43 protein-coding genes and 1 other annotated feature (2 of these 44 running past the window's edge) are annotated in these 57671 nt (G+C 49.6%); of the genes, 8 read left to right on the top strand and 35 right to left on the bottom strand.

Annotated elements, in window-relative coordinates; genetic code table 11:
• Nucleotides 1-590, bottom strand: partial view of an ABC transporter ATP-binding protein gene (locus A3849_RS29630; RefSeq protein ID WP_074114660.1) — the 5' portion only. 187 nt of this gene lie to the left of the window's left edge; only the first 590 of its 777 coding nucleotides appear in the window; the start codon lies at nucleotides 588-590; its stop codon lies beyond the left edge, outside the window.
• Between the two features lie 51 nt (nucleotides 591-641).
• Complete coding sequence (locus A3849_RS29625; RefSeq protein ID WP_074114659.1) at nucleotides 642-2993, bottom strand: ABC transporter permease; 2352 nt, start codon at nucleotides 2991-2993, stop codon at nucleotides 642-644.
• 188 nt (nucleotides 2994-3181) lie between these two features.
• Here A3849_RS29625 and A3849_RS29620 point away from each other — a divergent pair, with 188 nt between their 5' ends.
• Both A3849_RS29620 and A3849_RS29615 read left to right on the top strand, forming a co-directional pair.
• A complete protein-coding gene (locus tag A3849_RS29620; protein ID WP_074114658.1) occupies nucleotides 3182-4288 on the top strand; it encodes a hypothetical protein in 1107 nt (368 codons plus the stop codon).
• A 35-nt stretch (nucleotides 4289-4323) separates the two neighbouring features.
• Nucleotides 4324-4752, top strand: coding sequence for a GNAT family N-acetyltransferase (locus A3849_RS29615; RefSeq protein WP_074114657.1), 429 nt, complete (start codon nucleotides 4324-4326; stop codon nucleotides 4750-4752).
• Here A3849_RS29615 and A3849_RS29610 read toward each other — a convergent pair.
• The 8 genes from A3849_RS29610 to A3849_RS29575 form a co-directional block, all read right to left on the bottom strand.
• On the bottom strand, nucleotides 4742-5917 hold the full coding sequence (locus A3849_RS29610; protein WP_074114656.1) for an alanyl-tRNA editing protein: 1176 nt from the start codon (nucleotides 5915-5917) through the stop codon (nucleotides 4742-4744). The two genes, A3849_RS29615 and A3849_RS29610, sit on opposite strands and share 11 nt — an antisense overlap.
• A 33-nt stretch (nucleotides 5918-5950) precedes the next feature.
• On the bottom strand, nucleotides 5951-6715 hold the full coding sequence (locus A3849_RS29605) for a TSUP family transporter (protein ID WP_074114655.1): 765 nt from the start codon (nucleotides 6713-6715) through the stop codon (nucleotides 5951-5953).
• Nucleotides 6716-6894: 179 nt separating this feature from the next.
• Nucleotides 6895-7074, bottom strand: coding sequence for a hypothetical protein (locus tag A3849_RS29600; RefSeq protein ID WP_074114654.1), 180 nt, complete (start codon nucleotides 7072-7074; stop codon nucleotides 6895-6897).
• Nucleotides 7075-7236: 162 nt separating this feature from the next.
• The gene (locus A3849_RS29595) at nucleotides 7237-7956 is read right to left on the bottom strand and encodes a YebC/PmpR family DNA-binding transcriptional regulator (protein WP_074114653.1); all 720 of its coding nucleotides are present in this window, start codon (nucleotides 7954-7956) and stop codon (nucleotides 7237-7239) included.
• Nucleotides 7957-8050: 94 nt separating this feature from the next.
• Nucleotides 8051-9604: a lysine--tRNA ligase gene (lysS, locus tag A3849_RS29590; RefSeq protein ID WP_074114652.1), complete on the bottom strand. Its 1554-nt coding sequence runs from the start codon at nucleotides 9602-9604 to the stop codon at nucleotides 8051-8053.
• 66 nt (nucleotides 9605-9670) lie between these two features.
• Nucleotides 9671-9934 (bottom strand) — a binding site (T-box leader).
• Between the two features lie 62 nt (nucleotides 9935-9996).
• Complete coding sequence (locus tag A3849_RS29585) at nucleotides 9997-11112, bottom strand: 5-methyltetrahydropteroyltriglutamate--homocysteine S-methyltransferase (protein ID WP_074114651.1); 1116 nt, start codon at nucleotides 11110-11112, stop codon at nucleotides 9997-9999.
• A gap of 15 nt (nucleotides 11113-11127) precedes the next feature.
• On the bottom strand, nucleotides 11128-12060 hold the full coding sequence (locus tag A3849_RS29580) for a LysR family transcriptional regulator (protein WP_074114650.1): 933 nt from the start codon (nucleotides 12058-12060) through the stop codon (nucleotides 11128-11130).
• 157 nt (nucleotides 12061-12217) lie between these two features.
• Nucleotides 12218-13336: a phosphodiester glycosidase family protein gene (locus tag A3849_RS29575; RefSeq protein ID WP_074114649.1), complete on the bottom strand. Its 1119-nt coding sequence runs from the start codon at nucleotides 13334-13336 to the stop codon at nucleotides 12218-12220.
• Nucleotides 13337-13615: 279 nt separating this feature from the next.
• Here A3849_RS29575 and sstT point away from each other — a divergent pair, with 279 nt between their 5' ends.
• Nucleotides 13616-14845, top strand: a complete 1230-nt coding sequence (sstT, locus tag A3849_RS29570) for a serine/threonine transporter SstT (RefSeq protein WP_074114648.1) — start codon at nucleotides 13616-13618, stop codon at nucleotides 14843-14845.
• A gap of 150 nt (nucleotides 14846-14995) precedes the next feature.
• Here the strand turns inward: sstT and A3849_RS29565 are convergent, their stop codons facing one another.
• The 7 genes from A3849_RS29565 to A3849_RS29535 form a co-directional block, all read right to left on the bottom strand.
• The gene (locus tag A3849_RS29565; RefSeq protein WP_074114647.1) at nucleotides 14996-19492 is read right to left on the bottom strand and encodes a coiled-coil domain-containing protein; all 4497 of its coding nucleotides are present in this window, start codon (nucleotides 19490-19492) and stop codon (nucleotides 14996-14998) included.
• The gene (locus A3849_RS29560; RefSeq protein WP_074114646.1) at nucleotides 19479-20237 is read right to left on the bottom strand and encodes a DUF6063 family protein; all 759 of its coding nucleotides are present in this window, start codon (nucleotides 20235-20237) and stop codon (nucleotides 19479-19481) included. Before A3849_RS29560 ends, A3849_RS29565 begins: the two co-directional genes overlap by 14 nt.
• 11 nt (nucleotides 20238-20248) lie before the next feature.
• Nucleotides 20249-21760: a hypothetical protein gene (locus tag A3849_RS29555; RefSeq protein ID WP_143191938.1), complete on the bottom strand. Its 1512-nt coding sequence runs from the start codon at nucleotides 21758-21760 to the stop codon at nucleotides 20249-20251.
• Between the two features lie 464 nt (nucleotides 21761-22224).
• Nucleotides 22225-22659, bottom strand: a complete 435-nt coding sequence (locus A3849_RS29550) for an SRPBCC family protein (protein ID WP_074114644.1) — start codon at nucleotides 22657-22659, stop codon at nucleotides 22225-22227.
• 128 nt (nucleotides 22660-22787) lie between these two features.
• Entirely contained in the window at nucleotides 22788-23390 is a 603-nt protein-coding gene (locus A3849_RS29545; RefSeq protein WP_256701082.1) for a GNAT family N-acetyltransferase, read from the bottom strand.
• Between the two features lie 178 nt (nucleotides 23391-23568).
• Nucleotides 23569-25482, bottom strand: a complete 1914-nt coding sequence (gene thrS / locus A3849_RS29540; RefSeq protein ID WP_074114686.1) for a threonine--tRNA ligase — start codon at nucleotides 25480-25482, stop codon at nucleotides 23569-23571.
• 458 nt (nucleotides 25483-25940) lie between these two features.
• Complete coding sequence (locus A3849_RS29535; protein ID WP_074114642.1) at nucleotides 25941-26618, bottom strand: HAD family hydrolase; 678 nt, start codon at nucleotides 26616-26618, stop codon at nucleotides 25941-25943.
• Nucleotides 26619-26764: 146 nt separating this feature from the next.
• On the opposite strand from A3849_RS29535, the gene A3849_RS29530 reads away from it, so the two are divergent.
• Nucleotides 26765-27250 (top strand): DUF6803 family protein, encoded by a 486-nt coding sequence (locus A3849_RS29530; RefSeq protein ID WP_074114641.1) that lies wholly within the window; start codon nucleotides 26765-26767, stop codon nucleotides 27248-27250.
• Between the two features lie 701 nt (nucleotides 27251-27951).
• Here A3849_RS29530 and A3849_RS29525 read toward each other — a convergent pair.
• From A3849_RS29525 to A3849_RS29480, 10 genes are all read right to left on the bottom strand, one after another.
• Nucleotides 27952-29298, bottom strand: a complete 1347-nt coding sequence (locus tag A3849_RS29525; protein WP_256701081.1) for a sensor histidine kinase — start codon at nucleotides 29296-29298, stop codon at nucleotides 27952-27954.
• Nucleotides 29299-29336: 38 nt separating this feature from the next.
• Complete coding sequence (locus tag A3849_RS29520) at nucleotides 29337-30041, bottom strand: response regulator transcription factor (protein WP_074114639.1); 705 nt, start codon at nucleotides 30039-30041, stop codon at nucleotides 29337-29339.
• Nucleotides 30042-30044: 3 nt separating this feature from the next.
• Nucleotides 30045-32975, bottom strand: coding sequence for an insulinase family protein (locus tag A3849_RS29515; RefSeq protein ID WP_074114638.1), 2931 nt, complete (start codon nucleotides 32973-32975; stop codon nucleotides 30045-30047).
• Nucleotides 32976-33052: 77 nt separating this feature from the next.
• Nucleotides 33053-34243 (bottom strand): cell wall-binding repeat-containing protein, encoded by a 1191-nt coding sequence (locus A3849_RS29510; protein WP_074114637.1) that lies wholly within the window; start codon nucleotides 34241-34243, stop codon nucleotides 33053-33055.
• 219 nt (nucleotides 34244-34462) lie between these two features.
• The gene (locus tag A3849_RS29505; protein ID WP_074114636.1) at nucleotides 34463-35827 is read right to left on the bottom strand and encodes a glycoside hydrolase family 64 protein; all 1365 of its coding nucleotides are present in this window, start codon (nucleotides 35825-35827) and stop codon (nucleotides 34463-34465) included.
• A 243-nt stretch (nucleotides 35828-36070) separates the two neighbouring features.
• Nucleotides 36071-36583 carry a peptide-methionine (S)-S-oxide reductase MsrA gene (gene msrA, locus A3849_RS29500; RefSeq protein WP_074103781.1) on the bottom strand — a complete coding sequence of 171 codons (513 nt, stop codon included), beginning with the start codon at nucleotides 36581-36583 and terminating at the stop codon, nucleotides 36071-36073.
• Between the two features lie 74 nt (nucleotides 36584-36657).
• Nucleotides 36658-37692 (bottom strand): Gfo/Idh/MocA family protein, encoded by a 1035-nt coding sequence (locus tag A3849_RS29495; protein WP_074114635.1) that lies wholly within the window; start codon nucleotides 37690-37692, stop codon nucleotides 36658-36660.
• Nucleotides 37693-37729: 37 nt separating this feature from the next.
• Nucleotides 37730-38818, bottom strand: a complete 1089-nt coding sequence (locus A3849_RS29490; protein ID WP_074114634.1) for a Gfo/Idh/MocA family protein — start codon at nucleotides 38816-38818, stop codon at nucleotides 37730-37732.
• A 21-nt stretch (nucleotides 38819-38839) separates the two neighbouring features.
• A complete protein-coding gene (locus tag A3849_RS29485) occupies nucleotides 38840-39604 on the bottom strand; it encodes a sugar phosphate isomerase/epimerase family protein (protein ID WP_074114633.1) in 765 nt (254 codons plus the stop codon).
• A 22-nt stretch (nucleotides 39605-39626) separates the two neighbouring features.
• Entirely contained in the window at nucleotides 39627-40790 is a 1164-nt protein-coding gene (locus tag A3849_RS29480; protein ID WP_074114632.1) for a Gfo/Idh/MocA family protein, read from the bottom strand.
• A gap of 158 nt (nucleotides 40791-40948) precedes the next feature.
• Between A3849_RS29480 and A3849_RS29475 the strand changes: the two genes are divergently transcribed.
• The 3 genes from A3849_RS29475 (at nucleotide 40949) to A3849_RS29465 (ending at nucleotide 43230) form a co-directional block, all read left to right on the top strand.
• Nucleotides 40949-41776, top strand: a complete 828-nt coding sequence (locus tag A3849_RS29475; RefSeq protein WP_074114631.1) for a helix-turn-helix domain-containing protein — start codon at nucleotides 40949-40951, stop codon at nucleotides 41774-41776.
• Nucleotides 41777-41851: 75 nt separating this feature from the next.
• Nucleotides 41852-42706, top strand: a complete 855-nt coding sequence (locus A3849_RS29470) for an SDR family oxidoreductase (protein WP_074114630.1) — start codon at nucleotides 41852-41854, stop codon at nucleotides 42704-42706.
• Between the two features lie 113 nt (nucleotides 42707-42819).
• Nucleotides 42820-43230, top strand: a complete 411-nt coding sequence (locus A3849_RS29465) for a VOC family protein (RefSeq protein ID WP_074114629.1) — start codon at nucleotides 42820-42822, stop codon at nucleotides 43228-43230.
• 82 nt (nucleotides 43231-43312) lie between these two features.
• On the opposite strand, the gene A3849_RS29460 is transcribed toward A3849_RS29465, so the two are convergent.
• Complete coding sequence (locus tag A3849_RS29460; RefSeq protein WP_074114628.1) at nucleotides 43313-44389, bottom strand: YeiH family protein; 1077 nt, start codon at nucleotides 44387-44389, stop codon at nucleotides 43313-43315.
• A gap of 197 nt (nucleotides 44390-44586) precedes the next feature.
• Between A3849_RS29460 and A3849_RS29455 the strand changes: the two genes are divergently transcribed.
• Nucleotides 44587-45474: a LysR family transcriptional regulator gene (locus tag A3849_RS29455; RefSeq protein ID WP_074114627.1), complete on the top strand. Its 888-nt coding sequence runs from the start codon at nucleotides 44587-44589 to the stop codon at nucleotides 45472-45474.
• A gap of 252 nt (nucleotides 45475-45726) precedes the next feature.
• Here the strand turns inward: A3849_RS29455 and A3849_RS29450 are convergent, their stop codons facing one another.
• The 7 genes from A3849_RS29450 to A3849_RS29420 form a co-directional block, all read right to left on the bottom strand.
• The gene (locus tag A3849_RS29450; protein ID WP_074114685.1) at nucleotides 45727-47514 is read right to left on the bottom strand and encodes a glycoside hydrolase family 36 protein; all 1788 of its coding nucleotides are present in this window, start codon (nucleotides 47512-47514) and stop codon (nucleotides 45727-45729) included.
• Between the two features lie 50 nt (nucleotides 47515-47564).
• On the bottom strand, nucleotides 47565-49283 hold the full coding sequence (locus tag A3849_RS29445; RefSeq protein WP_074114626.1) for a cache domain-containing sensor histidine kinase: 1719 nt from the start codon (nucleotides 49281-49283) through the stop codon (nucleotides 47565-47567).
• A gap of 1 nt (nucleotide 49284) precedes the next feature.
• A complete protein-coding gene (locus tag A3849_RS29440) occupies nucleotides 49285-50850 on the bottom strand; it encodes a response regulator (RefSeq protein ID WP_074114625.1) in 1566 nt (521 codons plus the stop codon).
• A gap of 135 nt (nucleotides 50851-50985) precedes the next feature.
• On the bottom strand, nucleotides 50986-52644 hold the full coding sequence (locus A3849_RS29435; protein WP_074114624.1) for an extracellular solute-binding protein: 1659 nt from the start codon (nucleotides 52642-52644) through the stop codon (nucleotides 50986-50988).
• A 29-nt stretch (nucleotides 52645-52673) separates the two neighbouring features.
• Nucleotides 52674-53579, bottom strand: a complete 906-nt coding sequence (locus tag A3849_RS29430) for a carbohydrate ABC transporter permease (protein ID WP_074114623.1) — start codon at nucleotides 53577-53579, stop codon at nucleotides 52674-52676.
• Nucleotides 53580-53628: 49 nt separating this feature from the next.
• A complete protein-coding gene (locus A3849_RS29425) occupies nucleotides 53629-54492 on the bottom strand; it encodes an ABC transporter permease (RefSeq protein WP_372237816.1) in 864 nt (287 codons plus the stop codon).
• 199 nt (nucleotides 54493-54691) lie between these two features.
• Nucleotides 54692-57671, bottom strand: partial view of a glycosyl hydrolase gene (locus A3849_RS29420; RefSeq protein ID WP_143191937.1) — the 3' portion only. 8 nt of this gene lie beyond the right edge of the window; the window shows 2980 of its 2988 coding nt (coding positions 9-2988); its start codon lies beyond the right edge, outside the window — the gene reads right to left on this strand; the stop codon is at nucleotides 54692-54694.

Raw genomic sequence — 57671 nt, 5'->3', positions numbered from 1 at the left:
TTAATCCGGCACAGCTCTGTCAACACCTCTTTGGCAGCCTTTGAATTCAAGGCACCTGTAGGCTCATCGGCAAACAGCATGATCGGATGATTAATCAATGCCCGGCAGATACAGGCTCTCTGCAGCTGTCCGCCTGACACCTCCGTGATATCATGGTCTGCCGTCTCAATAATACCAAGCTTGCGCATGAGCTTGTCAGCATGCTGGTTAACGTCACTGCGGCTGCGTGAATCTCCCTTTCTTTTCAAAGCCTCATAACCCGATAGAATGATATTATCATAAACGGACAGATTGCCAAGCATATGCATTTGCTGAAAAATAAACCCCATCTTGTGCATACGCAGCTCGGCCATACCCTTCTCCGACAGCTGCGACAGGCTCTCTTGATCAAAAACCACTTCACCTGCGGTTAACCGGTCCATTCCGCTGACTGTATACAGCAATGTTGATTTTCCTGAACCGGAGGGACCCATGACTGATACGAAATCACCTTCATGCAGAGTCAGGTTTACATTTCTCAGTACATTATTCTGGCTTTTATTTACGATATAGGTTTTGCATAAGTTTGTTACCTCTAGAACTGAAGTCATGTTAATTCCTCCCTGTATGTACGCTTTGGATCGTTATACATTGTTTCTGGCTTATTCCTCATTCATATTCCAGATCTGAATCTTCTTAATTTGACCGCAGCTTGTATATACCGCCAGTACGACCACGATCAGGATTAGCAGCGGGTACAGGAGATAGACCTGCAGTGGCACAATATTGAAGTTCATCCGGGTCAGACCAAACATACGGAAAATGATGCCGATCAGCCGTTCACCCAAAATATTGGCCGTAATCACGCCTAAGATGATCGAGCCAACCAGCAGCATCAAGATACGCAGAACCTGCCACAGTCGGATTATGCTATTCTGGAAACCGAGGCTCTTCATCACCGCAATGCCCTGTACCTCTTTAGTAATCAGCAGCCTTACGAACAAGCTGGTAATGAAGAAAGTAATTACGCAGACAATAACCGTAAGCAGTAGAATAATGCTTTTCAGCTGGCCCATAAACCCGCCAGTGACATCCCCGAGTAAATCTGTTGCGCTTTTGAGATCAAGTTCACTAAAGTCCTGCTTCATATCCGCTAAAATACGAGCCTTCTGCCCATCAGGTGCGTTGATGTTTCCAGCAATTTGATAGGCAGCCGCATTAGAGGGACTATAATCATCTCCAAGCCGGACCAAGTAGCCTTCATTCGTAATGGTCTGGAGAAGACCGGTGATGAGGAAAGTGTCCTGCTTACCGCCGATCTCAAAAATGATTGAATCTCCGATACGTTTATCATATTTGTCAGCCATAATGCTGGTAATCGCGATTTCATTTGCTAGCTTTGGGGCAACGCCGTCCAGATACTGAAAGGCTGCAGCCGGTTCACTTTTCATCGCGGTGATCCGCATATTGTCCTCACCATTGTCTGAAATGTATTTCGAGTTAATAGAATAATCTACCGACAATGTAACAGGAAAGTTGTGGTCGAGGAACTCCCGGGTCATCCTGGCCAGTTCGGCCTGTATTTCTGATACCTTCTTATCTCCAACCTCGCTTTTGGTATAAAAGTCAGCCTGGACGGTTCCAAAGTAGCCAATGAACTTCGGAGTTACAATCGTATTCATCAAGTTAACCGGAATGATAATTATCGCGGTACTTAGAATAAATGTAAGAATCAGTGCGGTGTAGCTCTTCATCCGGTTGAGCACATCGCTGAGCGCCAGAAATAGTGCCGGATGCATAAACTTGCTTTTATGAAGATGGATTTTCCGTGAAGCCTTGAAGCGCTCGCCCGTTTGGCCCTGCCGGATCGCATCTATGGCTGATGCCTGGTTAATTTTGCGCATGCATAGCGTACAGAATAGTAGAGTAACTGCGATAACGGCTATTGTGCTGCAGATAGAGACCATCAAGCCGGTACTGCCTCCGGGTAAAATGATATATTGCGAGATTTTTTGGGACATCAGATTTGAAAGCGGGATACTCACTCCAAGTCCGATTGCTCCGCCAGCCAGCGCGAGTCCTAAATATTTAGTCAGATACAGCTGTTTGATCGCAGCATTCCGAAATCCAATCGCCTTCATCACTCCGATTTCTTTGTATTCATCCTGCAGGGTAGAAACAATCGTAAATCTCAGGGTCAGGAAAGCAATGAAAATCAGAAACAGGCTGATCACAAATAGCATTGCGGAAATAATCTGGTCCGTCATATAAGATTTCTTCACCAGTTCTTTCTCTACTCCAAAATTCAAGGAGATATCCTGTTTGGAAAACGCTTTCGCTATGGCTCTGCCCTCCTCATCGTTAGTTCCCATAAAGCTCCATAGCCTAGTCAATGATTCCTCCGGTAGAGCACTCTGAAGATCTGTAAAGTCCTTAGAGGAGATCAACAGCCGCTTAAGGCCTAGTAAATCCGAGCCCATATAGGCATCCTTGAATACCTTTGTGATGGTAAAAGTTTTTGAGCTTTTCCCTACCTGGATTTTCAGTTCATCCCCAAGCTTCAATCCAGTGGTGTTCATGAGGCTAATCGGTAGCCCCACTTCTCCAACCTCCATACTAAACACTTCGTCCTTCTCTCCGAATACGAGATTCACTTGATCCGGAACCATAGCCAGCACCAGCCCGGTATTACCCGAAACGCTTTTCCGGCCCTTGGGTACAATTATATCCTTGGACAGAAGTCCAATCTGAAGCTGTGAGGAATAGGAATCGACACTTTTCTCCTTCTTGGCCCATGCGGCAAGACTCCGGTTATTCTCTTCAGTATTGGCTATGGAAATGTTGTAGTCAGCTACCTTGCTGTGGCTGATGAAGCTGCCAATCGCCGTCGTTGTGGAGTACATCAGATTTGTACTGCTCGCCACAAGCGTCGAAGCTAGTATCATAAGTACTAACAGCACCATATTCATTACTTTTTTACGCTTCAGGTCCTTCTTTAATATTTTTAGAAACACAGGCGTAAATCCCCTTTCTGGTAGGCTTTAATGTGATTATAAAGGGGCAGTTATTAAATAATCCTTAAGCGTGAAAATTACCAGTTTATCGTACATGCTGGAAGCTTGAATTCGTCATCTGATAGAATGACTAAGTACAAGGCTTAGATCCGGTACATAGATGTCAAAATTCCTGAGGAGGTTGAAGTATGCCGTTTGAGCTTATCCCATTTCCTGAAGTCGTGCCGAGTGCGGGCCAGCTTGTAGCTGTCCAGGCCTTAAAAGGAACCGGGGCAGGAGCAGTCTCATTGCTTGCGCTAGATCGGAATAGTGATCTCTGGCGGTTTGACTTGCACACAGGACACGCAAGAAAGCTGCTGCATGCCGATATACCTGATTTGAAATTAGAGGAGCCTGTACAGATTGTAGTATCGGCAGATGAATGCTTCGCAGCAATATCGGGCAGATTCAGCCAGCACGCAGCGTTGTACGATCTCCAAGATTCCACGCAGATCATGGCATTGTCCAGGGATGATTATCATTATGATGTTTGTACCTTCCCACTTGCTTTTGCTGAACATGAGGGCAGGACACTGTTGATTCACGGCACGAAATGGAACCGGCTGGATTTGCTCGATGTCCGTTCAGGTGAGAATCTGTCTACGCGTCAGTCAACGGTTTCCGTAGCAGAAAATGGGGAACAGCTCACGAAACACGATCTCGATTATTTTCACGGTAAAATCCTTCTCTCCCCTCAAGGGGAATGGATTGTTGATACTGGCTGGCACTGGCAGCCTGTCGCATCCATACGCTCCTGGAATCTTCAAGCATGGCTCACGAACCGCTGGGAGTCGGAGGATGGAGCTACCTTACGGGTGCTCGGGGACTACATGGAAGACTGGGATCAGCCTGTAGTCTGGCTTGATTCGTCTACTATCGCAGTCTGGGGACAACTGGCAAGTGATATGTATGATGAAGAAGACACGAAAGATTACGGCGATAACGGTTACTCTCATTTTCTGGCTATATATGACGTGCAAACCGGAGAACGGACAAATCTGTTCATTCCAGTACCTGAATACCGGACCAAACCCTTGCTCGATGGAGAGCATTATTTTCCACATGGACAAATCGCTGCAGTAAACGGGAAGATTGTAATGTGGGGACCGGAAAAGGGTTTGTCCATTCTAAATCCTGATTCGGGTGAAATGGAGCTCACCGACAAGACATTATATCCCTACTTCTACCATCCATATGCGGAGGTATTTCTTGAAATTAATGAATCCGGCCGTATATCGGGCAAGCGGCTAATCTGAGATGAATTGACAATTGAACACTGGAGGTACTTCACATGCTAATCAGGACAGCGTTAATAAGCGATTCACATGAAATTTCCAGACTTTCGGGCGAGCTGGGATATGCAGCAGAAGCCTCCCAAATGGCTGAGAGGCTTCGTGATCTCACTGAACAGAGAGACAATATCGTATATGTAGCAGATTCAGGGAATCAACTGCTGGGTTGGATTCATGCCCAGGTCCGTGTTCTGGTCGAGGCCCCGCGATTTGTGGAAATAACCGGATTGGTCGTAGACAGTGCTCACCGGGGAGAGGGCATTGGCAGGCAGTTAATCGCACAGACTGAAGTTTGGGCAGCACAATCCGGGTTCACCAAACTAAGAGTACGTACGAATCAAAAAAGGTCAGATGCGGTTCAATTCTATAACCGGCTTGGTTTTGTTCTTGTGAAATCGCAACATGTTCTGGATAAATCTATCGAATAGAGCCTTTTGTGAACTCATAAAATCCGAGTGCATGTGCCCAGTCCGGGAACCCGGCTTGGGCCATTTTATCGCTGCCGCCGCCTTTTCCCTGGAATTCGCCCAGATTGGCTTTAAAAAAAGTACCACAGGACCATTCTGTACTTCCGCTGCAAGCGAGCACGACTTTATTCTCCGCCGCCGTCAGCAGCAGCACGGGAAGTCCGGTATTTGCAGTCAGCTTCATGGCCAGACTCTGTAAATCCTTGAGGGTTTTATCCTCGAAGATGTGTGCGGCTACCCTAGCCTCAGACTCAAGTCCGGATAAGAGCTCTTGGGCCAAATAATGATTATTCTGTTCTTTGAGTGCACCCAGTTCGGCCTGCAGTTGCTTCTGCTCGGCTTCCCATTTCCCGATCCTGTCCAGGATTTCATCTTTGCCTGTATTGAATTTCGCAGAAAGCACGCCAAGGATACGCTGATTCTCGTTAGCCTCGTCCAGCGCACGCCCTCCGCATTTGAACGTGACCCGGATATTGCCCTTCTGTTTCTCCGCTCTCAACAGCTTGATCATCCCAATCGCTCCGGTAGCAGATACGTGAGTCCCGCCGCAGGCATTATGCTCCACTCCCTCAATCTCAACAATGCGGATATTCTCCGTAACCTTGGGCAGCTTCACCAGCGGCAGGTTAGCCATTTCCCCGGCGGTAACAAAATAACTTACGATACGGTGATCAAGCACTACATGGCGGTTGACTTCCTGCTCTGCCGTAGCCAGTTGATCCGCGGTTAGCTCCTGAAGCTCAATGTCGATGGTAGCGTAATCATTGCCCAGGTGAAAACTTAACGTATTCGCTTCGAACAGCTCAAGGAATACCGCCGACAGCAGATGCTGGCCGCTGTGCTGCTGCATATGGTCAAATCTGCGGTTCCAGTCTATCTGACAGCTCACTTGGCTTCCTTCTGGAACACGATCAACCTTGTGAAAGACCTCGTCCTCTTCAAGAATGACATCCAGTACGGGAATTCCGCCAATAGTTCCGGTATCACAAGGCTGCCCGCCTCCATGAGGATAGAAAGCTGTCTCCTCCAGAATCAGATATTGCCCGTCTTCGCGCTCTACCACTTTACTTATCGAGGTCTGCCATTCCTTCAAATAGGCCGACTCGTAATACAGCTTCTTAGTCATAATCAAAGTTCCTTTCTGAATCGTCTTTAGGCATCAGTGCATCGTATCCCATATTTGCTTTCCGATCAAGATTAACGTAACTGTGATAAACAATGGGCGGATATAACTGGCTCCCTTGCGGATAGCCAGCCTTGAACCGACTACAGCTCCTATGACAATCGGAATGCCCAGAAGCAGGCCATAATACAGGCTGACTGAGCCAAATGCGGCAAACGTAAGCAGACTTGCGATATTGCTCGAGAAGTTAAGCACTTTGGCATTGCCGGCGGCAGTCACAAATTCAAAGCCCAGCATGAGAAAGGCGAAGATCAGGAACGATCCGGCACCCGGACCAAAGAATCCGTCATAAAATCCAATAACCAAGGCAATACATATGCCGATAATCAGCGATTTTTTGCTGTCTTGAGAGTAGGTAGAGACGTCCCCCCAGGATTTTTTGAACAAAGTATAGACCGTAATGACGACCAGCATCACAATCACAAGCGGTTTCAGAAACGCTGAAGGTACCTGACGGACCGTAAGTGAACCAGCCACCGCACCCGCGATAGAGAACGGAATTAGGAATTTGACCATCCCAAAGTTAATCTTCCCGGAACGGACAAAAGACGCCGTACTCGTGAATGAGCATAAGGTCCCGGCCAATTTATTGCTGCCCAGAAGCATTGGGAGCGGGATACCGGCAGCTAGCAGTGCTGGAATGGAGATCAATCCTCCGCCGCCTACCACCGAATCAATCACACCTGCCAAAAAACCGCAAATCACTAAAATCGAAATCATTGCTATACTGCCATGCTCCATAATGCAAAAAAGCCTCCTGCCAGAGTGGAAATGTTCTACAAACAAACTCCAGCATACACAATTTCGCGGAAGTGTACCATAGTATTCTTTGATGAACTTTTGCAGTCTTTCATTTATGGATATAAAAAGAGTGACAGGAAACCTCCCTGCCACTCTTGTCACCTTCAGACTGCACTAGCTCATTTGTACGTATTCTGCTCATTTTTCTTATAGGTCGTTTTGTCATCCCTCAGGGCTTCCTTGCGTATATCACTTTTCTTCTGTTCCATCTGCTGGGCTTCCTGGCTGGTCACCGGAGCGTTGTTCAATTCGTCAACCGTATTGATCAGATTCTTATCCGGTTTGGTGTGGTTATCCATTGTATTGCCCCCTTTAAGTTGTTGGATTGATGGGTCGCATCAGCTTATTGTGGCAAGATATGGAGCAGATTATGCGTTGTGGCTGGAACCAGAGAATGTCCGCAAAAAAAACCGGCAAAGCAGATTCATGATCTGCCTGTCCGGCTTTTACATGCAATTATTTTATTCTTCCGAATCTACATTGTGGTAGACCTGCTGTACATCGTCCAGTTCCTCCAAAGCGTCGATCAGTTTCTCGAACTGCGCTTCAGCATCCTCTGGAAGAGCAAGATAGTTCTGCGGTAGCATGGTCAGCTCAGCGACAGTGAAATCGGTAATTCCGGCACCGCGGAAAACCTCTTGAACGGCATGGAACTGGTCAGGCTCGGCATAGACGATTACAGCCTCGTCCTCTTCCAGTACATCGCGCACATCCAGATCCGCTTCAATCAGCAGCTCCATCACTTCGTCAGCTGTTTTGCCTTCCAGGCCAATTACAGCTGTAGGCTCGAACATATAGGTTACGGAACCGCTGACACCCATGTTGCCTCCGTTTTTACTGAATGCGGAACGCACCAGCGGGGCAGTACGGTTAACGTTGTTAGTCAGCGCGTCGATAATGATCATCGAACCGCTGGGTCCAAATCCTTCATATCTAAGCTCTACGTAATTTTCATCACCGCTGCCTTTGGCCTTGTCCAGCGCCCGGTCAATAATGGCTTTAGGCACATTGTACGTTTTGGCGCGCTCAAGCACGACTTTCAATGCACGGTTCGATTCCGGGTCCGGTTCACCCTTCTTAGCCGCTACATAGATTTCTACACCAAACTTGGCGTATACCTTACTTGTATTGGCATCCTTGGATGCCTTCTTTTCTTTAATATTATTCCATTTACGACCCATATTCTTCCCGCTCACTTTCCAACATTAATTATAAACAGTCCAATATATTATACCTCCGCTCTGTGTATCCCGTAAAGGGCAGTCCCGGCGACGGTTAAAAATCGAGCAAAGCCAGCAATCTATCCAGCCCGACAGCCTGGATCAGCACAGGGATTCGCGGACCTGTCTCCTGGCCCAGCACCAGCTGATAGATTAGGGTGAACAAACGTTTTTGATTGAATTTCATCGTTTTTTTATCCTCGTTATAACAAATAGCGTATATTTCTGTCATCATCTGCTCATCCTCCAACCCTCCGGTCCTCAGCAGCCCGCAAAATGCTTCCAGCCATGCTTGCTCATGTGTCTCCAAAGTCTCGTACAGGGCAGTATCACGGCTGGAATTTACGGTAACCAGCTTTTGCGGCATCCAGTGCTTGATCCAATATTCCGCCCGCTCCGCTGTTTGCTTCAGCCCGTACTCATCCACTACTTCTCCGTTCCGGGTCATAATCTCGTGTAGCAGATTTAGATCGAAATGAATCAGAGGCAGCAAGCCTGCAATGGGACCGAATCTAGGTATTCTGTCGTTCAACGGATAAATCAGCGAAAGCTCTACCGCCGAATCCATATCATCCGTGAGTGTACGGGAATCGTGAGCCTTCCGGTAACGTTCGAATTCCGTATAATTGCGGAGCACATCTTCATCCATTCCGATATGAAACTCAGCGTCCGGCTGGTATTTGGCAAACAGAAACAGAATATTCTCCGGGGCATAGACCTTCAGCAGATCGTCTGGCGTGTAGTTATTCCCGGACGAGCTGGACATTTTGGCAAAGCTGCCTTTGATTCTTATAAATTCGTAAGGCTCATACATAGGCGGTTCATTCCCAAAAATCTTCTTCGAGATCACGGAGGCTACATTGTAGCTGCCCGTTTCCGACGAATGGTCGCGGCCTCCAGGCTCGAACAGCACTTGCTCCAGATTCCAGCGCATCGGCCAGTCGATTTTCCATTGGAGCTTGATATTCTCCGCTTCCGCAACAGACGTCGTACAGTGATGGCCGCATTTACAGCTATAGGTCAAGAGTCCTTGCTCTTCATCAAAATAATGTACTGTAGTCGAGTCCTTGCCACAATCCCCGCAGTACACACTGACAGGATAAAATGCAGCTCTCTCTGCTTCGTTGGCTTCTCCCGTTTTGAAGGACATCAGAATGTCATAGATTTCTCCTCTGCTGCGCAGTGCCTGAAGGATTCCCGGAGCATAACGGCGGGATTGATATTCTTTGCTCTGATAGATAAATTCAGGCCTGATCCCAAAAGCGCTGAGCGCCTGTTCAAATTCCTGTTCAAAATGCTCCGCATAGGAAGTGTGACACCCGTAGGGACAAGGAACCTGCGTATAGGGCCTGCCGATATACTGACCGAAACTTGGGTCCACATGAACCGGAACCTTACGGAAACGGTCAAAGTCATCCCATGAAAAAATAAACCGCACCTTTTTGCCCGCTTTTTCAAGAGCCTTACTTACAAAATAAGTCGTCACAATCTCCCGGAAGTTCCCGATATGGATGTGGCCTGACGGACTGATCCCTGAAGCACATACGAATGTCTGCTGCTCCGGGTGGCTTTCGATTAACCGTTTTGCAATTTTCTCTGACCAATGCATGAATAATCACCTCTACAATTATTGTAAAAAAACAACAAAAAAAGCCCTCATCCTCAAGATTGTTATCTTGAGGACGAGAGCTGTAATCAGCGCCGTGGTACCACCTCTGTTCGCGGACATGTCACCATGCACGCCTCTTCGGGTACGGCCATTACGCTTATACCCTATCTCTGTAACGGGAGAACCCGTCATAGCATCCTTGGGCGCGCTGCCCAATTCCGTATGAGGCTCAGAGACTTTTTTCGTTAGGCACACTGCTGCTCCGTTTCACCATTCCGAAGCTCTCTGTGAACTATGCCGCCTAATTACTCTTCTCGTCATCGCTGAAGTGATATGCTGTTTCAATATATTCCACTATAGCAAAACCAGTTCAGAATGTCAGTATCCAAAAATCAAAGCCAAACTTTATTTGCCGTTTCAATGATCAGGCGAAGCTTATCCCACTGTTCGTCCTCCGTCAGCATGTTACCTTCTTCGGTAGAGGCAAAGCCGCATTGGGCACTGAGGCACAACTGGTCGATCGGAACCAACTGTGCAGCTTCTTCAATACGTGCGATGATCTGCTCGCTGCTCTCCAGGCCGCCATGCTTCGTTGTCACTAGGCCTAGTACAACTTGCTGGCCTTGGATGAAGCGTAGCGGAGAGAAGTCGCCGGAACGTTCATTGTCATATTCGAGGAAAAAGGCATCTACTTTAGCCAGTCCGAACAGAGTTTCAGCTACGGGCTCATACCCGCCGGCGGCAAACCAGGTAGAACGGAAATTCCCCCGGCAGACATGAAGTGCAATCGTCATATCCTCCGGCCGCCCGCTGATACTTTCATTAATCAACCTCACATAATCCTTGGCGAGCTGATCGGGATCAATGCCGCGGCTGCGCAGATGCGCCCGGTGTCTGCCGCTGCAGAGAGTCCCCCAGGTCGTATCGTCCAGCTGCAGATAACGGCATCCTGCCTCATAGAAAGCACGGATGGCCTGCTGATAGACTTGGATAATATCACGATACAGCGTCTCACGGTCAGGATAGATCTCATTGCCGTTGTAATCCTGCACGAAGTGGAACAACGCCGGAGAAGGAATAGTCATTTTGGCCAGTGTATCTCCAGCCATCTGCTGCAGCTCAATGAACTCTCCCACCATGGGATGATCACCGAAGGCGATTTTGCCCACAATCCGGAAGCTTTCTGCACGCTGAGCTGTCTCTTTGACACCTCTGCCTTGATCCAGACTAATCTTCTGCGTGCCTGTGATTCCGAGGAAGAAATCCAGATGCCACCAGGACCGGCGGAATTCTCCGTCAGTAACAGCCTTAAGCCCCAGAGCCTTTTGCTGTTCCAGCAGCTTGAATATTTCCATATTCTCAATTTCATGAAGCTGCCCGTCTGTGATTTCTCCTTGTAAACGCAGACTGCGCGCGGATTTCAGTTCCTCTGTCCGGAGGAAGCTGCCGACGATGTCGTAGCGAAAGGGCGGAGTATTTCGTTTGGAGCCGATAACTGGACTGATCATACGTCCCTCCTGCGGTTAGAGTAAGAAAGATTTAAGGTCGAAAACATTCCTGGATACCTGGTCATTCAGAATATCGATGTAGGTGGACATCATCTCACCTGGCTTGCGGTCCTTATGGGCGATCCAGCCGACGGTGAATACCTCAGGACTGTCAAAAGGAATCGTTACCAGCCCATCGCCATACCGTTCAGTATCCATAATTCCCGTTCCTACCGTGTAGGAATCACTGCCCAGCAAAAGATGGGTCAGCGTCGCCCGGTCCGTTACTTGGATATTCTTCTCAATCTGCGTGAAGCTGAGCATCTCCTCCGAAAAATGCAGCGAGTTGTTCTCCCCCTGCTCAAAGGTAATGTACGGAAAGGGAAGGATATCAGCTAGCGTGATCATTTCTTTACCCGCGAGAATATGCCCTGCCCTCACATACACATGCGGATTCGTATTGAACAGCGGGGTAAACTTCAGATTCCCGTCACTGAACAGCTTGTTCATCACCTTATAGTTGCTCTCATTGATATAGAGAATACCCAGATCACTGCGCAGAGTCCGCACATCCTCAATAATCTCATAGGTCTGCGTTTCTCTCAGACTGAAGTTATATTCCGGCACTTTGCTCTCTTTCATCAGTTTAACAAAAGCATCGACAACAAAAGGATAATGCTGGGTGGACAAGGAGAAATAGATCGGGCTGCGTTTCTTGCCGGTATAACGGTTCTCCATGAATTCAGTCTGTTCAATAATCTGCCTGGCATAACCAAGAAATTCTACACCCTCGGCTGAAACGCTGATGCCCCGGTTGTTCCGTTCGAAGATCGTAATTCCCAGTTCGTTCTCCAGCTCCTTGATGGCGTTGGAGAGGCTTGGCTGGGAGACAAAAAGCCTTTTGGCCGCTTCATTCATTGAGCCGCTGTTCGCAATTTCAATAGCATAGCGGAGCTGCTGCAAAGTCAAACCTGTTCCTCCTTTTACAAGGACTTTATTGCTAATACTTCATTACCCGGCTACAACAGATGCCGTCCCTCGGAAGGAACGGCACCTGGGTTTCTGCTTATAGTAGCATAGATTTACGGTTCCATCCATGCCGGATGCAAGAAGGGTTAGCGGTTTCTTATTGGCTGCGCTTTTTACCTGCATCAATCTTGGACGGGTCCAGGCCTTCCCAGATGTTCTTGATATCCGCCAGCTCAGGATGCTCAAACACCAGGAATGCAGTAGGAAGATAACGCTCGCCATACTGGGAGGAAGGCTTGTTGACAATCTCATTGTCCTTCACCAGAACAGTGGATGATCCACCGTCGAGGTTGGCGGCGATAACAGCTCCATGCTTCAACATAATCTGCTGCACATCATAGAGGTTTGCACCAATGCTGTAACCGGGTTGTCTGCCGTCAATGACTACGAACAGCAGCGCACCGTCGGCACGCTGGCCCATCGCGGTTCTGGGAGCAATCCCCCAGCCCTCGGCAGCATTCTTAATCAGCCCTTTGCCATTGACTATAATCCGCGGCTGAAAAGACACGGCCTCCTGCACTCCCAGCTTGCTAAGCTCATTGAGAGTGTAATTCCCGGCGATCATTTTACCCTGCTTGTCAAGGCCAACGATCTGTGTGGAATTCTTGCCCCCGAGACCATTATAGAAAAGCTTGCCTTGTGAAATAACCAGCCCAATCGGTTTGAAGCCGTTTCCCTTCCAGTTGGGGTCTGCGAACCCCCCGCCATTCACACCGGCAATGGCTCCTGTACGTGCCACCATGCTGGTCACTTTTTCGCCTGAGCCTGTCTTGTCCGGTACGCCCAAGCGGACCTTGGTTGGATCATTAACCGTCATAACAAAACCGGTATAGCCGCTGCCGGATACTTTCTCTATTTCAACCAGGGGCTTGTCTTGTTCTTCTGCGGTTGGTTCCTGGATCACGTGGGTGTCCTTCTCATCCCCCATATGCTGAAACCGCAGATTGTATTCCTTGACGCGATCCTTCAGTTCATCTTCGCCAATAATATATTTCGCCAAATAGCGGTGCTGAGTGGTTATTAGCGTATCTGCTATTAAGTAACGGGTGTTTTGGGCAGAAGGTGCAAAATACAGCCATCCGCCAGCAGCTAACAGCAGAAATACGAAAAACAGAAAAACTCTGGAGAGTGTGCGGAAAAAGCTTTTTTTCTTGCGTTTACGAACGGGCTTCTTCTTACGGACGGTGTTACGCTGTGGTAATGATGAAGAATTCACTTCTTGGTTTCCTCCCTGGTACTATCTGATAATGGAAAAGCATTTGTCATATACCCCATCATAGACGATAATGCCAGATTAAAGGTTTCAGTTTGTTCAACTATCTCCCTACATTCATTTAAAGTATTACCTCGATAAAGCGAATTTTCATGCACAAATCATTCCAGTCGAACACAACCGGCAACTTCCGTGATAAACTAACGAAAATGTTTACTTGCCGCACAACAGTCTTTTGGCTGGGCTTAGTAATATTCACCATAATCAACCCGGAGGGAATACATGAAAACATTACTACTCAAGTGGAATCAACTAAGCCTTGTAAATCGGATCCTTGTGGGGATTATTGTGGGGGTAATCTTGGCGTTGTCCGTTCCTAATGCAACAGGTATCAACATTTTCGGTTCATTATTTGTATTATCATTAAAAGCGGTTGCACCTGTATTGGTCTTACTCCTGGTGATATCTGCCATCTCGCAGCATAAAAAAGGCCATCAAACGAATATGAAATCCATCCTTGTTCTCTATGGTTTAAGTACTTTTCTGGCAGGTCTGATTGCAGTCATTGCAAGTTTCATATTCCCGGTAACTTTATCACTTGTAAAGGGAGCCACCGATCTGACTCCACCTGATGGGATTGTAGAAGTCCTAAAGTCATTGTTGTTCCAGGTGGTCGACAATCCGGTTCATGCGCTGCTGAATGCTAATTACATCGGTATTCTAGCTTGGGCTATCCTGCTTGGATTTGCTTTGAAGAATGCCCATGAGACTACAAAAAATATGCTAACCAACTTTTCAGATGCCGTATCACAAATCGTCAAATGGGTAATCAATCTGGCACCATTGGGAATTATGGGACTTGTTTTTGATTCCATCACATCTAACGGCCTTTCTTCCATGCTTGATTACGGGAAATTACTTCTCGTTCTGGTGGGATGTATGTTATTTATGACGCTTGTTGTGAACCCCTTGATCGTATACCTGAATATTCGCAGAAATCCGTATCCGCTTGTTATCAGCTGCCTTAAGGAAAGCGGGATAACCGCATTCTTCACCCGAAGTTCTGCTGCCAACATTCCAATCAACATGAGATTATGTGAAAAACTCAATTTGGACAAAGATACGTATTCGGTATCCATTCCATTAGGTGCTACGATTAATATGGCGGGTGCTGCGGTAACGATATCCGTCTTAACTCTCGCAACGGTTCATACCCTTGGCATTGAAGTGGATTTTGGTACCGCGCTTGTTCTAAGTGTTCTATCTGCTGTATCTGCTGCAGGTGCTTCAGGTGTTGCCGGCGGGTCGCTCCTACTCATTCCTCTGGCGTGCAGCATATTCGGAATTCCGAATGATATTGCGATTCAGGTCGTTGGTGTAGGATTCATCATCGGCGTATTACAAGATTCTTTTGAAACAGCACTGAATTCTTCCTCCGACGTACTTTTCACAGCAACAGCTGAATATTCAAAAAACCGTAAAGAGGGCAAAGCATATCTAACTAATGTCTAGTTAAAAATGCCAAAAAAAGACGACACTCATTCATTTGTTTCTGAATGAAATGTCGTCTTTTTTCAGGTTTAGCGATTCCGTCCAACACCGCTACCGTGATTCGTCTCGTAATGCGGGAAACTGCGAAATTTCAATTGAATTCCCCGTTAATCAGAACAATGTAGCCGGAATCAGCTTGCGTCCGCCTTTTATAAGCGTGGATTCCAGCATTTCTCCCTTTTCACCGCCAAAATACAGCTGCCAGTACACGCCAAACCGGATACTGACATCATTCTTCACCAGCTCCGGCGGCGTAACGATCAGCCATTGGAACCTAAGTGCCTTGGAGATTTCAAATACCGGATCGAGTACGTTGTTGGAGACCATTTCACCAAAGGGATTGTCATATAAAAAGACCGTCCAGCCTTTGTTCTCGCGGTTGACCCGTTTATGGGTCATGATCATCATCGCCACCAGCAGCTGGACCGACTGGCGTTGTCCGCCGCTGCCGACCGCTTCATCCAGCGCACCGCGGTTGATGACTTCCCAATCGGAGTAATGGTACTCCTCGGGAGCAGCATATAAGAAATAGTTCTCCGTTACCGGCTTGTAAACCTGCAAGACCGGGAAGCGGTTCTGCATCGAGGCATAGACAATCTTACCGTCACTGATCAGATCCTTGAGCGCTGCTGCCGGAACCTGCTCGATCTTCGGGAATTTCTCCAGCAGGCTGCTGATGCAGCTGTTGAAGTAGTCGCTGACCAGCGGTTCGATATCTTCTGTGGTTTTCGGAACATTAATGTTCTTATAATTCAAACGCACTAGCGGGAAGGCATGACCGTTCTCGTTGTGGATAATCATCCGGCGTTCCATCCGCTTCAGGATGTCGACGATCTGCACAACCCGCTTGGCAGCACGGCCGACCCACATCTTGCGGGAGAGCTCCATACCTTCCTTATCACTGCGGATGCTCTCAATCTGGTCTTGCGAGCTCTGGAGCATGGAGTCCAGCACCTGAAGCGCAATGGAGAAGTCTTCCCAGTGAACAGTATTCAGGCGTTCCTGGATCTTGACCTCCAGCTCCGCATTCCAGCCGCTCTTGGCAAGCTTGCCGCTGAGAGCGTTCTTCTCTTCCTTAACTCTCCGCGAAATTTCGCTCCGTTCACTGCGGCTCTCCCTGCTGCGCAGCAGCCATTCACCCACCGCACGCTCGCATTCCTCTCTTACACGATGCTGGATCTCTTCAGGAATGTCCCGGAGCTGCAGTCGCCCTTCCACATGAGTTTCCATGATTTTACTCTGGCTCGCGAGCGTCTGAAGCCACTGATCCAGGGAAGTCAGCTTCAGCTTACTGCTATTCAGCGCATATTCATTCTCCCGGGACCGTTCTCTAATCTCTTCTTCTTTTTGGTCCAGTGGATCATGCCACTGCTCAGTCGCTCTTTCATGCTTCTCCTTAATCGACTTCTCCAATTTAGCCAGCTGCTTCTGCAGGTTATCCAGCTCGGTCTGGCAGCGGACGAAGGAATCACGGACATGCTGATAATCCTCGTCCAGAATCCCGGTATCGCTCCTCTGACGCGCTCTGGCTGACATAATCGAGTCAGGAGTGTCTCCGGGTTCCGGCACATTGCGCCAGTTAGGATCTATTTGCTGGACCGCCGTCTCAAGCTCGGCCACCTGCCCGGCTGCAGATTTGATCTGTGCCGACCGTGTACGGATTTCCAGCTCATTGCGGCTCAGGGATTGCTGGAGACTCTCTAGTGTGCTGAGTGTCTCCAGCAGCTTCTGCTGAACGGAAGCATCAGGTATGGATTCAATCATTTCGTCTGGATTCTCAAAAGTAGAAACCTGAAGCCCATCCGGGAAGATCAGCTCTGGGAACCATGTTTGCAGTCTCGGGAATAATGAATATCTGGTATCTCCATGCCATTTTTCCCGCTCAAGGGAGGTGCTGATAAGTTCCGCTTTTAGCTGTGCGAGCTGGTGTTCCTTGCCTGTGATCTCTTTATTCAGATCACCTTTGCGCTCAAGCGCCTTCTGCTTGTCCTTATAATCCTGTTCCTGCTTCTTGGTCCGTTCGTTCCACTCGCGCAGTGCTGCCGCTCTGTCCTCCTGCTCGGATTTGCCGGCCTCGCATTCGGCGGTTTCTCTCATAATTAACGCTATTGCTTCTTCGTTTTCACTGATTTCTGTATTCAGTGCGCTTATAGCTGTGCGCACCTCGTTTTGCAAACCCTCAAGTGCATTCAGCTTGCCCTTCAGACTAACCGATTGTTCACCTTGGAATAACCGTTCATATTCCTGCCTTGCGGATTTCAGCTTGGACAGATAACCTTCAGCATCCTGCAGCTCAGCTTCCTGTTCCTTCAGTCTGGCAGAAATCCCCTGCTTCCATTCCAGAAAACGGTCCGGCTGCAGTACCATTTGCGGACCTTGCCCGTCCAGCACGAGGAAGGGCTGCGCCGCAGGCTGCGCCATCTGTTCGCGGATGAAGATTGGCACCGCTGATTTTAGCAGCAGATCCTTCAGTATGTCCGGCTGCAGCTTAGCAGCCTCGCGTTCAGTAACGATGAGGCCGTAAGCCAGTAAAGGATTACGCTCTAGCTCTTCCTCCCGGATCAGGTAGGGCTGATCGTTCAGGAAAGCACTGCCAAGCATCGAGCTGATCTTCAGCGAATCGAGCCTGTCCTTAACCGTCAGCAGATCGCTGTTCGGCAACCAATGCGCTTCATGCTGAAGCTCAACATCCAGCAGTTGATGATAATACTCTCTTCTGAGCCTTTTGGTCTGCACCTCAGCTTCATCCAGTCTGCGGATGAAGCGTTCCTGTACGGCGGCCTTCGCTTCGAACAAGCCTGTAGTGCCCAGCTCGTTATGCTCCTCATACAGCTCCAGCAGTACCACGAGCTGAGACCAAAGCTGTGACTCTTTGTTCAGCTGTACATCCAGCTGCGACTGAAGCTCGCTCTCCTGCTGTTCATGGCTGAGAAGCTTCTCGCTAAGCTGAGTCTGCTTTTTATGCAGATTGAAGCGGTCATCCTCAGCAATTTTACGCCGTTCATTCAGCGTTATGATATTTTCGGCGAAGCTTCTGGCGTATGCGATGGCCCGCTGAAGCGATGCTGCCGGTGAATGGGAAGCTTCCTGCCCATGGCGGGAAGCGAACACTCCCAGAGCTTCCGTATATTGGCGGATGGAGGAGGTCAACTCATTAATCCGGCTGTCCAGCCCGCCCAGCTCCAGCAAAAAGCTTTCCCGTTCTTTGCGAACCCCCGCTTCTTCAGCGGTCAATGAGTGCTGACGGCGGCTGAACATGGAAATCTGCTCTTGCCACAGCTTGAACACATCCACCCACTGTATGCGCAAGTTTTCCTTCGAAGCCTGCACCACCTCTTGGCGCTCCTTCATTTCCAGGGAGCCTTCGATGGCTTCAATTTCCTTCTGCCACTGCTCCATCTGGCGGAGCTGAAGCATCCGGCGGGCCAGATAAAGGGCGACTTCAAGCTCCTTTTCCTTGGCCTTCGAATCTTCCAGCCGTTGACGGGCCCTGTTCTGATTGTCGCTAACCTGTTTGAAATCCTCCTGTTTCCGGTCAACTTCCTCTCTGCTGCGCAGGTAATTCAGGTTGTCTCCCTCAAAACGCAGCTGACGGGCTTCCTGGTGTAGCACCACTAGTTCATCTGCTTTTTTGCGGCGCTCTTCCTCGGCTGCTTTCAATTCATCATGTATGACCGTGTACATTTGCCGTCCCAGCAGCTCCGTTTCACGGTAGCTCCGGTCTGCTTCCGTCCCCTGCTTCACCAGTTCATATAGCGGTGCCGCCAGTGTAGTGAATTCGGCAAACGCCTTCTCCCGCTGCTCCAGCATCGGCAGTCTCTGCGCAACAATCGCCGCGTCCATGAACATTTTCTGAAGGGAGCCCTCCTGTTCGGACAGACCTTCGTTCAGGCTGGTGCCGATTTCGGGAATGATAAGTTTTTCGAACAGGTTCTGGTTCGTAAAGGCATCATTTTTCTGGAAATACCCTTTAATCCCCCCCTCTTCACCATTAATCCGCCGCATGTTGCGCCATTCACCGATATGGATATCCCGTTCCGCCAGGAAATGATAATACCTTTTCAGATCCGAGCTGTGGCTTCCGAAGGAGGCAATTTCGCCCCGGTGGTCACGCACGAACTGCTGTATGCTCTCAAAGCTCACAGGCCCCCCCGCTTTGTCATCATATAGAGGCAACGTGGACAGCGTAAGCTCTGCATGCTCTTCATAATCCAGCAACGCATAGAGCAGATAGTCGACCTTGATCTCCAATTGATCCGCAGAGCTGTGGGCTGTCATCGCAATGCCTGTGGTCATATACTCGTTACGATCACTGTTATCCAGCCGCCACTCAATAGCCACATGAAAGGTGTAGGGCTTGAGCTGTTTTTTGTGATTATGAAAAAAAGCCTCGACCTGATTCTCATTGTCCTTGCCCCAGGCCGCTTTCGGAATTAGCAGCTGAAAAATCGACTGCAGCAGCACTCCCTTACCGCCACCGTTCATCAGAGTAATCAGCGTGTTCGCCGGACCCTCATCATTGCTGAGGTCCAGGACCATATCGTCATACTTTTTGAGCATCTTCTCATATTTGAGTCCGGCAATCCGGATCCGTTCAATACGCGGCATGGGCCTCCCCCTCCTTCTCCGTCAAGGTGCGTAGGGTAAGAGCTTTCAGCTCCTTATAACGGTCAACATCGTGGTACAGGTAACGCATTCTTTCATATAATTCTTCCCGCGGGAAGATCCGCTTCTCATTCTCCGAGATGAATACCAGATGCTCTTCCTCCAGCAGCTTCATCCCCTCATGAATCAGGCCGATCCGGGAACCGGCCCCCCGGGTCAGGGAATCGCCTTCCTCCTGGCTTTTGGTCTGCATGTATAGGCTTGTCCAAACCTTATGCATTGCCTGAATATCCAGTCGCCATTGCTTGCTGAAGCCCCCGTCAGCATCCATTTCCACCCACGACTGAAACAGCGAGGATACCTGGTCGGAGATTTGAATATAGGACATACTGTCCTGCCCCGGCTTGAAGTGGTGTTCATCCTGATCCATCTCGGCCAGGAACACCAGAATGATGATGTTGATGATATGTAAATGGGTTTTACGCTCAATCCGTGAATATTTGTTCCTGAGTTGGGTGAAGTTGCTGGCAAAACCCGAGCCCAGCGGATTGACCAGCAGATGCAGGCGGTGTCCGGAATTCATAATCCGGCAGCCTCCTTCTTTGGCCATGTACTGCAGCGCATCATAGGCTCCCGTGTCCTGCAGGCACTCGGCGGCTGCGGGATCATCCAGCGAGATCACCTTCCGGCGAAGCAGGTCAAAAAACAGCCGTGAGGCCTGCTGCAATTGTTCGAGTGAATAGCTCATGCTGGTTCATCTCACCTCTCGATTATAGTAATGGTATACGGACTCATTTCCAGGCCCGGCCAGGAGATACTTGGGCTGTTATTGCCCTGAATCGTTGTACGCAGCACCTTACCGCACAGCACCTCCAGATCGGGGTTTGCACCCAGCAGCCGCTGGATTAATTTCTGGCATTCATCTGCCGCTCCGCCCTGCTTATTGTCTGTGTCCAGCTCCTGTACAGTAATTTCAGTGTGGAAGAACTGCACCCACAGATCGATTGCATCCGGTGTAAGCGACCATTTGTGCTGTTGCTCCTCTGTGAAAGCTTCTGCTGAAAAAGTAAAACTGCCGTGATCCGCCAATCCTTTAAAAACAGGACGCCACAGCTCGGCAACCTCCGGCCATGGTATAGATCTCGGCGTATAGGAGATGCTCTCTTCTTCACCTGCTTCATCCGGCTCGTCCAATGCATCTTCAGGCAGGAACCCGACCTCCTGTTCTTCCCATGCCCAGGCCAGCGGATAGATAAAGTCCTGATTAGGGGCAAACAGTCCGCTAACCAGCAGCTCCAGGCTGTCCGCATCCGGCAAGCCATCGGCTTTGACCCATTCCTCCCAGACATTCGTGCGGAAATTAAAGCCGCCCGCTCCCCAGAAGAGCTCAGGGAAATTCAGCCGGAGATTCGTCTCAGCCTCAAAGATGCTCAGTACCACCTCGGCTAGTTCATCATGCACCCGTCTCGACAGCTCCACTCTTTCCGACAGTTGACGGAGCTCATTGAAGTCGATAACATCCTTCTCATCATTGGCCAGACGTGCCAGCGAGCGGTGGATATTATCAAAATGCTTGCGCTCTTCATCAAACTGCAGGTGGATTTCCTCCAGCCGCTGATGCCGCATCACCCCGTATTCACTGAACATATGCTTCGGATTGCGGCGCAGCGCATTGCGGTATTCCTGCTGCTGCTGAGTCATCTTCCGTACCCGTGAGATCAGCTCACCCACATCCTGCATCGCGCGCGTCACCCGTCCATGCTTGATATGCATCTGAATTTCCAGCAGTTTAATGCTGATCTGAAATTCTTCTATAATCTCATGGCTCATGAAGATCAGCTCCATGGCATATTCCGACAGCCGGTAAACGGTTTTGCCGCTCTCCTCCCAGCTGGTGCGGGTAGCATCCTCATCGACAGTAAAGTACTTGTATTTCTGCACCGCCATCTGCCGGGACAGATCATCGTAATAGAAGGCTTCGAAATCTCCGCCGCTCCCGCTCCATAGCAGACCATCCACCAGCCGCTCCACTGATTCGGCAGTACCGAGTTTGGTTATATCGAACCGCTCGAGTGAACTCCAGGCCAGCTCCACGATATCCTCCCTGGCTCTAAGCTCACTGGATTCCAGTTCCAGATAATAGACCTGCAGCAATACGCTTAGCGCAACCATTTCCTTATAAGGCTGCAGCTCGCCCAGATTCATGCCCGCCCCCAAGGTCCATAAGGGATTGAGACGTTTGTTCCGTTCTCCAAAGTCACTCCAGTTCATGCTTCACTCTAACCTCGCCATCACTTCGTAATTTAAGACTTTCTGGGAACCTCATAAAATAACATAAACCCATATCTGCCCCATGAAGGGTGGAATATGGGCTATATGTTATCGGGGAATATATGTTTCTATTATACCAATGATATAGAATTCTGGCTATTTGCAAAAATATAAATGCATTAAAAATAGGGGCTGTTCCAAAAGTAATGAAATGGCTACTTGGTACGGCCCCGCTGTTTTTGAGTTGGATGGACTTGTGCACTTGGTGCGGACGCTCCGCGAATGGACTGTTGCTACAACTGTTGCTACAATCGCTGTGCTCTCCAGATTTTATTTATTTCCCGTAGCGGTAAAAATCCGGAGAGCAAGGCGACCGCTACCGCTTTTCCGCAATCAGTCCATCCCATATAGATACAGCAAAGCGCATACCAACACCGGCATGCGCTTCTAAGACTGGAAAGATTCTATACTTCTGGAGACGTTTCTACATATTTTTTGAAATTATCGAGAATCGCCTGCCACCCGGCTTGCTGCATCTCGACGGTATTGGTCTCTTCCGCATCGAACACGGTGATGATTTTCGTGTCGTTATCTTGGCGGGAAAATTTGACTTCTACCTTTCTGCCGTCAGCAATCGTGTAGGCGATGACCTCGTTAATGCTCACATTGTCGTATACTCCGGTAAAATCAACCCCAAAACTTCCGTCCTTGGCTTCCATTCTGGACAGGAATTTACCCCCGGCCTTCAGATCATTCTCGGCATATGGCGTATGCCAGTCTTCGGAAGCGGTATTCCACTGCGTGATATGCTTCGGCTCTGTCCAATAGGTCCACACACTTTCAACGGGAGAATGAACGATTGTTTCCACTGTTATCGTTACCGGCTTACCTGTTTCCAACACATAACCTCCTTGATGGCTGAGATATATACGTTACTTACAACCTTTATTATAGCAAAAAAAGCATGTACTACATTTCTTTTTAATTGCTATATTCCCAAACTTGTTCATATTATTATTTACCATAATTAATGTTCTGCATACTTCACATGAAGCAAGTAATGCAGATTTGCTTGTACCGCAGGCCACTCGTCGTCAATGATACTGTACAGTACGGTATCCAAAATAGAGCCTTCCGCAGTGATCCGGTGTTTGCGTAAAATGCCCTCCCTCACCGCACCAATACGTTCGATCGCCTGTTGAGATCTAAGGTTATCCCCTACGATAGTGAAATTGACCCGGATGAAACCCAAGGATTCAAAACAATACTGCAGCAGAAGTGACTTAGATTCCGTATTAACAGCTGTTCTCCAGAACTCCGGTGAAATCCAAGTACAGCCAATTTCCGCGTTGCGGTGATTGTGATCGATGTGCATAATCCGCGATGTACCGGCGATCCTGCCTGTGGATTGTTCGATCATGACAAAAGGGAGCTCCGTTCCCTTTGCCTGATTGGCAAGAGCCGTATCTATTAATCCTTCCGCTTGTGCGGCAGATGTGATTTTGCGCCAGGTATACTCCCAAATTTGCGGATTGATCAGAATAGCAACCAGTTCGGACTTATGCCCGGCTTCCATAGGAACCATTCTAATACTAGTGCCGATAAGTTCTTTGATATTGTTGGAAATCACGAAGATGCCTCCTATAGACATATTATTCCAGCTAATTCCCGCAGAAGGGAACCCTCATATGATTATAAAATACATATATTATCCCTGTCTGCCTCATTCATATAAAAAAACAGCCCCGTTTGTGTAAAACGGGGCTGCACAAGGCCGTTATTTTTGCCGGCATATTAATGAAGAAAACCTATCCTCTTCCCTCAATCTCACTTGCAATTCGCCGGACAAGCTCAGATAGGCTCATGACTCCGGCATCGCCGCCCTCACGTTTTCTTACAGCTACCATAGCGGAGCTCTGCTCTTGCTCACCAAGCACAAGCATGTACGGTACTTTCTCCAACTGGGCTTCACGGATTTTGTAACCCAACTTCTCATTCCGCAGATCGAGCTCGACGCGGATTCCGGCAGCCTGCAGTTCTTTTTTTACCTGAAAGGCATAATCGGCATAATGTTCAGAGACTGGCAGCAGCTTCACTTGCACCGGAGACAGCCACAGTGGAAAAGCACCGCTGAAATGCTCCGTAAGAATCCCCATGAACCGGTCAATCGAGCCATAGATGGCACGGTGGATGACGACCGGACGGTGTTTCTCGCCGTCTTCGCCGACATAAGTCAGATCGAACTTCTCCGGCATCTGGAAATCCAGTTGAATGGTCCCGCATTGCCAGCTTCTCTTCAGTGCATCCTGAATATGAAAGTCAATCTTTGGTCCATAAAACGCCCCGTCCCCCGCATTTACCCGATAGTCAATTCCGCGCTCATCCAGTACTTTTTGGAGCGACGCTTCCGCCTGATCCCATAACGTTTCCGAACCCATATAGTCTTCCGGCCGTGTAGACAGCTCTACCTTGTATTCGAAGCCAAATACCTTGTAGATGTAGTCGATCAGCTCCAGAACGCCACCGATTTCTTCTTCGATCTGCTTAGGAAGCACGAACAGATGGGCGTCATCCTGGCAAAAGGTCCGGACCCGCTTCATCCCGTTCAGCGCTCCTGAAAATTCATGACGGTGCACCTGGCCAAACTCCGCGATACGCATCGGCAGTTCCCGGTAGGAATGCAAGCTGTTTTTGAACATCAGCATATGCCCCGGACAGTTCATAGGCTTCAGTGCATATTTCGTTTCATCCACCTGAGTAAAGTACATGTTGTCTTTGTAATGGTCCCAGTGGCCTGACTGCTCCCACATCCGGTTGTTCATCATCAACGGTGTGCGGACCTCGTCATATCCCCGTTCACGCTGCAATGCCCGAGAGAAGTTCTCCAGCTCTGTGCGGAGAATCATTCCTTTGGGCAAATAGAAAGGCATGCCAGGCGCTTCTTCGGAGAACATGAAGAGTCCCAGCTCCTTGCCCAGCTTGCGGTGATCACGTTTCTTCGCTTCCTCCAGCATTTGCAGATGCTCTTCCAGCTGCGTTTTCTTGAAAAAAGCCGTTCCATAAATCCGCTGCAGCATTGGATTATCGGAATTCCCGCGCCAATAGGCTCCGGCTACACTCAGCAGCTTAAAGGCTTTGATCTGGCCTGTAGAACCCACATGCGGTCCGCGGCATAAATCTGTGAACTCCCCTTGCTCATACAGGCTGATCTCAGCGTCCTCCGGCAAATCGTGAATCAGTTCTACCTTGAACGGTTCACCCTTTGCTTCGAAAAACCCGATTGCTTCACTGCGGCTGACGACCCGCCGGACAATCGGCAGATTATCCCGGATGATCTTCTGCATCTCCTGCTCAATTGCAGCGAATTCATCTATGGATATCGGTTGAGCTGTGTCGATGTCGTAGTAGAAGCCGTCCTCGATAACCGGTCCAATGCCCAGCTTAATCTTCGGTACGCCATATATACGTTGGATGGCCTGAGCCATGAGATGTGCTGTGCTGTGCCGCAGGATAGACAGTCCATCTGAGCTTTCCGGCATCACGATTTCAACGAGACAGTCGTATTCAACCGGTTGATGTAAGTCAACGGGTCTACCGTCGATTTTGCCGGCTACTGCTTGCTTCTTCAGGCTAGGGCTGATCGATTCCGCTATTTGCGCAATCGTGGTGCTGCGTGCGTACCTCCTAATTGTTCCATCCGGCAGCGTTACATTGATCTCCATGATTGTGGCCTCCATTTCTTCGATTTTATTGGTGTTATAGAACGCAAAAAAACGCATCTCTCCCGGAAAGGGACGAGTGCGTTCTGGCTCGTGGTTCCACCCTAATTTGATCTGCAATGTTCGACCCCCGGCTGTTCGGCGGAAGAATAATCTACAAGATCCTCATTGGTATCCGTTATCGGGGATAAAACGGTGGCATTTACAGCGTCCCTAACAGCAGGGAAGGTTCAGTGCCACGGCTGCAAAGGGGTAACATCCTGCCGGTCTCTGTAAGAAGCTCTCACCGTTCACTTCTTTCTCTGGCCAGTCCGCGAAGGATATCATGTCTTTGGTCATTGCCTTGGATATGGTGTTGCTGTTTACATAATACTCATGTTATTTATGAAATGTCAACCACTCCAATAAAAAGACTTTTCACCAGTCATTGAACCTGCGGATGAAAAAGTATGATCACAGCATTATTTCACGTCAATTAAATTATCGTGAATACGTGAGATAATATTACCAATATCTTTCACATTGTATGCAATATGATCCGCACCAGCACTTTGAAGCTCCGCTTCCGAGCCATAGCCGATCATGACTCCGATAGAGGCTACCCTGCAGGCTTTGGCACCGATGATGTCATGCTCGCGGTCTCCAATCATCACAGCAGTTTCCGGAGGAATGTGATTCTCGTCCAGCACATACTGAATAACCTCTTTCTTCTTGGAACGGGTACCGTCCAGATTACTTCCAGCTACATGTCTGAAATAGGAGTCCAAGCCATAATGACGGATAATCTCTTCCGCAAATACCGTTGGTTTTGAAGTAGCCACGTATAGATTGAAGCCTTTACTCTGCAGTTCCTCAAGCAGCTCCGGGATACCGGGTATTACCGCGTTCTCGAACATTCCCAGCGTGCGGTAACGTTCACGGTAGTATTCAACGGCTTGGGCTGCTTTCTCAGCGGTGAAACCCTGGATTTCTATGAAAGAATCGTATAAGGGCGGTCCGATGTAAGGTAAGAGCAGGTCCGGATGCTCCACGGTAATTCCGAATTTGTCCAGCGCGTATTCTACGCTTTTGGTAATCCCTTCTTTGGGATCGGTTAAGGTGCCGTCCAGATCAAATAAAATACTCTGCAGTCTCTCCATAACTTACGCGGTGCTCCCTTCAAGATCAATTGTTGCCTGCTTTGATTCCACAGCTTTTATAATCATACCTTCGATTCTACATACTTTCCACACACTTATTTACTAACATGATCATGACAGTTATTTAATCTATTGGAGGAACGAACATGAACATGACGCATTACATGTCACTGCTAGCGGATAATCAGCCATGGAACTTGATTCTTTTTATGGCGATTCCGGTCATCTTTGCAGAGACAATCACAGTGACCGAATTTATTATTCTGTTCACCAAAAATCTCAACGGGCCGCTTAGAGCGTTTAACCGGGTATGCAGCATACTTGCCGGGCTGTATTTTACAGGCGTGTTTCTGTATTTATTCCCTACCGCCTTTGTTCCGATTACCGCGAACGGGGAATGGCATACCTGGGTTGACGTAGTGGCGGTAAGCTTTTACTTAAGCGGGGTCATCTTCCTGTTGCCCCTTGCCCTGCTGGACCTTGGACTTATTGCCCGTAAGCAAAGTGAGGAAAATAAGCTGAGACTGCATTTCATCCTGATCAGCGGCTTTCTAGTGGTAGCGCATATCGCGATGATCTTCGGGATGGTTAATCCTGAGATTATGGGCGGGATGGCTGGGATGAGTCATTGAGATTGGGTTGGATGTGAAAATTAAATAGAACGAGCGAAAAGGTATATAGCCGTAACTGCGGGAATGTTTGGACTTTCGGACGCTGCCGCTCCTACAGTTCCAAAATCCCCTCCGTTACTCTCTACCTTTCTCAAAGTTTTTATTTATTTTCCATCCATAGGGATAGGAAAATGGAAAAGAACGCGTGTGGTTGCGCGTTCTTTTTTTATTGCTTATGAAATTATAAAATACATAGAATGTATGGGGACCTTAGAAGCATTTAGGCTGAACATAATGTGATCTGGTAACTCGTTATCGTCTAAGAATGCAGAATGTTACGGACAGAGAAGGCGTTATTTTGCGAATACACTTGTTTCTTTAGCATATACGGACTCAGGAGGCGTTATTTCGTGCATTCCCTCCTGAATTGAAGAGGAACAGGCTACGTAACGTCATCTGTGTCCGTATGATCTGAGGAACCGCCTGATCCGACCAAATAAGGGATATACGGTCCGCAACACTCATGGATGTACAGAGGAAAATCCAAACCAAGTGCTGACTTTGTCAAGTTGAATCTGAGGGTTTACGCGAAACTAAATCGATTAGATTAGATGCTGTCCGATTAGATTCGACTCCATTCAATCAAGTTCGATTCGGTCGAATTCAATTGGATCCAATTGGGTTTATTTAGTTTTGGTTCACTGTTAAGATTTATACTGTTCTCAACTACGCTTTGGAAACCTGACCTCGCAGCGGGTGCCCACACCATATGTACTGGTGATGCGGATCGAACCGCCCAAGAGCTCGACCAGCTTCTTCACGATAGAAAGTCCAAGACCAGTGCCACCGTATTGACGTGAGCGCGACTTCTCTACCCGGTAAAAACGGTCAAAGATATACGGAAGCTCGTCTTCAGGAATCCCAATACCGGTATCTTCTACGATGAAAAGTACGGCGTCTGGTGTAGTATTCAGCTGGATGTTAATCCCGCCCTCGTCAGTATAGCGCACGGCATTTTCCAGAAGATTCATCACAATCTGCTCCATCCGTTTGCGGTCCCCGCGCATTTCAGCAGCTTGACCGATATATGAAACTGTGATATTTAGGCCTTTTTCTTTGGCGGTTAATTCCAGCTTGCGGGCTGCGTGCTCCACGATCGGCCTCAAGTCCACGTCTTCCAGGTTTAGCGGAATTTTACCTTCCTCCATCTTGGCGAGCTCAAATAAATCGTCCACCAGGTGCTGGATGCGGTGGGCCTCCTGGTCAATGATATCGAGATACAGATTTTTTTCTTCTTCCGTCTCGTACAATTCACCTTTCACTACCTTGGCATAACCCTGTAAATAGGTGATCGGTGTCCGCAGCTCATGCGAGATATTTGCCAGAAACTCCTGCCGGGTGTCTCGATAGCGCTGCAGGTCGATGGCCAGATCGTTGATTGCAGCGGATAGAAACCCGATCTCATCATTGCTGCTGATCGTCAGACGGGTCTCAAGCTCTCCTGCTGCAATTTTGCGGGTAGCTTTTTGCATCTGCACCAACGGACGCGACAGCACCCGGGCAATAATCCAGGTAATTCCCAGCGCCAGCACCAAAGCCCCCATTCCTGAGAGCAGCAGGATAACCCGCACCGAATCTATGGATTGCTCCATACTTGCTGTAGAAGACATGACATAAAGTGCAGAGCCGATGGTCTGGCCTGCCTTAATGGGTTGTCCTGTCACGAAATAGCGGTTTCCACCGGGATCTTTATAGAGAAAGCTCACACTGTTACCGGAAAAAATCCGTTCCAAATCTGCAGCATGAATAAATGACTGGTCAGCCGAATTATGTAAGCCTGAGTGGAAATTAACGCTCCAATCCCGTGAAATATTAAAAATACTCACATTGGAAAATTCAGCAAAGGTACGCATCATTTGTTCGCTGGTCGTGTCCTTGGATTCGGCCATCACAGTGAAATGCGAAGCCAGTTCATTGGTCTCAGTCTGCATTTCTTTATAATAAAAACTGCTGAACATCCGGTCGATGGTAATCCCCAGAAACAGCAAAACAATCACAAACACTGACATGATCACAACTCCCAGTTTAAAACCGATGATGTTGTTTTTCATTCGACAGTGCCGGGAATTTGGAATTTATATCCCAGTCCCCATACCGTTTGAACCGGGTTGTAGGGCAGTCCTGCCTTGTGCAGCTTCTCGCGGATATTCTTGATATGTGTGTCGATCACGCGTATCTCTCCGCCATAATCATTGCCCCAGAGACGTTCCACCAGCTCATCCCTGGTAAATACCCGCTGGCCGCTTCGTGCAAGCATTGTCAGAAGATCGAACTCCTTCATGGTAAAATCAACACTCTGGCCTTCAATCCAGACCTCCCGTGCTTCAGGAGAGATTCGCAGGCCCGGATAATTCAACTGCTCTTCCTGGGATTCGACCGCCCGGGTCAGCGATGAACGCCGCAGCAAGGAATGGATTCGTGCCAATAATTCTTCCGGCTCAAAAGGCTTGGTCAGATAGTCATCCGCACCGATTCCCAGTCCATGCACTTTGTCCTTAGTTTCCGAGCGTGCGGTAAGCATCAGAATGGGAAGCTTCGTGTGCTCTCGCACAGCCCGGCAGACCTGCCAGCCATCCATGTCAGGCATCATTACATCCAGGAGCAGCAGATCAAAGGTGTGCTGTTCGACCATGCGAAGCGCTTCGTGTCCTGTCGCCGCTTCCCGAGTGGCAAAGCCTTCCTTTTGTAAATAGATACGCAGCAAATTCCGCATATTCCATTCGTCGTCTATAATCAGAATTTGTGTTTTCATACGTTACCTCACTAATTCCTCCAGGCTGCCAAATAAGGCTTGTGCCGATTTCATTCTGGTTTCATTGCCAACCACACTGAAGTAGTTCTTCTCCACCACAGCTTTTAGCAGCCCGGCATATTCCCTGATATCTTCAGGTGTAGCCGACAATATTTCATTCCGCTCCTGCTGCAGTTCTTCTCCGGTAATCTGTTCAAAATAATGCCGGTCCGCCCGCCGTCTCTGAGCGCTAAGACTGAGCGGCTGGTCAAACATTGCCAGGGTGCCAATAATCGATTTGGTCATCTCGTCTTCATCCGCTTCAAAGCTTTCAGCAAAACGATACGCCTGATCATAGATCTCCAGAGTCTCCTGCAAATTAGGATCGCGATAGGAAGTGAATAAGAGAATACCCTCTTTTTGCAGAATCAGATTCCCGCCATAAGCCCCGCCTTTTACCCGGACGGCGTTCCAGAGATAGGTCAGACTGAGGATTTTTTTGAGAACCTGCATCTTGCCGGAATACGTAAATCCAAGTTTGTTGAAGTCATATCCCTTAACTACATACTGCACCTGGCTTGAAGACATGAAGCCTTCGTTACAGGCATGGTCTTGTGCCTTCAGCACAGGTTTCAGCTCCACCTGACGATCCTGGAGTCCCAGCTGTTCCAAATTCGCAGCGAACTCTTCATAGATATCCGAAGCCCCTGTCACAGACAGGATCAGATGCTGCTTGTTGAACAAGACTGCGCAGATATCTTTGAGCGTGTCAGAGAGCCGTTCACTCTGCTGGTCAATAGTATGGGCAAGCTCCCGGATAAATCGGTGATAAGCCACACCTCCGAGCTGTTCCTGATACGCACCCTGATCTGAGAAATAGGAAAGCAAACGGCTGGCTGCGATTTCATTGCCTTTCTGGTTCAGAATGGATTCCATCTTCGAGGCTTCCCGGCGGACGATTTCCTGCAGCTTGGTCAGGTTATCCAGATTGCTGGCATAGAGCAGCTCATGGAGCAGCTTCAGAGAATCGCCAATGTTGCCCTTCATCACTTTTATGCGTGCACTGAATTTAGGCTGATAATTGGCATCAGAATCTTTAGCGGCACCAAAAACCTCGTTTTGAAAATGAATGCCTCCGGTTTTGATCCCAATTTCACTGGTGAGCTCTTCAATACTGTAAGCGTCAGTCTCCAATTGGCCGAGCACCTTCGACAACAGTGCCAGATAAGAAATCTGTTCAGCGGCAACAACTCCGGTATCCCAATACAGCTTGATATAGGCAATTTTGTTCGTAGGAATCTCATGATGAATCAGTTTTATGCCTTTAAGCGTGTATTCATGGGTAGGCACTTGCTGTAGTGCGCTGCGGTTAATGTCCTGAAGGGACAGCTTCGGAAGTTTTTGCAGATCCTCAGGCGCGTCCGGACGGCTCTGCCGGGTCAGCAGGTTCTGTGTGTTCTCAACAAGCTGACCGAGCTGTTCAGGGGTCAAAGACGATTTATATTCAGCAAGCTGCTTACGGCTACATGCTTCTTTTTCGGCAGCAATGGTATTCGACGGTTGAAGTATGACTACACTGCAATGTTGACTGTTCAGCAAATACGTTTCGATCAGTTGTTCAAAATAACGGTCCGCACATTTTTCCCGGATGGCAGCAAACACTGTTTCATATTCCAGATGGGCAGACGGTGAGCCTTCGTACAGCCAGGACTTCATAACCTCAATATTATAGGTCAGACCTTTTGGATACCGGTCAAAGTCTGCTTCACGAAGTTCAAATTCCTTGCTGTTGACTGCGGCGAGCACCAGCTTCTCATCCAGTCCATCCGCTGCAAGGCGGCTTAATGTCGTTCTGATCAGGTCAAGAAAAGCAGTCTTGGATGATGGGTTGGAGTGGGTCAATGTAATACCCAGCAGCGGCTGGACCATACTGTCGGAATAGAAGGCAAAGGCGTCTTTGCCCAGACCGCTTTCAAGCAGTGCTTGTTTCAGCGGAGCAGCATTGCTGTCCATCAATATGTTTTTCAGAATAGCAAAGGCCAGATTTAGCTCCCGGTCCAGGGAGGTTCCAATCACATAGTTCATGCTCAGATAGGTCTTATCCTCAGCTGTTTCTGATTCCAGAATAGAATAATCCGCCGTGAATTCCGTCATTCCCGTCGGCTGCTGCATAGGTATGGCGGTATCGAAGTCATTCCGGGTGTACTGGCTGAGGTATTCCTGGTGGATGAACTGTAGCCTCTCTTCGATGTTCACATCCCCATAGAGATAAAAATAGCTGTTGGACGGATGGTAATAGTTGCTGTGCGCCGCAAGGAACTGCTCATAGGTCAATGCAGGGATATCCTGAGGATCTCCGCCGGAGGAATGACGATATAGGGTGTCCGGATACAGCGACTTTTTGATCCGGTCCAGCAGTACCGTAACCGGTGAGGAATAAGAGCCTTTCATTTCGTTGTACACAACGCCCTTATAGATCAGCTCGTCCTCCGTATGCAGCAGCTCGTAATGCCAGCCCTCCTGCTCAAAAATCTCCTGCTGCTTATAAATATTCGGCTTAAACACGCTGTCCAGATAGACCTCCATCAAGTTGGAGAAATCCTTGTTATTCCGGCTTGCCACCGGATACATGGTCTTATCGGCAAATGTAAATGCATTCAGAAATGACTTCATCGAGCCCTTTAGCAGCTCAACAAACGGTTCTTTGACCGGATATTTATCCGAACCGCATAATACGGAATGCTCCAAAATATGAAAGACTCCTGTGCTGTCCACGGGCGGAGTCCGAAAGCTGACGCTGAACACCTTATTATCATCCTGATTCTGCACGAAAAGCAGCCTTGCGCCGCTTTGCTGATGCTCCATTGTAAATACGGAGGATTCGATTTCCCGGATATATTCCTCAAGTACGACTTTAAATCCGGAATAGACATTGCCTGTTTTTAAGCTGCTCATAGATTGTCCTCCTCTAATTAGGGCTGTACCTCACTCTATGAGCTTATCATATCACGGGTTTATTGTTCTAACCTAAGTTAATGCCCGGAGTGAGGGTCTCCCCCGGAGGCAGAAGAGATCTCCAGCATATCGTCGATTTCACTTTGCGAACCGCTGGAAAGGGTGTCGGTATCACCGGTCAGCCAGGCATGATTATACGGACCTCCCGCAGGAGAATCCTTGAATTTCGGTTGAAGCTCCATTGTATAATTCATTAACGAATCCGGCATACCATCTTTTTTTATGAAAACTCGCGGTGCATGTTTGCCTAAGTGTGACAACGGCGCAGCTGCAATCGCCAGCATGGTCGAATCCGCCGTCAGCAAAGATAAGTTATGTCCGGGCGTTGTGATGCCCCAGCCGAAGCCGTTAGCCTCATCCTTGAACTTCGCAAAAGCAATAGCGTTCGTGTAAGGATTATCGCCGGAAATCCGCTTTACCGTTCCGTATTCCTGAAGCTGTGCCTCAACATCTGCCGAAACTGCGGACGTTGGGCCAAGAATGTAGATAGCCGCTTTACCTCCGCGGGCTTTGAGGGCTTCTGCAGTAGCTTCCGGAATTTTTCGTTTACTCACATAGAGTAAGGGCTCGGGCATATGAGCGATCCAGTTGACTGCGGGCAGTGTATATTCAGGACTGTCCACGGAGCCGACTATGACGCTTTGCGGCAGCGCTCCGGACACTTTTTCATAATAGGCATCGATCGATTTAGCAACTTCAGCCGGTTCTTCCCCCTCTATTTTATCCACCTTCAAATCCAGGACCTTTAGTTGATCTTCTACACTGTCTGCTACTGTTCCGACAAGAACCACTTGAACACCATCGTTACTCTCCGCTCCCATAGGCTTAAGTCTTTTGAGTTCCGTCAGCGTCGCTTCCGGAATACCCTCTTTGGTGATGAACAGCACCGGACCATTGTTCGGATGATGGATCAAGTCCGTGCTTACCGCGGCAATCTGCCAGCTGCTGACATCGGTAAGGACTACACTGGAAGGCCGATTGTTCTTCGTTTCGGCTGTCCACAGGGATTGAGATACGAGCACTGCCGCTTGGATCGGATCTGAGGTATTGATTCTGGTTGTATTCTTGGTAGCGATCCAGGGTATAGAAACAGCTGATTGTGATGGAGTGTCCGTTGACGCGGAACGTGAGTTATTCGCCGTAGAACAGCCTGCCAGCGCCACACCCAGAAATATAGTCAAAGCTGCTTTACATATGGTCTTCTTCACCGGTGTATCCCTCCATTTCATTGCTCTCGCGAATGTAAATAGAAGTGTACCGGATAATTATGTAGAAAGAATGTAGAATTACAACAAATAAAGAATGACTATTATCTGAGAGGTGATATTTCTATGCATCTTTCTTTTCGTACAAAAGCGGCTGCCCCGCCCTTTACTGGGCGTTACAGCCGTTTTGCTACTTCCTATGGAATGAAATTGGAGTTCTTTTTACCAGGCAACACGGATAATCAGACCTTTGGGATCGCCAACTTCCAGATAAGAGGCTTGACCGTTGACATCATCATAAGGGAAGCCGTAGGCCAGACCGCTGATGCTGTGGTCATGCCAGAACTTCGCATAATAATTGGCTGGAGCAGCATTGTAATAATTAGCTACATTGTTCCAGTTGCTGGTTGTATAGACATGGCGGTTGATCGCAGCCGCAGTAGCGGCATCGGTTAGTGCTCCGTCGCAGCGGAGAATATCCTTCGTGCTATAGCTGGAATAGCCGGCGAAATAGTTGGCATTTGCTCCGCCTGGAGCAAAGGATCCATAAATCGGCGCTATGATCCGGTATGGCGCTTGATCGGTAGCCAGCGATTTGAAAGCGGCCGGCACTTCGTTCTGATATTTGGTGAATATTCCGGCACGGGTTTCAGATTCCAATTCACCTACGGTTCGGTCGTAGGAACCGGACAAGTTCACCAGACGGTGCTGGATCGGGAAACCGAAAGCATCAACCCGGGTAGTATTGCCATGATATCCGGTTCCATCGACAGTAAATTCCACAAAATCAAAATAAATATTGCGGTTTGGATCGGTTAGATTGTTGATATCCGGTCCGGCGAAGCCTTCGTTATAGGTCTTGATGTACAATGGTGAACCTACACTGAGGAACATCCGCCCGGAAGTGATTTTAGGCAAGTTCACCCAAGAGGCCTGGCTGACCGTATGATAAATATTCGCATAATTCACGCCATTCTTGGTTAAGTGGCCTGAAGCGTCATTCAGAGCTGTTGAGATCGGCACCAGATTACCATTCAGATCCAAATAACTCCATTGTCCGTTGGCCGGATTGATGCCGATAACGCCCCAGTAGATCTGGCTGTCCGGATATGCGCCGCCGGTTCCGTTCATTACCTTAAGCGACATTGAACCGCTTGGCGCTGTAGGAATGGAGGAAGCAGGAATCGAATAGATCGACCCGGAAGGATTCGGCGGCGTTGGTGTAGGTGTAGGTGTGGTTCCGGCAGTATAAGTGAACCAGCCAGTGTCAAAAGCAGGCGTTCCATTGTTGTACGTGAAGGAATAGTTGATTGCGGTTCCGCTGGTAACACCCGTTACGGCTTGTTCATAGCGGGCGTTGCTGCTGCTGTAAGTCATGCGGAGATTCATCTGAGCACCGTTATTAACCTTGTAATGAACATCAGTCCAACTCGTGCTGACACTTGATTTGAACCAGATGGTTGCCGTGGATCCTGACAAATCAACACCTTGCGAGTAATCGGCTGCCTCCGCCTTGGAGGTAAACAAAGGGAAACAGGAAACCAGTAGCAGAAGCGCGAGTACGGACATTAGCCATTTTTTTCTCATCGCAATCTTCCTCCATTAAATGGTATAGGTTCAATCACGCACCATAAATGTATGCGTTTACAGTGTTGATTATAGTATCCTTGCAGAACATTTAGTAGGAGCAGAATTTCGGTTTTCGGCACCATATTTCGGGTAAATCGTTATAATAAGGTTATTTTCGGCATCGGATACTGCAAAAAAAGAAAAAAGCCTTAGTTCTCCATAATACAGGAGGCATAAGGCTTTTCTAAATCCATTCCAGCTTTACCAATGCTTCGCGATGAAGGTGTCGCGTCCGGATTGCTCGCGGTCCTCTTTATAGTGCTTCGGATTCTTTTTATGATAGTCCTGATGGTATTCTTCCGCCCGGTAAAAGACCGGCGCCGGCAGAATTTCCGTCACTACCGGACCTTCGAACCTGCCGCTGGCCGCTACCTGTTCCCGGGAGGACAACGCAGCCTGACGCTGCTCTTCATTATAGTAGAATACCGCTGTCCGGTATTGGGACCCTCTATCCTGAAACTGTCCGCCGTCATCGGTCGGATCAATTTGCGGCCAGAACAGCTCCAGCAGCTTCCCGTACGGGAACAACGCCGGATCATAAGTGATCTGGACTACCTCATAATGGCCTGTCGTTCCTGTTTTGACCTGTTCATAGGTCGGATTCTCTACGGATCCTCCGGCGTAACCGGAGACAATCCCATGAATTCCGGGGAGCTCCTCAAAAGGTGTTACCATGCACCAGAAGCAGCCTCCGGCAAACATTGCCTGTTCCATAATCTGTATCCCTCTCCCTGTCTATCATCTGCCATACTAGAAACGTATGTTATGAAGATAAGGCTAAATTAGTTTCAAGTCAATTTGAGGGAGTCCATGGCCCATTTTTTTTCAGATGCTTCTGAGGATGTATAAATACCGGCAATAACCTCAAGGGCCTTGATCCCCTCGTTCCCGTCAATCCAGAATTTCCGGCCATCGATGATATGCTGGTAGAAGTCACGGATTAACCGGTTGTGACTGGTTCCCCAGTAAGACTTTCCTTCGACTGCCGTGGACAGGGGTTCACTGAGCAGAGTTTCATGGCCATCCTTCCAGAGGTACAGGCAGTCTCTGCGCTGAAGCAGTGTGCCCTGTTCAAAGATAAGCTCTAATTCAACCGGAGAATTCACCGAATATGCATTTGTACCATAAAAAAGCCCCCGTACGTTATTCTTGAAAAGAATACAGGCATGTGCTGTATCCTCCACTTCAATGACTTCATTCAGCACGTCTGTGGTCACACTTCCCTTAATGGAGGCAATTTCGCCACCGAACCATTGCAGCAGATCCAGGGTGTGGATCGTCTGGTTAATCAAGACTCCGCCACCTTCAGTAGCCCATTTTCCGCGCCAGCTGCTCTCTGTGTAATAGGCTTCGTTCCGGGTCCAGGTCACAATCCCCTTCATGCCGATCAGTTGGCCCAGAATGCCGGAATCGATGGTTTCTTTGATCCGTATGGAAGGTTCATTATAGCGGTTCTGAAAAACAACACCCAGTTGCCCCTTGCTGCCTGCAGCGGCTGCCTGCATCCGCTGGGCAGAAGACACATCTAAGGCCATTGGTTTCTCGGTCAGAACATGATGTCCGGCCTGAAGAAATTCTACTGCCATCGCCGCGTGGAGATGATGCGGTGTGCATAAATGGATTATGCCGATATCTGTTCTCCCAAGAAGCTGCTTGTAGTCTGTTACCGACTCACAGCCGTAGTCTTGTGCAGCTTGTGCTGCCCGTTCAGGATCTGAATCGGCAACGGCTACCAGCCTAGCCCCTTCCATAGATAGGATAGCCCTGGCATGCAGGGGAGCAATTGCCCCGCAGCCGATGATAGCTGCGCCTATTGTACTCATCCAGTTCACCTTCCGCTCTGCTCTGTGTTAGATTCTGCTATCTGAGAATATCCGGTGTAAGGTTCAGAGCCTGCGATTGTGCGATGAGACACAGCTCCGCCGCTTTAAAAACATGGGCCTGTGACATCGCCAGCTCCGAGCGCTGCAGACAATCCAGAATAAGCTCTCCGAAGAAAGGAAAACCAATCTTGCCGGCCACCTGCTCATAATGCTCACCTTGTCCGTCTACCCAGAAGACGTGATCCGGTGTATTCGAACGGGCTAAATCGGTGTATTTACGTAATTCCAGGTATCCCTCGGTTCCCATGATAATCATGCGACCGTCTCCCCATGTGCCGAGTCCCTCCGGGGTGAACCAGTCCACGCGAAAATACTGGGTTGCTCCGTTATCACCCACCAATGTGGCATCTCCGAAATCCTCCAGCTCCGGGTAGGCCGCATGGTTGTAATTGGCAACCTTGCTGTGCAGCACCTTGGCATCACGGCAGCCGGCATAGTAGAGAAACTGTTCGATCTGGTGACTGCCGATATCACAGAGAATACCTCCGTATTTCTCACGCTGAAAGAACCACCCGGGACGGCTGGGCGCATTCAGACGGTGCGGCCCCATTCCGATGACCTGAAGCACCCGGCCAATCGCGCCCTGTCTGATCAAATGACCTGCATATACTGCACTTTCCACATGCAGACGTTCACTGAAATAGCACATATATTTACGTTTTGTCTTCTCTGCCTGCACTCGCGCTGCTTCCAGCTGCTCCATAGCTGTAAAAGGCGCCTTGTCTGTAAAATAATCCTTCCCGTGTGCCATTACACGCAAGCCCAGCGGTCCTCTCTCGGAAGGAACGGCGGCAGCCGCCACCAGGCGTACCTCCGGGTCTTCCAGTATTTCTTCTGCAGATCTGGCCACCCGGACTCCCGGATAAGCGGCGGTGAAGGCTTTGACTTTTTCCTGATCCGGATCATATACCCATTTCAATTGCGCTCCGGCCTCCACCAGGCCGTTGCACATTCCATAAATATGCCCATGGTCCAGAGCAATTGCAGCGATTATGAATTCACCCGGTCCCACAACCGGTTTAGCCTCATGCTTGGGAGCATAATTCATTCCGTCATTACGGCTCATTCTTCTTCCCTCCAGATCTGATTACAGCAAGGTATGCAGATACTTCAGACTGATCTCGAGACTCTCGAACGGATTGCGGCGGCAGACATCCTGTTCAACCACGTACCACTCAACTCCTGTCTCGCGGCAGGCTTCAATGATCGCTCTGTAATCCATATTGCCTTGGCCGATTTCCGCAAACTCCGCTTTTCTCGCGACCACCGCCATATCCTTCAGATGCACCACACGCATTCTGTCCTTCACTTTGTTGATCCAATCCACCGGACTTCCTCCTCCGGCCTGAACCCAGTAGAGATCCAGTTCAAAATCGAACGCCCCCGGGTCTGACTCCTGCAGCAGTACTTCAAGACCGGTGAGGCCGTCCAGACGCTCGAACTCAAAATCATGATTATGATACACAAACTGCAGCCCGTGCTTATGCTTCAAGACTTGTGCAATTTCGGAGGCTTCCCTCGCGAATGTCCGATAGCCTTCCTGACTTGTCTGGTACTCGCCAGGAAGTGCTCCAAGCCCGATGTATGTACAGTTCCATAGCTTGTGCTCGGCGGCTAGTGCATCCAGATCGTTCACCAGCCTGTCCCAGGGAACATGTGTCGCACAGATCGCAAGCCCGGCTTCATCCGCGTATTGCTTCACCAGCTGTGGATCAATCGGCCCAATACCCGATACCTGCACTGCCTGATAGCCTATGTCTTGAACCTTAAGAAAACTGTCACGCAGTCCCTCAGCAGTCTGGGTGAATTCCCTTAGGGTATACATCTGCGCGGCAATCGTTGAAGTCTTCATAGGTCGCTTCACTCCTTGAGTCTTAGTGTGTTCCAGATACATTCAGTGTCGTTTGTGCAGTTATATCCTTCTGGAAGGTGGAATTCTGCACTTTCTCCATCAGCTTCTCATGAAACAAATCGCTGTCGATCGGCAGTTCCACCCAGTTGTCTGTCCATGCGGACAAATACATGGCGTTTGAGAGGGTCAGGCCATGGATGCCTTCTTCTCCAGGCGCAAGTAAAGGCTCATCGTGCAGGATGGCGTTTGTGAAGTTGCGTAAAATGCCTTTGTGCTGCTCTCCATCCCCTTTTTCCACCGGGATCTCGCATTTCCAGCACTCCGGCGCTCCGAATCCGCCCTTAAATTCAGCATTGAACACAGGCTCCGGTGTGCGCAGCCGCCAGAAAGTCAGCGTACCGTCTTCAATGACGATTTTTCCATTGTCCCCTGTAATTTCAAAACGGTTCGTCCCCGGAGCTTCTCCGGTTGTGGTGATAAACAGCCCGGTGGCACCATTAGCATACTCGGCATAAGCGGTTACATCATCCTCGACCTCAATCTTGCGGTATTTGCCAAAGTGGCAAAATGCCCGGATGCGCACCGGCATCATTCCAGTGGTCCACTGCCAGAGGTCCAGCTGATGCGGGTCCTGATTCAGCAGCACCCCACCGCCTTCTCCGGCCCAAGTCGCACGCCAGCCGCCAGAATCGTAATAGTTCTGCGATCTGTACCAGTTGGTAATAATCCAGTTGGTGCGGCGGATCTCACCAAGCTCACCGGCCTGAATCAGCTCCCGTAGTTTCTGGTACAGCGGGTTAGTCCGCTGATTATACATAATACCGAATTTGCGGTCCGATTTAGCAGCGGCGTCGTTCATTTCCTGAACTGCTTTGGTGTATACACCAGCAGGCTTTTCAATCAGAACATGAAGTCCGTAGCCCAGCGCTTCTACCGCGAGCGGAGGGTGATCATAATGCGGCGTGGAAATTAATACGGCATCAATAGCGCCTGACTGAAACATCGTTGTCGCGGTGCTGAAATGCTTCACTTTCTCCGGTAATTGATCCACCGCCCATTCCAGGCGTTCAGGACTGATATCGCATACGGCAGCCAGTTCCGCCCCCTTCACATCTTCAAGCAGACTCAGGGCATGAGCCCGGCCCATATTTCCGATGCCGATAATTCCATATCGTACCTTTGTCATCTCTATAATCACTTCCTGATTTCAGTTTATGTTATGAGAATAACCTTAATCTTAGAGTGTGAACATGACTGGAATTAAGGAGTATTTGTATATAATTAAGATGTATTAGATAAATGAAAGCGGTATAATAGAAACAATAACCTAAAAGGAGGTGCTCTATGGATCGATTGGGAAATATGACAGGACGCCTGCTGCAGAATTTGAACGTTACCGTGACCCATGCCCAGCTCACCACTGGTTATCCCGGCTGGAACCGTACGAACGAAACACCTTCTTTTAACCGGCTTTATTTTATCGACCGCGGAGAAGGAAAGGTCATCATTAACGGAGTTGTTTATTATCCTAGACCAGGGCAATTAATGATCATGCCTGCCGGTTCCATTCAGACTACCGAAACATCGCCAGACCATCCATATACCCGCTACTATTGCCATTTCGATGCCCGTATCGGGGAGTGGCCGCTGTTTCATTCCGCGAACAAGCTGTATATCAGCGATGCTGCCGATCCGGATGCGGTGCGGGCGGTATTTACTGAGATGATCTCACTGTTTCAGGCTGAGGGCTTTCTCTCCTCGATTCGTGTGCAGGCCGCATTGCTCAATCTGATGGCGTTATGCCTGGAGGCTGGCGGCTACTCTGACTTCATGGATGAACTGCTGCATACCAGTGATCAGGGCAAACTCGCGCATGTATTGGAATACATTGACCAGCGGCTGAAGCACCCTCTTGAGGTCGAGGAGCTGGCGGAGCAGGTGCATTTACATCCGAATTACTTCATCCCTTACTTCAAAAAATTCATGGGGGTCACCCCAATGCATTATGTACAGCTCAAGCGGATGGAGCTCGCCAAAAAACAGCTTTCTTATACCGGATTCAGCATCTCCGATATCGCCGAACAGGTAGGCATGGAGCTCGCCCACTTCTCTAAATATTTCAAAAAAACAACCGGGGTCTCCCCTTCGGCTTACCGTAGCAGTACTCGATAAATCCCTGTTAACTGTTTATTTACTCATCCTGGGCTGCGCCTCAGCGCAGCACCCTACAGAGAGGAAGTGCCATATATGGCTGAGTTAGCCTTACAGCCCGCACTTGCAGGCAAAGTTGCTGTCATTACCGGAGGAGCGGGTGTCTTATGCGCTGTCATGGCACAGGAGTTAGGACGCCAGGGAGCCAAGGTCGCTATTCTTAACCGCACCGCAGCAAAAGGAGACTCTCTTGCTGCCAGGATTAGCGCAGCTGGAGGACAGGCCCTTGCTGTGGCCTGTGATGTTACAGAAGACAGCAGCGTGCGGAGTGCCGCAGCTGAAGTTCTGAAGCATTGGGGACCTTGTGATCTGTTAATCAATGGGGCCGGGGGAAATCAGCCTTCAGCAGTTACCACGAAGGAAACATTAACCGAAGGAGATTTGGAGAACCCGGAGATTACCTCTTTCTTCGATCTTTCAGCATCCGGTTTCCGTCAGGTGATGGATCTCAACCTGGTTGGCACACTTCTACCCACGCAAGTTTTCGCCAGGCAAATGCTTGGGCGTGCGGGTGCATCCGTAATTAACATCTCCTCTATGAGCGCTGCATCGCCAATGACCAAAGTCCCAGCGTACAGTGCGGCGAAGGCAGGGATCAACAACTTTACCCAATGGTTGGCCGTCCACCTAGCTGAGTCTGGAATTCGGGTTAATGCTATCGCACCGGGCTTTTTCCTGACGAAGCAAAATGAGAAGCTCCTGCTTCGGGAAGACGGAGAATTGACTGAACGATCACATAAAATCATCTCCCAGACTCCGATGCGCCGCTTCGGGAAACCGGAGGATCTGCTGGGTACCCTGCTCTGGCTGGCGGACGAAGAGATGTCGGGTTTTGTTACGGGGATTACTGTTCCGGTCGACGGCGGATTTATGGCATATTCGGGGGTATAGATTACGTTAACTTAGCCCCATAATACAGCAATCCATGAGAAATACGGCTGAAGAAGTTTGGTACAATGGACAGGATAGAACCATACATCAACCCTGGAAAGGATGTTGTTCACATGGCCATTTTTACGGCTTACCTGATGTCGGAGGATGCCAAAGCTCAAGCGGAGTTCTACATTGAGGCGCTTGGCGGCAAAATGAATTCCATTACCAAACACGGAGACTTGCCTAATGCGAGTGAGGAATTGAAGGACAAGGTGATCAATCTCAGCTTTATGGCTGCCGGAGTCCATTTTATGATGTCCGATTCCGTCCTCGAACCGGTTAGTTATGGGAATACAGTTAACTTAAACCTGGAATTCGCGGAAGAAGCTGAAGCGCGTGAAGCTTTTGACAATCTGGCTGAGGGTGGTGTGGTCAAGGAAGCATTGAACCCTGCATTCTGGGGAGCGCTCTTCGGACATGTTCAGGACAAATTCGGCATCCTCTGGATGATCACTACAGTGCCTAAGCAGGACCAACAGTAAGCTGCAGCAAATACACTTTGGTATAGACGCTTCTTGATCTTATCGAGAGGCGTCTATTTACTGTACGGCCAGCCCTCTTCATCTAAGCCAGTCCAAAAGCAATCACCAGTATATACCCCAGCACGGATAGCAGAACAGATCCGATCAGTCCGGCCAAAAATGGCTTTTTCCCCATCCGGCCAAAGGTTCTCAGGTCAATCCCCAGACCCATCCCCGCCATTGCCATTGCCAGCAAAAGGTAAGCCAGAACAACAAGCTCACTGGTGATTCTTGACGGGATAATACCTAATGTATTGATTCCGCTCATCACCAGAAAGCCGAGGATAAACCAAGGAATTGGAAGATTTCTCCATTCTATGGTTTTCTTAATCTCCCGCGCCGCCGCTTCCTCAGCAGGATTCTCCATTCTCTCCTTCTTACGTGTTCTGTAGGCTTCCCAGCTCCCGATGAGGATAGCGACAGGGATCAGCATCGCCACACGGGTCAGCTTCACGATGACTGCCAGATCTGCAGCGTCCCTGCCCGCCGGAGCGGCGGCAGCAATCACATGAGCCACTTCATGAAGTGTAGCTCCTGCAAAGATCCCGTAGCCTGCCTGACTCAATCCCATGAACGGATACAGCAGTGAATATAACAGTGTAAAAATCGTACCCAGTATTGCTACAGTGGCTGCACCGACAGCCGTTTCATGTTCAGAAGCCTTGATTTGCGGGGCAATTGCCGCGACTGCTGCCGCTCCGCAAATGGCTGTACCGCAGGCTGTCAGCAGACTTAATCTTCTGTCGATTCTGAAACATTTGGCCAAGCCGTACACGGTGAATAAAGTGAACACGATATTGATTACTGCAATGGCAAATACCTTTGGGCCGGCAGCCAGGATATCTGCAAGGTTGAGTCTCATCCCCAGCAGAATGATTCCCGCCCGAAGCAGTCTTTTGCTGGAAAATTGAATGCCTGCCACCGCACTATGCGGAACGCCAGCCGCTGCACGGAATGTTATACCCAGCAGAATGGCCAGGACTAGTTGCCCCAGCATATTCATTAGCGGCAGCAGAGCGAGATATTTGGCTGCTACGGCGAGCAGGAATGTGATTCCAATCCCGCGGGTCATCCCCGGGAGCTTCACTGTATAAGGATTCAGTTTATGTGTATGGTTCATCTGCTACACTCTCCGTCCACCGCTCATGGCGGTTAAGTCTTGATAGCTTCACTATAAGTGCCTCGCACGTGAAAGTGAAATACTGCTTTGTTATTCATATCATCAGGTTTTGTTATGATTGAACGTAAACGATATGATAAAATGTACGAAATGTAGGTTATTCCGGCGTAATTGCCGATCTAAAATGAGGGATTTATATGATTGTTGATGCACTGAATGTATTTGTTACCGTTGTGGAACAGAGCCATTTCTCTAAGGCAGGCGAGCTGCTAGGTTTGTCACAACCTGGTGTAAGCCTTCATATCCGCAATCTGGAGAATGAAATGGGAACCAAGCTGCTCCACCGTTCTCCGAAGCAGGTCCGCATGACGGAAGCTGGAACGATACTCTATAAGCATGCCAAGCAGATACTATCCCATTATGAGGAGGCCGGGCGGGAAATCCGTCTGCTGCGGGATGAAGTAACCGGAAATCTCCATATCGGGGCCAGCTTTACGATCGGGGAGTATATTTTACCGGCCAGACTTGCTGCATTCGCCAAACAGTATCCGCTGGTCAGCCTTCAGTTGACCATTGGGAATACGGAGGAAATTATCGAGGCCGTAAGAATGAACCAGCTGGATGTGGCTTTTATCGAAGGTGAAACCAATGACCCTGAGCTTCTGATCATTCCCTACATGAAGGATGAGATGATCGTCGTCGCCCCTCCAGGACATCCGCTCGCAGAAAGTCTTGCGGTGGAAAAGAATATGCTAGAGGAGGAGACCTGGGTCCTACGCGAGCATGGCTCCGGCACCCGTGCTTTCAGCGATCATTTTCTGCAGGAATCGGGGGTATCCATGAAAAGATCGTATGTATTCAACAGCAGTCAGGGTGTCAAGGAGGCCGTCTCTGCCGGACTGGGGCTGGCGATCCTGTCCAGATGGATCGTGCGCAAAGAGCTGGCGGGCGGCGAAATCTGCGAGCTGCGGCTCAGACAAAGACTGCTGGAACGTGAATTTCTGATCATCCGGCACAAAGGCAACCCGGAGAGTATGGCGGTTCAGATGTTTATTGAGAAGCTGCTCGCTGTACCCCGAACGTAACGTATGGAAAACCGGTATGCGGGGCTTCAACAACGGCATTTCTGTCGTTGTTCCTGGGCAGACCCGCCTGCGTGGCTCCACTAACGGCATTTCTGCCGTTGTTTCGATACAAAGTCGGCCTTGACGGAGAAAAGCCGCTGACCCGAATTTAATTGGGAGCAGCGGCTATGGATGTACTATATAGCTGATATAAGCTCAGAGCCAGTAGCTACAGCAATGCGGGAACAGCGGCATGGATGACCTCTCGGGCATTCATTCTTTCCTGCTGGCAGGCTCCAGCGTAATTACACCTGCCGCAGGCACATCAAGCATATGCACCCCGTTGTTCCAGTTCAGTTGATACTCTGACGTTACTGTTCCCTGGCAATCTCGGACACTTATATCCAGAGGACCTGTGTCACAGTCCAGCTCCAGTACCAGGCGGGAGAGTAGCGTACCATTGACGATAATCACCAGCTCTGGCATATTCCCGGTTATAGGGATAACCGTATCATGATAAGCAGCAATCACCCATTTCCGGGTGGTGCGGGCTGTAACTAATGGATATAGCAGCTCGGGATGCTGCGGCTCCAGGCGGCCATCCAGCAAAACGTCCCGGTGCTCACGCCAGAAGGACAGCCAAAACGTCAGCATGGCAGTATGTTCCTCCGGCAGCCGGTCGAGCCGGACCGAAATCTGGGGAACGGAAAACAGTACATTAATGAACTGAAGTGCTGCCGCCGCCGAAGACTCCTGGGGATTCCACATCAGCATATCGGAATGTGCCGCAGTGCTGCCGCATATCAACCGGATATCGATCGTCTTAATTCGGTTCTGGAGCGCATCATTAGGACAATCGCCGGCCCGGAACATATTCCCGTATTTACGCATTAGCGGTCCAATGTAATTCTGGCGGAATTCGATCAGAATATCCGGCTTCAACTGTCTCAGACGGGAGATGATCCCACTTAGAAGCTTATCCACTGCTTCCGGTACCGAACCGGTGTCTTGCCCATCTGCGGGAAGATCAATATCCCCTTTGGCATAAAAGCTATCAACGAAATCCAGCTTAAACCCGTCCAAATCCCATTCTAGAACAGCTTGCTCATAAATGGCGGTCAAATACTCACGCACTTCCGGATAACGGGGATCAGCGACCCCTGCTCCAAGCTCATCACTTACATACAGTAATTTATCCCTGAACCTCGCCCAGGCCTGACTGTGCTTTCCGATGAACGGAACCGCATACCACAGCATGAATTTCATTCCAAGCTCATGAATCCGAGTTACATGTGATTTCAGATCAGGAATTTTATCCGCACTTACCCTCCAGTCTCCACAGTAGGCATAACCCCGGGTCTCATCTGAGGTCTGCCAGCCGTCATCCATAATGACCGTCTTGCAGCCCATGGCTGCAGCTGCTCTGCACTCGGCTTCCACTGCATCAGGCGAAAGCTGCTGATGAAAGCTGTACCATGTAGAATACACCGGTTCTCTGGCCGCGTCCGGAACGGGGGAAGGGTTACAGCCGGGAAGTCCGGCCCACCATTCGCCCACCCTTTTCAGCGCATCATAGTAGGGATGACTTCGCGTATCCAATCGCAACATGACCTCAACATGGTCTTCGGGCGCGCCTGGGTCTGCAAAGAGCGTCACGGAACAATGGAAGCTGGATGTTTCCTCATTCAGACCTGCATGAAGCTCCACGGGACTTAGTACATCCGAGCAGGCAAAGGTCAGCACATTGTTGCCCCGGTTTCCGTAGAGACAGATAACCGGTGCGGACGAAGTGGACCTTGAAGGGAAGCCTTGCCGCCAATCGGGGATCAGCCCCCGGCTCCGCTCCACTGTTGGATGCCACAAGCCTTGTACATCCACTGCTGCACAGCTCCACTTCAGGGATAATTCCGGTAGAACAGCCGGACTAGAGGCATCCATAATCAGACGAACATATTCTACATCGGCCTCAGCGACATCCATAAAGGAAGAGAGAGCTAGGGCAAAAGTTCCGGTCTGTCCCTCCAGCCTCATTTCACAGCCATTGCTAAGTATGATTTTCAATTGCTTCATAGCTCCTTTTTAACCGGATATGTCTGATTGAATGGTCAATGTTACATCCGGCAGGGAATCGAAATCTGGATGCAAGCCCCGATCCCTGAACGGCTGGCAATGATTACCCCATAGCTGTTGCCATGATGGAGCTTGATCCGGGAATCCACATTACGGATGCCATAACCGATACGAGGACCCTCAGGGGCCATAATCTGCCGGATGATATCTGCATTCATACCCACCCCATTATCAATCACTTTGAACACAATCTCCGAATCCCGCTTTGCTACGACAAGCCTGATGCCCAAGGTGGCTCCGAACCAGGCATGTTCAAGCGCATTTTCAATCAGGGGCTGCAGAATCAGCTTGACCGTTGCGTACTCCAGAAGTTCCGGATCAATGTCATAATATACACTTAGCCGTTCACCGTATTTAATGCACTGGATCGCTACATAGGCTTTGGCATGCTCGATTTCCTTGCCCACAGTGGTCAGGATTTCTCCGCGGTTCAGACTAAGCCTGTAGAATTTCGCCAGCTCCTGTACCATAATATGCAGTTTATCGATATCGCCGAATTGGGCCAGACGGTTAATAGAGGAGAGAGTATTGTAGAGAAAGTGAGGATTGATCTGCGCCTGCAGCGACTCCAGCTCTGCTTCTTTTTTCTGAAGATCGGCAACATAATTTTTATGGATCAACTCTTCCATATTGCTTCCCATCCGGTTGAAGGCGATAGCAATTTGCGCCAGCTCATCATTGCCTTTGAAGCGGATTCTTTTGTGGAAATCCCCGTCATGAAATGCATTAAGGGATCCCACGATCTTCTGGATGCGCCGTGAGAAGTAACCGGATACCCCGATTCCCAAGGCGGCCAGGACAACGGCACTGACCAGACATACCAGCAGTGTCATCCGGCGGACCTCGTTCGCGCTCTGATCGAACAAGCTGTAAGGAATGTAGGCTTGCAGCTGCCAGCCCAGGCCGTGCAGTGATTCACTAAGGACAAGCTCTTCGGGTTCTGTCCCGCTGCTCGACCCTGCCGTGCCTTCCGGTGAAGATTGCATCACAATCCTGCCGTTGTCATCAAGCACGACAAGCGTACTGTATTCGCCAATTTTGCGGTAATCCACAGCATCCAGCAGATCCTTGATCTGTACCGCCACCCGGACAAGACCAATCTCCTTCCCGCGCTGCACATCATCCAGACGCTGCAGCAGCGAAATATTGCCATCCTCTTGATCGTGCAGAATCTGCTGCCAGCGGCTGAGACCCGGCAGGTTACCCGAAAATTCCAGCATGCGGTACCAATCTGCGTCTTGTATCCGCTGCACATGATAGATCTCGTAACGTTTCGTGGAGAGCAGCGGATTCAGCCCTCCGTCCTTATAGAACACTTCAGGCAGTGTTTCGTTCTGAAGATACAGGGACAGGCCAATATTGCTGGCTGTGTAATTCAGCAGGTTTTCAAGCGCCGGCATGAGTGTCCTGGTCATAGTTTCATAGCTGTACCAGCCTTGATCATAGCGGCGAAGCGCATTTTGCAGACTGTAATTATAGTAAAGGCTGTTCGAGATGCGTTCGATATCATCTGTGCGGTAACGGATATTGTCGCGCATTTGCCTGAGCGTTCCTTGAAGGTTCTCCCGTGTCTTTTCCCGTAGGGAATTCACGGAATGCGCATACGCGAACAGGCCAACCGTCAGCACGGCAATCAGCAGGCACAGCACATAAGGCAGAATAAGCTTGTATCCAAAAGGAATGCTCCCCATGCGCCGCATGTCACAAATGTCTCCTGTAATCACCTGGGCTCACACCATAAAATTCCTTAAACTGCTTACTAAAATGGGAGAGATTCTTATAACCCACCCGGTTTGCGGCTTCGTAGACCTTCAATTTCGGATCACTAAGCAATACTTTGACCCGCTCCAGCCGCCTCAGCCCCACATAATCGGAGAAATACACTCCGGTCTCTTCGTAGAAGATCTGACCCAAGTGATTAGGTGAAAAGGAAAAGTGGTTGGCTGCATCCCGCAGCATGACATTATGCTCCAAATGCTCTTCAATGTACGCCTGTACCTGGTCCACAAGCTTACGCTTCTTCCCTTGACGCTTGCGCTGCAGCCGCTCGGATAGCTCGAACATCCGGCGGCGGAGCCAGGATTTCATATCCTCAATGGTTTCCAGATCATATAGAATACTCAGATGTTTCCGTTCCAGCCCCAGCAGCTCATAAAAATCCTCATTAATCGTATGCAAATACGCATCCAGCTTAGAAACGATGTGCAGAAAGAGCTGGTAAATCTCCAGTTTGGTCTCCATATTGCCCACCCAAACAAACAGTTCCTCATTGCAGTCGTCCACATCGACCAGACGGTAAGACGTCACCGCCGCGAACAAGGCCTGTAGAATACTGTCCAAATCTTTGGCTGAGGCCGAGATCGGCTCTCTGGCATCTGAATGGAGGATGAGCTTGCCTTTGCCCAGGAACAGCTTCAACCCTAGCGCATTCCTCGCCTGACGGAAGGAATCCCGCAGCTCACGCAAATAGCCAACGGTGGGACCTACACCAATGGTTACCGTCAGCGGTATTCCATCCGCCGCCCGATGGATCAGCCTGCGGAGTCTTTCACGTCCCACACTTTCTTCCAGAATCAGTGCGTAATGGAAACGCTCCGTCCGGCAGGCCTGTATCTGTTCCTCGGCACAGTACCGCTCGATCGACATCTCCAGCGTGTTCTCTATTTCTGCCTTCGCCCCGTCACTAAATCCATTCAGCTTCCAGGACATATCATCGGGCTCCAGCAGTGCGGTGTACAGTCTCGCCCCATTCCAGTTAATACCGACACGTTGAAGCAGGGGCAACACCTTTTCTTCGTCCGGTGTACCGTCAAGAAGCTGCATGAACAGCTCTCGGCGCAGAAGCGGTTCGGATTCGGAGAAATAACGCTCTAAATGGGAGTACTCACGCTCACGGTCCAGAGTCTCCCTAACCTCTTCCAGCGATTTGCGCATATCGTTATCGTCTACAGGCTTCAGCACGTAACCGGCTGCGCTCATGGATATGGCCTGTTTGGCATATTGAAAATCTTCATAGCCGCTGACAAAAATAATCTTCAGCTTAGGGTTCAGCTCAAGGGCTCTGCGGGCAAGCTCCATCCCTGACATGATCGGCATTCTGATATCGGTAACCATAATATCCACAACCTGCGAATCGAGTACCTTCAGAGCTTCAAAGCCGCTGCTCGCGGCTGCACACACCTCCATACCAAGACCTTTCCAGTTCATGAAGCGCTGCAGACCCTCCAGATCCAGCATCTCATCGTCGACCAGCAGCACCTTATACATCCCATTTCACCCCACCCTCGCACTCAGAATTCAATCCGCCCCCCGGCAACTTGTGCATGCGGTGAATGCCATATAATAGTAAAAAGGGGGTACACTTGGATTCAGTATACCCCACGGTTTATGCTGGCTCTAGCTTTATTTCATCTTGTTCAGATTGTCCTGCCATTTCGCGGTTTGGAATTTCAGCAGCTTCTCGTAACCCGCTTTTTTGGCGTCTTCATTCGCTTTGTTTAAGAGACTGAGAACTTCATCATCACTTTTGGCGTATAAGGCTTTTGCAAAAGCCTCCTGGTAAATATCATTTACCGCCGTTGCAATCGTTCCTTCTTCCGAGTCCGGCAGCGGGTCCAGATTGACGAACTCCGTAAAGTTCTTCGATGTCTTCCAGGTCACCTTCTGCTGGGCCAGCGTAGTCCAGTTTTGCTTGTCGGCCGGAAGCTGTGCATCCATCTTGGCTTTGGTCTGATCAATAAAGGTGGTGTTGCCGACCCAGTTGAAACGGCCGATTCTTTCCTTATCTTTGTCTCCTTGTGGTGTATTCAGACCAGCCTCGTTCAGAATAGGCACGCCGTCTGCATCGTACTCATCCCAATACAAGCCTTGACGTCCAAAGTTCAAAATCCGCTGGCCTTCTTCGCTGGTCACCCAGTCGAGGTAGGAGAAAATCGCTTCCGGGTCCTTGGCGTTCCTGGTGATGACCAGCACGTTCCAACCCAGTGAGTTGTAATTGTTGGGTGTAATTTTAGTTGCATCCAGACCCGCCTTGTGAATCGGCCAGATGATATCGTAGCCGGCTTCAGGGTCTGTTGTACGCAGCGCGTTATCCGCTCCCCGTCCAGGGTTCACCACATCGCCGTCCACATATACTGCAACGCGGCCTGTTTTGAGTTTCTCGGAAATCTGGTCACCAGTCTGGGTGAACAGATCCTGTGTGATCAGTTTTTCACGGAAGAGCTTGCTGGCATACTGCATATTCTCGATGAACACCTGATCCTCAAAAATCGATTGCAGCGTGTTGCCCACCGGATTGGCTTTGGGCAGGTACGGTTTATTTTCAGCAAATCCGCCATACATCGTCTCGAGTCCCCGGCCTTTGGCTCCCACTTCAAGCGGTACCACATCGGGATACTTCTCCTTCACCTGCTTCAGGTAGGCATACAGATCATCGTAGGTTTCCAGCTTCGGTGAACCCAGTTCCTTGTATATTTTCCGGTTAATGATCCAGCCGCCGTTGCCATTCGGGCTTGACGTATACCAGTTGGGGAACTGGTAGAGCTTACCGTCTTCAGAGCGCAGCATGTTCAGAGTGGCTTCACCGGCGTTCTTTTTCAGATTAGGATAACGGTCCAGATAATCATCTAAGGGTACCAGCAGCCCGGGCTGACGAAGACGTTCGACATTCGCACCGCGGTCCATCATAATGACATCCGGCAGACTTCCCGAGGCGATCATGGTGCTGAACTTGGTCTCGGCAGCGCCGCTGGACTGAACCGGGGTCATCTTGACCTTAAGGGTGTCGGCAATCCACTTGGTGGTGGAATCCCTCCCCCATTCTTCCGTGGTATCCCAGTCGTAATTACTGTAATACGTGAAGGAGACCGGTTTGACCGTGCTTCCTACAGCGGCTGTTGTAGCTTCAGGGCTTACACTTGCCGCTGCTGTCTCCGTTACCGCTGGTTCTTTGGTAGGATCAGCGGATGGCGCAGCAGCATTGTTCCCCCCTCCACAACCGGCAATCCAAAGCACCGAACATAATACAACACTCAGCAGCGGAAAACTCTTCTTAGACTTCAAATGAGCAACCCCTCTCTAATATTCATTCATTACTCCTTAAGCGACCCGATTAACACACCTTTCACAAAATACTTTTGCAAAAACGGGTAGACCATTATAATCGGCAGCGTCGCGACCATGGTGGTTGCCATAATCAGCGATTTACTGGTAACTGACTGCACGAGCGCGAGCCGGTCTTGAGCAGCTGCACTGCTCCCGATGGCCTTCTGGAGCTGATCCGTCACAATATTGGAATTCAGGATCTGCTTCAGCAGGGTCTGAATCGGGATCAGATCGGGATTATTGATATAAATGCTGGCTGAGAACCAGTCATTCCAGTGATATACGGCCGTAAATAATGACAGGGTAGCCACGACAGGACCAGAGATGGGCAAAATAATACGGGTCAGCACTCCGATATGGTTACAGCCGTCAATCCGCGCCGATTCAACCAGTCCTGCCGGCAGTCCCAAAAAGAAAGTCCGGAAAATAATCATGTTGTAGACACTGATCATACCGGGAATGACCAGCACCCAGAAGGTATCCATCATGCCAAACTCGCGGAGCAGCAGGAAGGTGGGAATCAGTCCTCCGCTGAAATACATTGTTATGATGCAGAATACCATATATATTTTGCGTCCCATCAGTTCATGCCGGGAGAGTCCGTAGGCCAATATGGCGGTAAACATGACCGATAATGTAGTGCCTACAATAGTGCGCATAATGGAGATCAGAAATGCATGACCGATGCGGCTGTCCCTGAACACGACCTCGTAATTGTCCAGCGTTGGCCTGCGCGGCCAGAACGTAATCCCGCCAAGCGCTGTGTCCGAGCCCATATTGAAGGAAATCACGAGTGAGTTCCAGAAGGGGTACAGGGTGATGAAGCCCAGCAGCAGCAGCGTTGCATATATAATGACTTGTAGGAATTTGTCTCCCGCCGACAGCTTCATCATAACCTGACACCCGCCTTTCTTCTCGACATTTGGTGTGCTTGACTGCTGCTTACCATAGACTTGAACCCATTTTTCTGGCTGCCTTATTCGCCAGAGCCAGCAGTCCAATACTCACTATCGCTTTGAAAAGTCCCGCCGCCGCCGCATAAGAGAAGCGGTTGTTCAAAATCCCCATCCGGTAGACATACGTATCGATTACGTCGGATACATCACGCAGGATCGGATTGGTGGCCAAGATCAGGATATCCTCGAATCCGGCATTCAGAATATTGCCGACAGCCAAAATGAGGAAGATGATAATGACCGGCCGGATGCAGGGCAGCGTGATCAGCTGGATCTGCTTGAACCGCCCTGCACCGTCAATGGAAGCGGCTTCATAGAGATGCGGGTCGATTCCGGCAATTGCCGCCAGATAGACAATGGCTGCGAACCCCATCTCCTTCCAGATCCCCGTCCCCACCAGAATTCCCCAGAAGTACTCAGGCACGGACAGAAAGCTGATAGGCTCTGAGGTGAGATGCAGACTCATAAGCAGCATGTTAACGCTTCCATTATCAGTCGAGAGCATCGATCCCACGAACCCGCCGACGATCACCCAGGACAGAAAATGCGGCAGATAGCTGACGGTCTGGATGATCCGCTTGAATAACATAAGCCGAACCTCATTGAGCATCAGCGCGAGCAGGATCGGAGCCGGAAACCCGATACACAGCTTCAGCAGGCTGATTACAATGGTGTTGCGCATGACCGTCCAGAAGTCGGGCGAATTGAAGAATGCTTCAAAATGCTTCAGCCCGACCCAGGGACTGTGAAAAAAACCGCCGAACAGCTGATAATCCTGAAACGCCATCAGTACCCCGTACATGGGCAGATAGCTGAAGACGAGGATAAACAGCATAGCGGGTACAACCATCAGCTGAATATCCCATTGCCTGAACCACCTGGTCCACCATGATACCGGCTTACCTTTCGCCCTGGTAATGACCTTTCGTTCGATTTCCACGTTTGTCATCCTTCCTGTTTCTTTGCTCTACACCTTAATCTTATGCAGTTCAGAAAGGAGGAACCAGTACCGTGGTCAACGAAATATGTGGTCCAGCAATGATGGTTAATTACAGCTTAATGGACTTCACATCGTCAAAGTAGATCGTTCCGCTTCCCTGGGTTCCACTGCCCTGGGCCACATAGAAGGCGAACTCTTTAATGGAGCCCAAATCAATGACACCATTGCCGCCAGTAGACCAACCGGGCCTTGCAAAGTCGGTAAACGGAATAGTCACAAGCCGCGCCGTAGTGCCTTCAAGCTTGATTCCGGCCTCCCAGACCTCTCCGTTCGTCTCATGAAACTGAACAGCCAGCTGTCGGTTTGAGCCATCCGGCTGGAGCCAGAAAGTGATCGCTCCCATGCCCGGCCATTCCTTGCCCATGCTGCGGTAGACGCCTGCATATCCAGGATTGCCAACCGTATAGTCCAGCTTAAGCCCGTAGCTTCCGCTGTTCAGCTGATACGTATCCAGTGTTACAGTTGCAGCATTGCCGGAGACATTGCGCTGCCATTTGGAGCGCAGGCTTCCATTCGAGCCACCATAGGATTCGAAATCATCGATCAGATAGGAGTCCACCGGAGGCGGAATAAACGGGCCATTTCCGGTCTCTCCGTTGTTGAGCGCCCGCGGATCACTGTAGAGCGCTTGAATACCGCTAATCGAATTTTTGTCGGTTAAATACTGGGACCAAGTCATGAAATACACATATCTTGACTGCTTTTCCCGAAGCATCTGCATATCCGGCAGCTCACCATTTTCCCCGATAGCAATAGGCCGGCCGCCGCTGAGCTTCAGAAGCTTGTTGTAATAAGTGTCACGGTAATCGTTGTTGTAGATGTCCATGGCCAACACATCTACCACATCGTGGCCGGGATAATAAGGGGTTGAATCGTATGCCCAGGAGCTCTCCGCATTCGGACTCCACACCCAGATCAGATTATTCAGACCATGAAGATTAGTTAAGCGGTCGTACATGTTGTGCCATAGCTGCTTGAACAGCTCCGGTCTTGCACCCCACCAGAAAAATTCAGCATTCATCTCGTGATATGGACGCCATAATACAGGAATACCTTCATCCTGCAGCTGCTCCAAATATCCCGCGATCTCATCCACCTGGGCCGCCCACTGGTTGTACAGTGCGGTGCCGGGAGTGACAATCTCTGTCATTTGGGCTTCTGTCACATCACCCGTGACACTCTCCCAGCCGGAGGTAGCCAGGTCCATAGGCCGGGTCTGGTGATAGGTTAGAGTCACCATGGCTCCTGACTGACCCTGAAGAACGGCCTCGTCAATCATAGATTGGCGCAGCTCGCCTATGTCTCCCCCGATATAATAGGCGAAATCCGAGCCCCATAATGCCGGATAATATCCGGTTAGCTCTGCTGCCGTGTCGTACCATTTCGCGGGCTCTTCGTAATAATTATGTTGGCCCGTGTAGACGGCATTCCCCACCGTTGCATAGAGCCGGTCGAGCAATGCTGTCGCTTCAACGCTAGCATTCGGGTTGACCGGAACCATCCTGCCGGTGGTTACCTGAAGTGTGCTCGGGGCTGAGATTGCGGTCCCTTCGCTAACCGCTTTAACCTCAAGATCATACAGGCTCTCAGGCGACAGGCCTTCCAGCTTGTAAGTATACAGTGATTGTCCGGAAACATAAGGAACCGTCAGGCTGTTCCACTCGGTGTCGGCCGCTTTTTTATACAGCAGCTTATATTCTCTCACTCCAAAGGGTCCTGTGGAGGCTGCCCATTCCAGCTCTGCAGAAACCCCGTCTATGGTTCCAGCCTTGAAGCCCGCAGGAGCAGTTGGACTAAGGTTAGTCGGAATAACAGGCATTTTACCGATAAAAACCTGATCCAGGTACATATCTCCGCCGCTCCAATTCCCGGCCCGCAGCTGCAGGCCAGCCAATCCGTTGGCAGTCTGAATCTGCTGCTCCGAACGGGACCATGCTGCTGTGGCGTTAGTATAGAACGGATAGGATTTCACAGAGAAACCTTGGTATACATCCAGTGATACCGTGAATGTCCCAGGCAATACCGTATTGAATTTGCTCCAAAACGAAATCAGATAGGAAGCGTTGCTGTTAGCGGGGATTAATGGCGTTTTGACTGTGGACAGATTCTTCAGCTTCAGCGCATACATGCCTGCATAGGGATCATAAGTTGTCGTTTGTACAGTCCCTGTTCTATACCATGGAAAGATGTATCCAGACTCCAGACCTCCATTGGGTACCTGATTAAATCCCGGCGTTGCCTCCAGTCCCATCACGGCATCGGAGGTATTGCCCGCGACATCCTTGGCCCGCAGCATAATTGCATACACTGAAAAAGGATCCAGATTATTGAGGGTATACGTGTACTGGTTGACAGATTCCTGATGCGGGACAGCCACGGTATTCCAGTCAGCAGCATCTGTTCTTTTGTAAAAAATCTGGTAGGAATCTACTCCCATATCATCTGTGGACCCCGCCCAGGTTAGCTTAAGTGCGTTGGAGTCATGTTCGGCCTGCCATACACCCGGAGTCGTCGGGCGTTCAATATCCACATTCTCCCGAATGACAGTGTCGTCGATATAATAATCCTTAATCGTACCGTTCCAGAACGATAAGCGGATATATTGCACACCTGGACCGGGTGTATACAGGAGCTGCCGGTATTCCCATTCCGTAGAACCTGAGAAATGCAGCTGTTCCTTTGATTGCTGTGTGCCGAAAATGTCCATATCTATCGTCGCATTCGTGACTCCGGCAGCGGCAAACTTAACCCATAATCCAACCCGGTAGGTTTTGCCTTGCTGAACTGCGACTGACGCTGATGCCCCGCCTGTACTGCGCTTAACCAGAAGACTTTTGGCGCCCCCGTGCTTCTCGGCGGTTGTCACCACCGGACTTCCCCATTTCTCCCACAGCGTATCTCCCGCCTCAAACCCGGGATTACCCAGCAAATTCTCGCCAGCTCCAAGCACCGGGACACTTGGGACGAGGAATGAAGCAAAGATCAGAACAACGGCCAGCCAACCATGGAACCATTTCCCCCTCATACGT

The organism is Paenibacillus sp. P46E (genome assembly GCF_001909095.1).
In the GTDB taxonomy this organism is placed as follows: Bacteria; Bacillota; Bacilli; order Paenibacillales; family Paenibacillaceae; genus Paenibacillus_AQ; species Paenibacillus_AQ helianthi.
This window is presented reverse-complemented; position numbering and strand designations above follow the sequence as displayed.

What these genes read in the sequence shown, in the direction of transcription:
- A3849_RS29530 (WP_074114641.1), top strand. Translation starts at nt 26,765, where the DNA reads ATGAACATGACGCATTACATGTCACTGCTAGCGGATAATCAGCCATGG.
- A3849_RS29475 (WP_074114631.1), top strand. Translation starts at nt 40,949, where the DNA reads ATGGATCGATTGGGAAATATGACAGGACGCCTGCTGCAGAATTTGAAC.
- A3849_RS29480 (WP_074114632.1), bottom strand. Translation starts at nt 40,790, where the DNA reads ATGACAAAGGTACGATATGGAATTATCGGCATCGGAAATATGGGCCGG.
- A3849_RS29515 (WP_074114638.1), bottom strand. Translation starts at nt 32,975, where the DNA reads ATGAGCAGCTTAAAAACAGGCAATGTCTATTCCGGATTTAAAGTCGTA.
- A3849_RS29460 (WP_074114628.1), bottom strand. Translation starts at nt 44,389, where the DNA reads ATGAACCATACACATAAACTGAATCCTTATACAGTGAAGCTCCCGGGG.
- A3849_RS29520 (WP_074114639.1), bottom strand. Translation starts at nt 30,041, where the DNA reads ATGAAAACACAAATTCTGATTATAGACGACGAATGGAATATGCGGAAT.
- A3849_RS29430 (WP_074114623.1), bottom strand. Translation starts at nt 53,579, where the DNA reads ATGATGAAGCTGTCGGCGGGAGACAAATTCCTACAAGTCATTATATAT.
- lysS (WP_074114652.1), bottom strand. Translation starts at nt 9,604, where the DNA reads ATGCATTGGTCAGAGAAAATTGCAAAACGGTTAATCGAAAGCCACCCG.
- A3849_RS29535 (WP_074114642.1), bottom strand. Translation starts at nt 26,618, where the DNA reads ATGGAGAGACTGCAGAGTATTTTATTTGATCTGGACGGCACCTTAACC.
- A3849_RS29455 (WP_074114627.1), top strand. Translation starts at nt 44,587, where the DNA reads ATGATTGTTGATGCACTGAATGTATTTGTTACCGTTGTGGAACAGAGC.
- A3849_RS29560 (WP_074114646.1), bottom strand. Translation starts at nt 20,237, where the DNA reads ATGAGCTATTCACTCGAACAATTGCAGCAGGCCTCACGGCTGTTTTTT.
- A3849_RS29445 (WP_074114626.1), bottom strand. Translation starts at nt 49,283, where the DNA reads ATGCGGCGCATGGGGAGCATTCCTTTTGGATACAAGCTTATTCTGCCT.
- A3849_RS29595 (WP_074114653.1), bottom strand. Translation starts at nt 7,956, where the DNA reads ATGGGTCGTAAATGGAATAATATTAAAGAAAAGAAGGCATCCAAGGAT.
- A3849_RS29620 (WP_074114658.1), top strand. Translation starts at nt 3,182, where the DNA reads ATGCCGTTTGAGCTTATCCCATTTCCTGAAGTCGTGCCGAGTGCGGGC.
- thrS (WP_074114686.1), bottom strand. Translation starts at nt 25,482, where the DNA reads ATGGAGATCAATGTAACGCTGCCGGATGGAACAATTAGGAGGTACGCA.
- A3849_RS29610 (WP_074114656.1), bottom strand. Translation starts at nt 5,917, where the DNA reads ATGACTAAGAAGCTGTATTACGAGTCGGCCTATTTGAAGGAATGGCAG.
- A3849_RS29490 (WP_074114634.1), bottom strand. Translation starts at nt 38,818, where the DNA reads ATGAGCCGTAATGACGGAATGAATTATGCTCCCAAGCATGAGGCTAAA.
- A3849_RS29470 (WP_074114630.1), top strand. Translation starts at nt 41,852, where the DNA reads ATGGCTGAGTTAGCCTTACAGCCCGCACTTGCAGGCAAAGTTGCTGTC.
- A3849_RS29465 (WP_074114629.1), top strand. Translation starts at nt 42,820, where the DNA reads ATGGCCATTTTTACGGCTTACCTGATGTCGGAGGATGCCAAAGCTCAA.
- A3849_RS29615 (WP_074114657.1), top strand. Translation starts at nt 4,324, where the DNA reads ATGCTAATCAGGACAGCGTTAATAAGCGATTCACATGAAATTTCCAGA.
- A3849_RS29440 (WP_074114625.1), bottom strand. Translation starts at nt 50,850, where the DNA reads ATGTATAAGGTGCTGCTGGTCGACGATGAGATGCTGGATCTGGAGGGT.
- A3849_RS29600 (WP_074114654.1), bottom strand. Translation starts at nt 7,074, where the DNA reads ATGGATAACCACACCAAACCGGATAAGAATCTGATCAATACGGTTGAC.
- A3849_RS29565 (WP_074114647.1), bottom strand. Translation starts at nt 19,492, where the DNA reads ATGCCGCGTATTGAACGGATCCGGATTGCCGGACTCAAATATGAGAAG.
- A3849_RS29605 (WP_074114655.1), bottom strand. Translation starts at nt 6,715, where the DNA reads ATGGAGCATGGCAGTATAGCAATGATTTCGATTTTAGTGATTTGCGGT.
- A3849_RS29485 (WP_074114633.1), bottom strand. Translation starts at nt 39,604, where the DNA reads ATGAAGACTTCAACGATTGCCGCGCAGATGTATACCCTAAGGGAATTC.
- A3849_RS29585 (WP_074114651.1), bottom strand. Translation starts at nt 11,112, where the DNA reads ATGATCAGTCCAGTTATCGGCTCCAAACGAAATACTCCGCCCTTTCGC.
- sstT (WP_074114648.1), top strand. Translation starts at nt 13,616, where the DNA reads ATGAAAACATTACTACTCAAGTGGAATCAACTAAGCCTTGTAAATCGG.
- A3849_RS29495 (WP_074114635.1), bottom strand. Translation starts at nt 37,692, where the DNA reads ATGAGTACAATAGGCGCAGCTATCATCGGCTGCGGGGCAATTGCTCCC.
- A3849_RS29525 (WP_256701081.1), bottom strand. Translation starts at nt 29,298, where the DNA reads ATGTCAGTGTTTGTGATTGTTTTGCTGTTTCTGGGGATTACCATCGAC.
- A3849_RS29555 (WP_143191938.1), bottom strand. Translation starts at nt 21,760, where the DNA reads ATGAACTGGAGTGACTTTGGAGAACGGAACAAACGTCTCAATCCCTTA.
- A3849_RS29505 (WP_074114636.1), bottom strand. Translation starts at nt 35,827, where the DNA reads ATGAGAAAAAAATGGCTAATGTCCGTACTCGCGCTTCTGCTACTGGTT.
- A3849_RS29425 (WP_372237816.1), bottom strand. Translation starts at nt 54,492, where the DNA reads ATGGTTGTACCCGCTATGCTGTTTATCCTCGTCTTCAGCTATCTGCCC.
- msrA (WP_074103781.1), bottom strand. Translation starts at nt 36,583, where the DNA reads ATGGAACAGGCAATGTTTGCCGGAGGCTGCTTCTGGTGCATGGTAACA.